This window comes from Streptomyces sp. NPDC001700, from assembly GCF_053596435.1.
This window is the reverse complement of sequence record NZ_JBSFGE010000008.1, coordinates 288,358-346,028: the sequence shown is the minus strand read 5'-3', so window position 1 is coordinate 346,028 and position 57,671 is coordinate 288,358. Positions and strand designations below refer to the sequence as shown.

Annotated in this window: 41 protein-coding genes, 2 pseudogenes and 1 riboswitch (2 of these 44 only partly in view); of the genes and pseudogenes, 16 read left to right on the top strand and 27 right to left on the bottom strand. The window is 72.1% G+C overall.

The annotated features are described in order from the left end of the window. Both ACWC5C_RS18305 and ACWC5C_RS18300 read left to right on the top strand, forming a co-directional pair. Nucleotides 1-920, top strand: the 3' portion of a protein-coding gene (locus ACWC5C_RS18305; RefSeq protein ID WP_450876382.1) for a sugar ABC transporter permease. It extends 319 nt beyond the left edge of the window; only the last 920 of its 1,239 coding nucleotides appear in the window; its start codon lies beyond the left edge, outside the window; it ends in the stop codon at nt 918-920. A gap of 123 nt (nt 921-1,043) precedes the next feature. Further along, complete coding sequence (locus tag ACWC5C_RS18300; protein WP_450876381.1) at nt 1,044-2,420, top strand: ABC transporter substrate-binding protein; 1,377 nt, start codon at nt 1,044-1,046, stop codon at nt 2,418-2,420. On the opposite strand, the gene ACWC5C_RS18295 is transcribed toward ACWC5C_RS18300, so the two are convergent. After that, nucleotides 2,410-2,844 carry a hypothetical protein gene (locus tag ACWC5C_RS18295; RefSeq protein WP_450876380.1) on the bottom strand — a complete coding sequence of 145 codons (435 nt, stop codon included), beginning with the start codon at nt 2,842-2,844 and terminating at the stop codon, nt 2,410-2,412. The genes ACWC5C_RS18300 and ACWC5C_RS18295 overlap by 11 nt on opposite strands. Before the next feature lie 352 nt (nt 2,845-3,196). Between ACWC5C_RS18295 and ACWC5C_RS18290 the strand changes: the two genes are divergently transcribed. Beyond that, nucleotides 3,197-4,072 (top strand): helix-turn-helix domain-containing protein, encoded by an 876-nt coding sequence (locus ACWC5C_RS18290; RefSeq protein ID WP_450876379.1) that lies wholly within the window; start codon nt 3,197-3,199, stop codon nt 4,070-4,072. 73 nt (nt 4,073-4,145) lie between these two features. Continuing rightward, on the top strand, nt 4,146-4,961 hold the full coding sequence (locus tag ACWC5C_RS18285) for an SAM-dependent methyltransferase (RefSeq protein ID WP_450876378.1): 816 nt from the start codon (nt 4,146-4,148) through the stop codon (nt 4,959-4,961). A 19-nt stretch (nt 4,962-4,980) separates the two neighbouring features. On the opposite strand, the gene ACWC5C_RS18280 is transcribed toward ACWC5C_RS18285, so the two are convergent. Together ACWC5C_RS18280 and ACWC5C_RS18275 are read right to left on the bottom strand one after the other, a co-directional pair. After that, nucleotides 4,981-5,637, bottom strand: a complete 657-nt coding sequence (locus tag ACWC5C_RS18280; RefSeq protein WP_450876377.1) for a response regulator transcription factor — start codon at nt 5,635-5,637, stop codon at nt 4,981-4,983. Nucleotides 5,638-5,675: 38 nt separating this feature from the next. Then, entirely contained in the window at nt 5,676-6,854 is a 1,179-nt protein-coding gene (locus tag ACWC5C_RS18275; RefSeq protein ID WP_450876376.1) for a sensor histidine kinase, read from the bottom strand. A 157-nt stretch (nt 6,855-7,011) separates the two neighbouring features. Between ACWC5C_RS18275 and ACWC5C_RS18270 the strand changes: the two genes are divergently transcribed. After that, nucleotides 7,012-7,278: a hypothetical protein gene (locus ACWC5C_RS18270; RefSeq protein ID WP_450876375.1), complete on the top strand. Its 267-nt coding sequence runs from the start codon at nt 7,012-7,014 to the stop codon at nt 7,276-7,278. Between the two features lie 9 nt (nt 7,279-7,287). Here ACWC5C_RS18270 and ACWC5C_RS18265 read toward each other — a convergent pair whose 3' ends face one another. The 7 genes from ACWC5C_RS18265 to ACWC5C_RS18235 form a co-directional block, all read right to left on the bottom strand. Continuing rightward, nucleotides 7,288-10,173, bottom strand: a complete 2,886-nt coding sequence (locus ACWC5C_RS18265; RefSeq protein WP_450876374.1) for an NHLP bacteriocin export ABC transporter permease/ATPase subunit — start codon at nt 10,171-10,173, stop codon at nt 7,288-7,290. Nucleotide 10,174: 1 nt separating this feature from the next. Continuing rightward, nucleotides 10,175-12,313 carry an NHLP family bacteriocin export ABC transporter peptidase/permease/ATPase subunit gene (locus ACWC5C_RS18260; protein ID WP_450876424.1) on the bottom strand — a complete coding sequence of 713 codons (2,139 nt, stop codon included), beginning with the start codon at nt 12,311-12,313 and terminating at the stop codon, nt 10,175-10,177. A 188-nt stretch (nt 12,314-12,501) separates the two neighbouring features. Beyond that, complete coding sequence (locus tag ACWC5C_RS18255) at nt 12,502-13,311, bottom strand: HlyD family efflux transporter periplasmic adaptor subunit (protein ID WP_450876373.1); 810 nt, start codon at nt 13,309-13,311, stop codon at nt 12,502-12,504. A gap of 138 nt (nt 13,312-13,449) precedes the next feature. Next, the gene (locus tag ACWC5C_RS18250; protein WP_385443535.1) at nt 13,450-13,674 is read right to left on the bottom strand and encodes a type A2 lantipeptide; all 225 of its coding nucleotides are present in this window, start codon (nt 13,672-13,674) and stop codon (nt 13,450-13,452) included. Nucleotides 13,675-14,256: 582 nt separating this feature from the next. Then, entirely contained in the window at nt 14,257-16,380 is a 2,124-nt protein-coding gene (locus ACWC5C_RS18245; protein ID WP_450876372.1) for an FUSC family protein, read from the bottom strand. Nucleotides 16,381-16,428: 48 nt separating this feature from the next. Beyond that, nucleotides 16,429-17,454, bottom strand: a complete 1,026-nt coding sequence (locus ACWC5C_RS18240) for a glycoside hydrolase family 113 (protein WP_450876371.1) — start codon at nt 17,452-17,454, stop codon at nt 16,429-16,431. 104 nt (nt 17,455-17,558) lie between these two features. Beyond that, entirely contained in the window at nt 17,559-19,421 is a 1,863-nt protein-coding gene (locus ACWC5C_RS18235; RefSeq protein WP_450876370.1) for a DUF2334 domain-containing protein, read from the bottom strand. Between the two features lie 565 nt (nt 19,422-19,986). Here ACWC5C_RS18235 and ACWC5C_RS18230 point away from each other — a divergent pair. From ACWC5C_RS18230 to ACWC5C_RS18220, 3 genes and pseudogenes are all read left to right on the top strand, one after another. Then, nucleotides 19,987-21,228: a glycosyltransferase family 2 protein gene (locus tag ACWC5C_RS18230; protein ID WP_450876369.1), complete on the top strand. Its 1,242-nt coding sequence runs from the start codon at nt 19,987-19,989 to the stop codon at nt 21,226-21,228. A 149-nt stretch (nt 21,229-21,377) separates the two neighbouring features. Further along, entirely contained in the window at nt 21,378-22,526 is a 1,149-nt protein-coding gene (wecB, locus tag ACWC5C_RS18225) for a non-hydrolyzing UDP-N-acetylglucosamine 2-epimerase (protein WP_385443549.1), read from the top strand. Then, nucleotides 22,523-23,143: pseudogene (locus ACWC5C_RS18220) on the top strand (calcium-binding protein); the annotation flags it as partial. The gene wecB and the pseudogene ACWC5C_RS18220, both read left to right, overlap by 4 nt. Before the next feature lie 14 nt (nt 23,144-23,157). Here ACWC5C_RS18220 and ACWC5C_RS18215 read toward each other — a convergent pair. Genes ACWC5C_RS18215 through ACWC5C_RS18200 form a run of 4 tightly spaced genes read right to left on the bottom strand, consistent with a single transcriptional unit; the run spans nt 23,158 to nt 28,277 of the window. Further along, nucleotides 23,158-25,221 carry a beta-galactosidase gene (locus ACWC5C_RS18215; protein ID WP_450876368.1) on the bottom strand — a complete coding sequence of 688 codons (2,064 nt, stop codon included), beginning with the start codon at nt 25,219-25,221 and terminating at the stop codon, nt 23,158-23,160. 2 nt (nt 25,222-25,223) lie between these two features. Further along, on the bottom strand, nt 25,224-26,075 hold the full coding sequence (locus ACWC5C_RS18210; RefSeq protein WP_450876367.1) for a carbohydrate ABC transporter permease: 852 nt from the start codon (nt 26,073-26,075) through the stop codon (nt 25,224-25,226). After that, entirely contained in the window at nt 26,068-27,000 is a 933-nt protein-coding gene (locus tag ACWC5C_RS18205; protein WP_450876366.1) for a carbohydrate ABC transporter permease, read from the bottom strand. Before ACWC5C_RS18205 ends, ACWC5C_RS18210 begins: the two co-directional genes overlap by 8 nt. Then, a complete protein-coding gene (locus ACWC5C_RS18200; RefSeq protein WP_450876365.1) occupies nt 26,997-28,277 on the bottom strand; it encodes an ABC transporter substrate-binding protein in 1,281 nt (426 codons plus the stop codon). Before ACWC5C_RS18200 ends, ACWC5C_RS18205 begins: the two co-directional genes overlap by 4 nt. A gap of 210 nt (nt 28,278-28,487) precedes the next feature. Between ACWC5C_RS18200 and ACWC5C_RS18195 the strand changes: the two genes are divergently transcribed. Further along, the gene (locus ACWC5C_RS18195; protein ID WP_450876364.1) at nt 28,488-29,576 is read left to right on the top strand and encodes a LacI family DNA-binding transcriptional regulator; all 1,089 of its coding nucleotides are present in this window, start codon (nt 28,488-28,490) and stop codon (nt 29,574-29,576) included. After that, entirely contained in the window at nt 29,573-30,583 is a 1,011-nt protein-coding gene (locus ACWC5C_RS18190; protein WP_450876363.1) for a LacI family DNA-binding transcriptional regulator, read from the top strand. Before ACWC5C_RS18195 ends, ACWC5C_RS18190 begins: the two co-directional genes overlap by 4 nt. Nucleotides 30,584-30,619: 36 nt before the next feature. Here the strand turns inward: ACWC5C_RS18190 and ACWC5C_RS18185 are convergent. From ACWC5C_RS18185 to ACWC5C_RS18150, 8 genes and pseudogenes are all read right to left on the bottom strand, one after another. Next, nucleotides 30,620-31,684: pseudogene (locus ACWC5C_RS18185) on the bottom strand (pectate lyase family protein); the annotation flags it as partial. Nucleotides 31,685-31,756: 72 nt separating this feature from the next. Further along, on the bottom strand, nt 31,757-33,220 hold the full coding sequence (locus ACWC5C_RS18180) for a serine hydrolase domain-containing protein (RefSeq protein ID WP_450876362.1): 1,464 nt from the start codon (nt 33,218-33,220) through the stop codon (nt 31,757-31,759). A 110-nt stretch (nt 33,221-33,330) separates the two neighbouring features. Beyond that, nucleotides 33,331-34,953 carry an APC family permease gene (locus tag ACWC5C_RS18175; RefSeq protein ID WP_450876361.1) on the bottom strand — a complete coding sequence of 541 codons (1,623 nt, stop codon included), beginning with the start codon at nt 34,951-34,953 and terminating at the stop codon, nt 33,331-33,333. A 125-nt stretch (nt 34,954-35,078) separates the two neighbouring features. Further along, entirely contained in the window at nt 35,079-36,485 is a 1,407-nt protein-coding gene (locus ACWC5C_RS18170) for a purine-cytosine permease family protein (protein ID WP_450876360.1), read from the bottom strand. Beyond that, a riboswitch (TPP riboswitch) is annotated at nt 36,477-36,572 on the bottom strand. (Overlaps the previous gene by 9 nt.) A gap of 70 nt (nt 36,573-36,642) precedes the next feature. Then, nucleotides 36,643-37,521 carry a triphosphoribosyl-dephospho-CoA synthase gene (locus tag ACWC5C_RS18165; protein WP_450876359.1) on the bottom strand — a complete coding sequence of 293 codons (879 nt, stop codon included), beginning with the start codon at nt 37,519-37,521 and terminating at the stop codon, nt 36,643-36,645. 69 nt (nt 37,522-37,590) lie between these two features. Next, nucleotides 37,591-39,297: an IlvD/Edd family dehydratase gene (locus ACWC5C_RS18160; RefSeq protein ID WP_450876358.1), complete on the bottom strand. Its 1,707-nt coding sequence runs from the start codon at nt 39,295-39,297 to the stop codon at nt 37,591-37,593. Between the two features lie 60 nt (nt 39,298-39,357). Next, complete coding sequence (locus ACWC5C_RS18155) at nt 39,358-40,017, bottom strand: response regulator (protein WP_450876357.1); 660 nt, start codon at nt 40,015-40,017, stop codon at nt 39,358-39,360. Next, a complete protein-coding gene (locus tag ACWC5C_RS18150) occupies nt 40,005-41,294 on the bottom strand; it encodes a sensor histidine kinase (protein WP_450876356.1) in 1,290 nt (429 codons plus the stop codon). The genes ACWC5C_RS18155 and ACWC5C_RS18150 overlap by 13 nt, the downstream gene beginning before the upstream one ends. 108 nt (nt 41,295-41,402) lie before the next feature. Here ACWC5C_RS18150 and ACWC5C_RS18145 point away from each other — a divergent pair, with 108 nt between their 5' ends. The 3 genes from ACWC5C_RS18145 to ACWC5C_RS18135 are packed head-to-tail and all read left to right on the top strand — an operon-like array spanning nt 41,403 to nt 44,970. Further along, complete coding sequence (locus ACWC5C_RS18145) at nt 41,403-41,672, top strand: hypothetical protein (RefSeq protein WP_450876355.1); 270 nt, start codon at nt 41,403-41,405, stop codon at nt 41,670-41,672. Then, entirely contained in the window at nt 41,669-42,433 is a 765-nt protein-coding gene (locus tag ACWC5C_RS18140; protein WP_450876354.1) for an ABC transporter ATP-binding protein, read from the top strand. Before ACWC5C_RS18145 ends, ACWC5C_RS18140 begins: the two co-directional genes overlap by 4 nt. Before the next feature lie 2 nt (nt 42,434-42,435). Next, complete coding sequence (locus ACWC5C_RS18135) at nt 42,436-44,970, top strand: FtsX-like permease family protein (RefSeq protein ID WP_450876353.1); 2,535 nt, start codon at nt 42,436-42,438, stop codon at nt 44,968-44,970. Between the two features lie 8 nt (nt 44,971-44,978). Here ACWC5C_RS18135 and ACWC5C_RS18130 read toward each other — a convergent pair whose 3' ends face one another. Together ACWC5C_RS18130 and ACWC5C_RS18125 are read right to left on the bottom strand one after the other, a co-directional pair. Further along, nucleotides 44,979-45,686 carry a response regulator gene (locus ACWC5C_RS18130; protein ID WP_450876352.1) on the bottom strand — a complete coding sequence of 236 codons (708 nt, stop codon included), beginning with the start codon at nt 45,684-45,686 and terminating at the stop codon, nt 44,979-44,981. Between the two features lie 30 nt (nt 45,687-45,716). Next, complete coding sequence (locus ACWC5C_RS18125) at nt 45,717-46,892, bottom strand: sensor histidine kinase (RefSeq protein ID WP_450876351.1); 1,176 nt, start codon at nt 46,890-46,892, stop codon at nt 45,717-45,719. Between the two features lie 164 nt (nt 46,893-47,056). Here ACWC5C_RS18125 and ACWC5C_RS18120 point away from each other — a divergent pair, with 164 nt between their 5' ends. Together ACWC5C_RS18120 and ACWC5C_RS18115 are read left to right on the top strand one after the other, a co-directional pair. Beyond that, the gene (locus tag ACWC5C_RS18120) at nt 47,057-49,555 is read left to right on the top strand and encodes an ABC transporter permease (RefSeq protein WP_450876350.1); all 2,499 of its coding nucleotides are present in this window, start codon (nt 47,057-47,059) and stop codon (nt 49,553-49,555) included. 89 nt (nt 49,556-49,644) lie between these two features. Beyond that, the gene (locus ACWC5C_RS18115; protein ID WP_450876349.1) at nt 49,645-51,483 is read left to right on the top strand and encodes a glycoside hydrolase family 15 protein; all 1,839 of its coding nucleotides are present in this window, start codon (nt 49,645-49,647) and stop codon (nt 51,481-51,483) included. 15 nt (nt 51,484-51,498) lie between these two features. On the opposite strand, the gene ACWC5C_RS18110 is transcribed toward ACWC5C_RS18115, so the two are convergent. Both ACWC5C_RS18110 and ACWC5C_RS18105 read right to left on the bottom strand, forming a co-directional pair. After that, nucleotides 51,499-52,254, bottom strand: coding sequence for an NPP1 family protein (locus ACWC5C_RS18110; RefSeq protein ID WP_450876348.1), 756 nt, complete (start codon nt 52,252-52,254; stop codon nt 51,499-51,501). Nucleotides 52,255-52,338: 84 nt separating this feature from the next. After that, nucleotides 52,339-55,302: a SpoIIE family protein phosphatase gene (locus ACWC5C_RS18105; protein WP_450876347.1), complete on the bottom strand. Its 2,964-nt coding sequence runs from the start codon at nt 55,300-55,302 to the stop codon at nt 52,339-52,341. 168 nt (nt 55,303-55,470) lie between these two features. On the opposite strand from ACWC5C_RS18105, the gene ACWC5C_RS18100 reads away from it, so the two are divergent. Beyond that, entirely contained in the window at nt 55,471-56,262 is a 792-nt protein-coding gene (locus tag ACWC5C_RS18100; protein WP_450876346.1) for an alpha/beta fold hydrolase, read from the top strand. On the opposite strand, the gene ACWC5C_RS18095 is transcribed toward ACWC5C_RS18100, so the two are convergent. After that, nucleotides 56,240-57,671 carry the 3' portion of an AMP-binding protein gene (locus tag ACWC5C_RS18095; protein ID WP_450876345.1) on the bottom strand. The gene runs 152 nt beyond the window's last position, so 1,432 of the gene's 1,584 nt are visible here — the last part of the coding sequence; the start codon falls outside the window, past its right edge; its stop codon occupies nt 56,240-56,242. The genes ACWC5C_RS18100 and ACWC5C_RS18095 overlap by 23 nt on opposite strands.

Genomic DNA, 57,671 nt, shown 5'->3' with positions numbered 1-57,671 from the left:
ATGTGTACCTCGGCATGCCGGAATGGCTCGCGATCGTGGTGGCGGTGGTCGCGGGGACGGCCGTGGGCGCGGTGCACGGGTTCTTCTTCGCCCGGGTCGGGGTGCCCGCGTTCGTGGTGACCCTCGCCGGGCTGCTCGCCTGGAACGGGCTGACCCTCTACCTGCTGGGCGCGAGCGGCACGATCAACATCGATGAGAGCGGGCTGGTGGCGGCCCTGACCAGCCTCTACTTCAGCGGTGGCGTCATCGCGTACGGGCTGGCCGCGCTCGGCACGGCCGGGTACTTCCTGGCCGCGCGGCGGACCCGGCGGCGGCGCCGGGACGCCGGGATGCCGTACCGTCCGGCGGCCGAGATCGGGGTGCGCACGGCCGCCCTGGCGGTGATCGCGTTCGCCACCGCCCATACGCTCACCCGGTTCCAGGGCGTGCCGCTGGGGCTGCTGATCTTCCTGGCCGTCGTCGTCGGCTCGGATCTGCTGCTGCGCCGCACCCGCTCGGGGCGGAAGGTGTTCGCGGTGGGCGGCGGGGTCGAGGCGGCCCGCCGCGCCGGGGTGGACGTGACGCGGGTGCGGATCGCGATGTTCATGGTGTCGGGGACGCTGGCGGCGGTCGGCGGGCTGTTCGTGGCCTCGGGGCTGACCTCGGCGAGCCCGACGACGGCCCGTGCGGCGGGCTCCGGGATGCTGCTGATCAACGCGGTGGCCGCGGCGGTGATCGGCGGTACCAGCATGTTCGGCGGGCGCGGCTCGGCGTGGTCGGCGCTGCTGGGCGCGCTGGTCATCCAGTCGATCGCCTCGGGCATGGCGCTGCTGGGCATCCAGGACGCCGTCCAGTTCATGGTCACCGGCGGGGTGCTGCTGGCGGCCGTGGTCGCGGACTCGCTCGCCCGGCGTTCCGCTCAGGCGCGCGCCCCCACCTGACGGTCGTCACGGTCCGGGCGTGACGCTATGCTGCACAAAGGGCTTCCCATTTCCGGGCAAGCCAGACATCTCGCCGGATGTGCTGGAAGGATCCGATGCGCTCACCGTGACCATCGGAGTGCGATGAAACGTCTTCTTCTCACCCGCGCGGCCACGGCGGCCGCGCTCGCCGCGGCCCTGGTGGTCTCCGGCTGCCAGGGCACCGGCGTGCGGTCTTCCCGGGAGGGGAAGGAGAGCATTCGTGTGCTCGCCGTCAAAAATCCGCAGATGGAGACCCTGAAGCAGTACACGAAGAAGTACTTCTCCTCGCGGACCGGCATCACCGTCGACTACACCCTGCTCCCGGAGAACGAGGCGCGGGAGCTGATGAACAGGGAGTTCGCGCGGCAGAGCGGCCGGTACGACGTGGCGAGCGTGAGCGCGTACGAGGTGCCGATCTACTCCAGGAACCACTGGCTCGCCCCGCTGGACTCCTACGCGAAGGCGGACAAGGCCTTCGACCAGAAGGACATCTTCCCCAGCCTGATCATGGCGCTGACCGGCGCCGACGGGAAGATCTACGCCGAGCCCTTCTACGGCGAGGGGTCCTTCCTGATGTACCGAAAGGACCTCTTCCGCAAGACCGGGCTGACCATGCCGCGCGATCCGACCTGGAAGCAGGTCGCCTCGCTGGCGGCGAAGATCGACGGCACCGACGGCGCAAGCGGCATCTGCCTGCGCGGCCTGCCCGGCTGGGGCCAGAACCTCGCCCCCATCAACACCGTGGTGAACACCTTCGGCGGCGCCTGGTACGACATGCAGTGGAACGCCAAGCTCACCTCGCCGGAGTTCACCAAGGCGATTCAGTTCTATGTCGACCTGGTGCGCAAGTACGGCGAGCCCGGCGCCGCCCGCAGCGGAGTCCTCGAAATCCTCGCCGACTTCAGCCAGGGCAAATGCGCCATGATGTACGACGCCAGCTCGCTCGCGACCTCGATCGAATCCGACGGCTCCACGGTCAAGGGCAAGGTCGGCTACGCCCCCGCCCCGCACGAGGACACCCGCAGGGCGGGCTGGCTGTGGACCTGGGCCTGGGGCATCGAGAACGCCTCCAAGAAGAAGGACGCCGCCTGGAAGTTCATCTCCTGGGCCTCCTCCAAGCAGTACCAGGAGCAGATCGGCGACACGCTCGGCTGGAACGAGGCCCCGGCGGGCAGCCGCCAGTCGCTCTACACCAACCCCAACTACCAGCGCGCGGCGGCCACCTGGTACCGGCAGGAGTACGCGGCGGTGAAGAACTCCGCCGACCCCAAGAACCCGGGCGTGGGCCCACGTCCCTACCAGGGCATCTCGTTCGTCGGCATCCCGCAGTTCGCCGACCTCGGCACCAAGGTCTCCGCGCAGATCAGCGCGGCCATCGCCGGAAAGCAGTCGGTGCGCGAGGCCCTGCAGATCTCCCAGAAGCTCGCCCAGGACGCGGTGGCGGACTACCGCACCGGCGGCCGGGGCGCTAGTCGGTGACCGACCAGCACGGCATGACACCGGCGATGTGGCAGGCCATGAAGTAGAGCGGGATCGGGGGCGTGTACGGAGAGTCGTCCTCGGGATGGTGGACGAGACGGAGGTTACGGGGCGCCCTGGCGCCGCGCGGCCCGCTGGACGAACCCACGTACGCCCCGATCGAGTAGCTGGTGACGGCGGGCCACACCAGGCCGATATGCGATCCGGCGGGCACGATCCACCACCACTGGTCATCGCAGGCGAAGATACATCCGATGCGGGGCAGCCGGTCCATGACCCGCTTCCCGTGGTCCGCGGACATCCCGACCGCGTCATAGCCCAGCCCGGCGGAAAGCCCCGCGGGGAGGGCCAGCCGGCCACGGCGCGCACCGCGCGGGAGCCCCGGCGGGCCGCTCGCGAGATGCGGGGACTTCTTCCGCGGCATGTGAGCCGAAGGCAGGGGGAGGGTGGGGGGAACCACGATCGGTCGCCTTTCGTCTGCCTGCGCACTGTGGACAGCGCCGGTCCTGCACTGCCCGGTGCCTACCGACGTACACACGCGAACGTTCCGCCGCCGTCGGGCCGCGAATCGGTCCAACCCGTCCGACGTTTCCCCCGGTACCGCGGGCCAACTGCCGCGGAGTCACACAGTCGGTGACGGCATGTCCACTGTGTCATCTGCTACGAACGGGTTGCAAGAGGTAACTTGAAATTTGCAAGTCGTTGGATGCAGATGCGGCGACGACGGATGATCGTGACAGACTGCGACCGTGGAACGCGGCGTGAGGAGGCAGGGAGTGGCGGCGGAATCCGCATGGGGTGGCGCTCCCTCGGTCCTCCGCATGATCCTCGGCAGGCAGCTCGAGGAGCTGCGGACCCGGACCGGGCTCACCTTCGACGAGGCGGGCGCGGCGATCGGCGTCAGCCACTCGACCATCCGCAGGATGGAAGCCGCGAAGGTGGCCCGGCTGCGGCTCGCTGACGTCGAGAAGCTGCTCCAGACGTACGGCGTCACGGACCAGCACGAGATCGACACCTTTCTGAAGTCGGTCCGCGAGGCCAACAAGCGCGGCTGGTGGCATGTCTACCGCGATGTGATGCCGGACTGGTTCGCCGCGTATCTGAGCCTGGAACAGGCGGCGCTCCAGATCCGCGCGTACGAGCCGCAGTTCGTCCATGGCCTGCTGCAGACCGAGGACTACGCCCGCGCCCTGCTGAGCGCGGGCAACCCGCATGTCCCCGCCGAGGCCACCGAGCGCCGGATCGCCCTGCGCATGCGGCGCCAGGAGCTGCTGTCCCGCGAGTCCCCGCCCCGGCTGTGGGTCGTGATGGACGAGACCGTGCTGCGGTGGCCGGTCGGGGGCGCCGCCGTGATGCGCGCCCAGATCGACCATCTGATCGCCCTGAACGCGCTGCCGCATGTGACCCTGCAGATCATGCCGTTCAGCGCCGGTCCGCATCCGGCGATGACGGCCGGGGCGTTCCATGTCTTCCGGTTCCGGGCCGCCGAGTTGCCTGACATCGTCTATCTGGGCGGGCTGATCGGAGCGGTCTATCTGGACAAGACCGACGACGTGGTGGTGTACCGCGAGGCGCTGGACCGGGTGAGCGCCCAGTCGGCGCCCGCCCAGAAGACCGAGGCCCTGCTCGGCGCGATCCGCGAGGAGCTGTGACGTGGGCCCGGATAGTTGACGGCGATAGTTGACCGTGACAGTTGACCGACGAGCTGATTGGGAGGGGCGTGCGTTGCGCGACAACGGATGGCCGGCGGAACGGATTGACACCGAGAGCGCACACTCGGCGCGGATCTACGACTACATCATCGGTGGCAAGGACTTTTACCCCGCAGACAAGGAGGCGGGCGACGCCATGGCCCGCGAGTGGCCCGCGCTGCCGGTCCACATGCGGGCCAACCGCGACTTCATGAACCGGGCCGTGCGCTATCTGGCGGAGGAGGCGGGCATCCGGCAGTTCCTCGACATCGGAACCGGCATCCCCACCTCCCCCAACCTGCACGAGATCGCCCAGGCGGTGGCCCCGGACTCGCGGGTCGTGTACGTGGACAACGACCCCATCGTCCTCACCCTGTCGCAGGGCCTGCTCTCCAGCACGCCCGAGGGGAAGACCACCTATGTCGAGGCGGACATGCGCGACCCCGCCGCGATCCTGGCCGCGCCGGAGCTGCGCGACACCCTCGACCTCGGCAAGCCGGTCGCCCTGACGGTGATAGCGATCGTCCACTTCGTCCTCGACGAGGACGACGCCTACGGGATCGTCAACCGCCTCCTGGAGCCGCTGCCTTCGGGCAGCTATCTGGCGATGTCGGTCGGCACCGCCGACTTCGCGCCGGAGGAAGTGGGCCGCGTGGCCCGCGAGTACGCGGCGCGCGACATGCCCATGCGGCTGCGCACCGAGGCCGAGGCCGCCCAGTTCTTCGACGGGCTCGACCTGGTCGAGCCCGGTGTCATCCAGGTGCACAAGTGGCATCCGGACGGCCGGGGCACCGAGGTCACCAAGGACGAGGACATCGCCATGTACGGGGCAGTGGCCCGCAAGCCGTAGCGCGCTGCTTCGGTGGAGGTCAGTCCTCGGCGTCGTGGACGAGCAGCGCGATCTGGACGCGGTTGTTGAGGTCGAGCCGGGTCAGGATCTTCGACACATGGGCCTTCACCGTCGGCAGCGCGAGATGGAGTTCGCGCCCGATCTCCGCGTTGGAGCGGCCGCGTCCGACCGCCCGGGCCACGTCCCGCTCCCGCTCGCCCAGGAGCGCCAGCCGGGCCCGGGCGGCGGCTGCCCGGTCCTCCTGTGCGCCGTCCCCCGTCACCTGCTCGATGAGGCGGCGGGTGACGGCGGGCGACAGCACCGGGTCCCCGGCGGCCACGGCCCGGATGGCCGTGACGATGTCCTGCGGCGGGGTGTCCTTGAGCAGGAATCCGGCCGCTCCGGCGCGCAGCGCCCGCAGCACATGGGCGTCGGTGTGGAAGGTGGTCAGCACCAGGACCTCCGGGGCACCGGGCCGGTCCCGCAGGGTCCGGGTGGCGCTCAGCCCGTCGACGCCGGGCATCCGGATGTCCATCAGCACCAGATCGGGCCCGTGGCGGGCGACCAGCGCGGGCACCTCTGCCCCATCGGCCGCCTCCGCCACGATCTCGATGTCCGGTGCACCGCCCAGCATCAGGCGCAGCCCGGCCCGTACGATCGCGTCGTCGTCGACGAGCAGGACGCGGATCACCAGCACGCCCCCCTTCCCTTTGTCACCCTTGAACCGGTGGCGGCTCACCCCTGACCGGTGGCGGCCATGGTGTCCGCCGCGGGCCAGGGTAGCCAGGCGCGCACCCGGAAGCCGCCATCGTCGGGTCCGGCGGTCAGTTCGCCGCCCGCCAGCCGGGCCCGTTCCGCGAGCCCGACCAGGCCCTGTCCGCCGCCCGCGCCACCGTGCGGGTCCGGGGCGGCTCCGGGCGGCAGGGTGTTGTGGACCTCGACGGTCAGCCGGTCCGCCGGGGTCCGGTCCACCCGTATGGTGACGGGCGCGCCGGGCGCGTGCTTGCGCGCGTTGGTCAGGCACTCCTGCACGATGCGGTACGCGGTGCGGCCCACCACCGGAGGCGGCGCGGGACCGTCCGGCGGCCCGGTCAGCTCGATCCGGCCGCCCGCCGCGCGGGCCTCGGCCACCAGCCGGTCCAGGTCGGCCAGTTCGGGCTGGGGCCGCTCGCCCTCGGGACCGGCGCGCAGCACCCCGATGACCTCGCGCAGATCGCTCAGGGCCAGATGGGCGCTCTCCCGGATCACCCCTGCAGCCCGGGCGATCTCGGTGCGGGGCGCGCTCGTATGGAACTCCAGCGCCCCGGCGTGCACGCTCAGCAGGGTCAGCCGGTGGCCGAGCGCGTCGTGCATCTCGCGGGCGATCTCCTCCCGCGCCTCCCGCCGGGCCTGTTCGGCGCGCAACTCGGCGTCTGCCTCGGCCAGTTCGGCGCGTTCCCGCAGTGAGGCGATCAGCTGCCGCCGGGACCGCCGGAACAGCCCCCAGCCGATGGTCCCGGCGATGAGCGCGAAGTACGTCACGGCGGAGCCCGCCCGGTCCTCGGACAGCTCCGGCAGCTGCGACAGAAAGACGGGCAGCGGCGCGAAGGCCAGCGCCGCCACCCAGGCCGTGGCCCGCCAGGGCCGGGTGGCGGCCACCGTGTACACCGCCACCATCGCGGGGCCGGTCATGTAGTGCGACAGATGGCTGCCCGCCAGCAGCAGCGCCACCGCCAGCCACACGGGCCACCTCCGCCGCAGCAGCACGGCGGCGCATCCCAGCCCACCGGCCACCTGTTCGGCGGCCCGCAGCGCGGGGCTCATGTCCTCCGGGACCGGTATGGACGGCGAGCTGACGACGGCGAAGCACGCGGCGAAGAGGACCAGCCCCAGGTCGGCGGCCCAGTCCCGGCGGGTGCGGTGGATACGGCGCATATCCCGGCAATGTACGCGGGCCAGGCGGGCGGACGGGACTCCGCGCGGCGACCGCATACTTAAGTACGACGCGGGGCGGCGCACGGCCGACTTCGGTCACCGCCCGGCCGACCTCGGCCCGATCCCCCGCCACCGGGCGCCCTCCTACGGTCGGGCCATGACCTCGACTCCCCCGAACACACCGCCGAACACACCCCCGAATCCGCCCCTCGCGGCCGTGACCGACGTGCTCTGCTTCGTCCTCGTCGCCGGCGGTGGCAGTGGCCTGCTGTACGAATGGCTGGGATTCAAGATCCGCGTTCTGGGGTTCGTGCGGTTCCTCGCCCCCGGTGGCTATGAGATCTACGCGTACATCGTGATGGTCGTCCTCGGGCTCATCGTGGGCGCGGCCGGTGACGCGGTGTTCCGGCGCGGCAAGGGCTGACCGCCGCCCCTAGGCCAACTGTCGCCGCACCAACTCGTGGAGTTTTCCGCCCGGTTGGGCCATCAGCTCGGCCGGGGCACCCTGTTCGACGACCCGGCCCTCCTCCATGACGAGCACCCGGTCGGCGTCCATGACGGTCGACAGCCGGTGGGCGATCACCAGGCGGCTGGCGTTGAGGCGGCGGGTGCTGTCGATGACGATGCGCTGGGTCTCGTTGTCGAGGGCGCTGGTGGCCTCGTCGAAGAAGAGGACGCGCGGGCGGCGGATGAGCGCCTGGGCGATCATCAGGCGCTGGCGCTGGCCGCCGGAGATGGCGCCGCTGCCGGAGATCATCGTGTGCAGCCCCATGGGCATCTGGCGGATGTCCTCGGCCAGGCCCGCGAGTTCGGCGGCCGCCATGGCCTCCTCGGGGGTGAACGGCTCGGCGCCCCGGATGCAGTCGAGCACCGTGCCGCCCAGCGGCTGGGCGTTCTGGAGCACCACCCCGCACTGGCGGCGTACGGCGGCCTGGTCGAGCGCGGCGAGGTCCTGGCCGTCGTAGAGGACACTGCCGGACACCGGCCGTTCGAAGCCGATGAGGAGCCGCAGCAGGGTGGACTTGCCGCAGCCGCTGGGGCCGACGACGGCCACGAACTCGCCCGGCCGGACCTCCAGCGACACATCGTCGAGGACGAGCGGACCGTCGGCGCCGTACCGGAAGGTGAGGTTTCTGGCCTGGAGCGCGCCGGAGAGCGGACCGGGCTGGGTGCTGCCGCCACGTACCTCGGGCGGCTCGTCCAGGATCGGCTTGACCTCCTCGAACATGGGCAGCACTGCGACCACCGAGACCAGCGAGTTGGTCAGCTGGGTGACGGAGGTCAGCAGCATGGTGACGGAGGTGTTGAACGTCAGGAAGCCGCCCGCCGACATGCTGCCCCGGGCCGGTCCGGCCAGCAGCATGAACACCACGAGCGAGCACAGCGGAAGGTAGACCGCGTCGAGGACCTGGGTGAGGTTCTTGATGCGCCCGGTGCGCTGGTGAAGGTCGCGGGAGCGGGCGAAGCCACGGGCCCAGGCCGCGTAGGCGTAGTTCTCGGCCGCGGCGACGCGCAGCTTGGGCAGTCCGCGCAGGGTCTGGAACGCCTGGTTGTTGAGCTTGTTCTCGGTCTCCACCAGCCGCCGCTGCCAGCGCACCTGCCACAGGCCCATGGCGAGGAAGACGCCGCAGATGACCAGCAGCATGGCCAGCACGGCGAGCGCGAGGGGGACGCTGAAGAACAGCAGCAGGGCGAGGTTCATCGCGCCGACGGTCCCGGCCTGGAGGACCACCGGGGCGGTGCCGGACAGCACCCGGCGCATGGTGCTGATGCCCATGGCCGCGCTGGCCAGTTCGCCGGTGGAGCGCTCGGCGAAGAACGTGGTGGGCAGCCGCAGCAGCCGGTCCCAGACGGCGGGTTGCAGTGTGCTCTCCAGCCGCCCCTCCAGCCGCAGCAGGGTCAGGTTCTGCAGCAGCAGGAAGGACGCGGCGACGACACTGGAGACGATGAGCGCCAGCGCGACCTGGACGATGAGGCTCTTCTCGGCGCGCGGTACGAACCCGCCGAGCACCTGGCCGGTGGCGACCGGCACCAGCGCGCCGAGTGCCACCGTCACCAGCCCGGCGGCGACCAGGTTGCGCATGTCCGGTGCGGCGCCACGGGCCGTGAAGCGCAGCAGCCGCCACATCGTCATCGGCCGCTCGGGCAGCGGGCGGTAGAACATCACGGCGCGCGGCTCGAACTCGTCGGCGGTGGACCGGCCGACGCGCATCCGCAGGCCGGAGGCCGGGTTGACGGCCTCGTACCGGCCGCGCCGCCACAGCAGCGCCACCGGCGTCCCGGTCCGGGCGCGGTAGCCCACCAGGGGGCCCGCGTCCTCGCGCCACCAGCGGCCCTCCAGCCGGACGGCGCGGGTGCGGATCCGCGCGTGGGCCGCGACGCGCTCCACGGGGTCCGCACGGTCGTCGGCGGCGGGGCCCTTCGGCGGTTCGGGGAGGGTGATCCCGGCGGCGTCCGCCACGGCCCGGCACACCGCGTGCACGGCGTCGTCGGTGTCGTCGGCGGTCCGGTCCGTGGCCCGGGTGGAGCGCCGCGGGCCGCCGATGGACGCGATGAGCGCCTCGTCGGCGCGTGAGCGGACGGCCTCACCGGCCCGGATTCCGGCGGCCGTCCGGTCCGCGTGGGCCCGATCCAGGGTGTCGATCCAGCGGTCCACGGCGGTGCCGAGCCGGTACTGCTGGTTGACCATCCGCTGCCACAGCGCGCCGTCGATCAGCAGGTCCCCGGCGGCCTGGGCGCTGTACTCGGCGCCGTACCGCACACTGCCGGGCGGCACCGGGAGCCACAGCAGGTCCTCGTCGGCCGCCTCCTCGCCGCCCGGCGCTCCCCCGTCCAACGGGGCCTGGAACAGCACGCCGAGGCTGCGGCTGATGCCGAGCGCCACGGCGTGTTCCAGCGGGGTGGGCGCCGGGTCCTGGAACGCGGTGCCGTCCGCGTACGTGGCGTCGTACGCGGTGGCGTAGGGGGCGCCGTACGCGTCGTACCCCTCCGGCCGGTACAGCTCGCGCAGCGGGATGCGGCGCACCGCGCAGTCCTGCGAGGGCCGCCCCACCAGGGTGTGGCGCGGGCCTTCGACCGGCCCGGGGAGCGCGGCGCCCGTCTCCAGGCGGCCGAGGAAGTGCCACTGCCCCTCCTCGGCGGCGTCGACCGCGAAGAGGTCCAGGGCACCTTGGACGACGAGCCAGAGCACCTGCGGGCCCTCCAGCGGGAGGCTGCGCAGCCCGGCGCCGTCGACCGGGGTGCCGAGGGCGCCCAGCGCCGCCACCACCGCGTCGCCACCGTCCGTGGCCACGGACGCGGCGGGGTGTACGGACGCCATGTCAGTGCTCCTTCATCAGCTCGGCGTACGGGCCCCCGGCGGCCGCGAGGTCCTCGTGCCGTCCGCGTTCCACGACCGCGCCCCGGTCCAGGACGAGGATCTCGTCGCTGTCCCGGACGGTGCTGAGCCGGTGGGCGATCACCACGCACGCGCAGCCCCGGCGGCGCAGGCTGTCCATGACGGTCTGCTCGGTCCGGGCGTCAAGGGCGCTGGTCACCTCGTCCAGGACCAGCACGCTGGGGCGGCGGACCAGGGCGCGGGCGATCTCCAGCCGCTGCCGCTGGCCGCCCGAGAAGTTGCGGCCGTCCTGCTCGACCCGGCAGTGGATGCCGCCGGGGCGGCGGGCGATGACGTCGTCGTAGAGCGCGGCGTCCCGCAGCGCGGCCACCACGGCGTCGTCCGGGATCGACGGGTCCCACAGCGCCACGTTGTCCCGCACCGTCCCCTCGAACAGGAACACGTCCTGGTCGACGAAGGACACGGAGGCGGCGAGGCGGCCGCGCGGGATGTCCTCCAGCCGCTGCCCGTCGATGCGGATGGCGCCTTCCCATGGGCTGTAGAGGCCGGAGACCAGCCGGGACACGGTGGACTTGCCGCTGCCGGAGCCGCCGACCAGCGCCACTTGGCGGCCGGGGCCGACGGACAGCGAGAAGCCGCGCAGCAGCGGCTCGTCCAGCGGGTTGTAGCCGAAGGTGATGTCCTCCAGGGCCACATGGCCGGTGAGGCGGCGGGCGCCGTCGGCGTCCTGCTGGCCCTCGTCGCGGGTGTGGAGGGTGTCCGCGGGGAAGCGCTCCACGTCCCCCAGCCGGGCCACGTCCGCGGAGAAGTCCTGGATGCGTCCGGCCACGCCGTTGAGCCGGGTGATGGGCGCGGTGAAGCGGGTGACCAGCGCCTGGAAGGCCACCAGCAGACCGACCGAGAGATGGCCCTCGACGGCCCGCAGCCCGCCGATCCACAGGATGAGCGCGCTGTTGAGAGTGGCGAGGGTGGGCGCCACGACGGCCAGCGCCGCGCTCGGTACGCCGAGCCGCTGCTGTTCCTCCAGGGTGATGGCGTGCTGACCGGCCCAGCGGCGGAAGTAGCCGCTCTCGCCACCGGTGGCCTTCATCGTCTCGATGAGCTGGAGCCCGGTGTACGCGGTGGTGGTCAGCCGCGCGGTGTCGGCGCGCAGCTTCTGGGTCCGGGTGGCGCGCAGCCGTATCACGACGCGCATCGCGACCACGTTGAGGAGCGCCAGCCCGACGCCGATCAGGGTGAGCTGGGGGTCGTAGGTCCACAGCAGCAGGGCGTACAGGACCACCACGATCCCGTCGACGGCCGCCGCGGCCAGGTCGCGGGCGAGGGTTTCGGCGACGGTGTCATTCGACCGCAGCCGCTGCACCAGGTCGGCCGGGCTGCGCTGGGCGAAGAACGTGACGGGCAGCCGCAGCAGATGGCGCAGGAACCGGGCGCTGCCGAGGGTGGAGGAGATGATGCGGCCGCGCAGCAGGTTCGCCTGCTGGACGCCGGTCAGCACCGCGGTCAGCACCACCGCCACGGCCATCGACGCGAACAGCGGTGGCAGCATCGAGGTCTGGCCGCCGATGATGAAGGTGTCGATGAAGGTGCGGCCGAGCGCCGGAACCGCCGCGCCCACCACCACCAGCAGCAGGCTGGCCAGCAGCGACGCCAACAGCGTGCCGCCGGTGCCGCGCAGCCGCGCGGGCAGGCCGTCCAGGACACCGGGCTTCCTTCCACCGCGACGGAAGGAGGCGTCGGGTTCGAAGACCAGGCAGACCCCGGTGAAGCTCGCCCCGAACTCCTCGGTGGTGACGAAGCGGCGCCCCTTGTCGGGGTCGTTGATGTGGACGCCGCGCTTGCCGAACCGCCGTCCCGTGCCGTCGTAGACGACGTAGTGGTTGAACTCCCAGAACAGGATCGCCGGGGCCTGGACCTCGGCCAGCGCCTCCGGCTCCATCTGCATGCCCTTGGCGCGCAGCCCGTAACTACGGGCGGCCTTCAGCAGGTTGCTGGCGCGCGATCCGTCGCGGGAGACGCCGCAGGCGATCCGCAACTCCTCCAGCGGTACGTGGCGCCCGTAGTGGGCGAGCACCATGGCGAGCGACGCGGCGCCGCACTCCAGCGCCTCCATCTGGAGCACGGTGGGGGTGCGTACGGTCCGCCGCCCCGGCTTCTTGGGGCCCGTACCGCGACGCGGGGCGCGCCTGCGTCCACGGGCCGGTTCGGGGCGGCGGCGGCCGCTGGTCCCGGCGGGTGCGGGGCGGGGCGGTCCACCGCTGTCGCTCGCGGCGTCCGTCGCGTTCGCGGCGTTCGGCGGGTTCGTCGCGGTCACGGGAGCAGCCAATCGACGGGGTGACGGTCGGCCAGGTGGAGGGTGCCGGTGGCCAGGGTCATGGAGCCGAGGGCGAACGGCGGGCCCTCTCGCGAGGACCAGCGGTAGCCGGAGCGGGTGGCCGACGATCGGTCCAGCCGCACCGCCACCGCGACCGGCGGGCCGTCCTTCGAGAACTCCTCGCCGAGCTGCGCGCTGCCGAGGAAGGAGCCGATCTGCCGACTCGTCTGGGCGGTCCGGCCGACCGCCTGGACGTGGCCGCGCAGCACGCCGTACGTACGGGAGGGCGCCGACTGCACATCGAGGTCGACCTCGGCCCCCGCGGGCACCGACGCCGCCCGGTCCGCCGGGACGTACAGGGTCGCGGTCAGCGGGTCGCGGGAGTGGCGGACGCGCTCCACGGAGGCGACGTCTCCGCCGGTGTCGAGGACGGCGCCGATCGAGACGGACAGGGTGGTGAGCCGCCCGGCGGCGAGGGCGCGCACGACCGTGCTGCCGCCACCGGGATTACGCACCTTCACCAGCGGCGCGCCCGATCGCACCGTGCTGCCCTCCTCGGCGAGCACGGCGGTGACCTGTCCCCGGACCGGGCTCTGCAGCACATAGCTGCCCTGGCCGTGGGTGAGGATCCCGGAGGCGCCCAGGGTGTCCGCCACGGTGCCGGTCACGGCCCAGACGGCGGACGCGGCCATGACGACGAGCGTGACGGTCAGCGCGAGCCAGCCCTGGGGACGGGCGTAGCGGACCGGCAGGTCGATGTCGTCTGCCGACTGCAGCTTGGAAAGGGCCTGCTGGCGGAACTGCACGGGAGTCTTTCCTCAACCGGCCGGAGGGCGCGAGGGAACGGGTCGGTGCGCGGCCGCCCGGGCGGCCCGTTTTCGACGGGTGCCGGGGATCGCGCATGCCCCGGACCAGGCAGGCCCGGGGCATGGAGTGCGGTCGTCTCAGAGGCCGGAGACGGTGCCGACGATGCCGGAGGTGTTCAGGCCGGTCACGCCGTCCACGGTGCCGGTGACGGTGCCGACGGCGCCGGTGACCGGGCCGGTGACGGGACCGGTGACGGCCTGCACGGTGCCCAGGGCGTCGCCCACAGCGCCGAGACCGCCGGCGACGTTGTCCAGCTCAGCGTCGGAGATCTCCTGGGTCGCGACCTTGGGTGCGTTGTTCATTACTGCGTCTCCCTTGGATACGTATCTCGAATGAGCTTGTAACGGCCGGTGATTGCCGACATGCGCACGGCTTCGCCACCGGCCACCGCGGCACGTTCCCGCGCTTTCCGGAAACCGGGGTCCCGGGAACGTCTCGGCGCGGAAGGATGTAACCACGCGGGCTCGCCGCCTTCGAACCACGGCGCATCCGGAACTACGCATTCCGCCAACTTTCCGATCACATGGCGTGCACACCAGCCCACGTGACCGGCACTTCCTCCCCACAGGAACGTCACCACTCGCGCGGCGCCACTCCCCCACACCCGCACGGAAACCGTGCATTCCCGGGCGGAGTCACCGGGTGCCGGGCCGCGTGGCCGCCGACGGGGTGCGGTACACGCGACTTCTGTGGAATGGATGTGCCGATCACTTGAAGACCTGCCGACCTCCGGTCGCATTTCGCCACCGTCGATGCCAAGCGGATTCGCCACGCGTGACGGGCGGCGCCGGGGGTACACGTCGGCCACCCCTATGCCTACGGTGGCGAACTGCCGGAGATCGACGCGATGGCGGGTGTCGCCGAACGGTTCCGTTGACCCGTGGCTAGGGCCGCTCCAGGGGCGCCTGGGCCACGGCGGTCGTCAGCTGGTCCAGGGGCCGTACGAGCAGTTCCGCACCGCTCTGGACCACCGCCTCCGCGGTGCTGTCGGCCTCCCAGTCGACCAACGCCTCCTTGGCCCGGTCCCAGCGCGGTCTGCGCCGCTCCCGTACGTGGCGCGCCGCCCGCTCGGTGTCCGCCGCCAGCGCGTCGGCGAACCGGGCGGCCCCGGGCACCGGCCGCGCGCCACGCTCCGGCAGATGGGTTTCCAGCAACATCGCCGCCTGCCCGAACGCCTCCAGCGCCGTCTGCGCCTCCTCCGCCTGCGCGCGGGTCAGCCCCCGGTGGCGTACGGGCTCCCGCTTGGCCCGGTCGAAGGCCTCGTTCCAGTCGGCGTGCGCCGTACGGTCGGCCAGCAGGGTGCGGCGTACATCGGTGGCGGGCAGCTCGCCGGGCTCGGCGTAGCCGCGTACCACCGCCGCCGCGTACCGCCCGCTCGCGGCGAGCCAGTCCGCGAGCCGGTCCAGCAGGCGCGGTGTCTCCCAGGCCGGGAACGCCACGTACGCCAGCATCGCGAGCACCCCGCCCAGCAGGGTGAGCAGGACCCGGTCCGGCACCGTCTGATGCCACCCCTCGCCGCCCATCCCGAGCAGCAGGACGGCGTACGCGGCCGCGGTGCACTGCGAGGCCGCGTAGCCGGTGCGCATCAGCAGATACGTCAGACCGGCCGCGATCACGGCCAGCCCGCCGGACAGATACGCGTCCGGGTGGGTCAGCTGCACGGCGCCGGTGGCCAGCGCGACGCCCACCAGGGTGCCCGCGAAGCGGGCCACGGCGCGGGAGTAGGTGCGGTGGAAGTCCGGCCGCATCACCATTACGGAGGTGACCGGCGCCCAGTAGCCGTGACCGAGTGGAAGCGCGCTGCCGAGCACGAAGCCGAGACAGGCCACCACGGCCAGTCGCAGGGCGTGCCGGAAGACGGGCGAGTCGCCGTACAGCTCCCGGCGCATCGCGCGCAGCACGATGGGCACCATCTGGAACACTGTCGGCCGCAGCAGGGGCGGTGGCTCGTCGGCGCCCTCGTCGGCGCCCTCGTCGGCGCCGGAGGTGGGGCCCAGGTCCCTGCCGCTGCTGTCGGCGATCTCCAGCACGTCGGTGAGCAGGTGCGACAGCTGGACGGCGGCCTGCCGGGCGGGCCCTTCCAGGGCCACATCCGCGCCACCTTCCTCGTTCTCGTCGTCGATCCGCAGGATCTCCCTGGTCGCGGACGGCACCTGGGCGGGGGCGCCACGGCGGATCGACCGGGCGGCGGCGTCCAGGACGTCGGCGGCCGCGTCGAGCAACTCACGCGCCCGGTCCCGGCCCGGCCCCTCGGCGGGGGCGCCGACCCGGGGATCGGCGAGGGCCGCGAGGGTGGGGCGGACGCGTTCGGCCAGGCCACGGGGGCCGTGCAGGGCGGCCGGGCGGCGGCGGGCCTGCGAGGGCGTGACGGCGGCGGCGCTCCGGGCCGTGATCATCGGCTCCGGGTCGAACGGCGCCACCGGGTCCTCGCGCAGCCGCCTGGCGTAGTCCGCCACGGCGGCCAGGGCGTCGGCCAGCGCGTCCCGGTGCCGCCCCCATCGGCGGATCGGGAACAGCCAGATCAGCGCCGCCTGCGCCACCCCGCCGAACGCGATGACCGCCGCGTGTTCCAGGGCCTCCAGGACACCGGTGGGCAGCGTGATGGTGAGCAGCATGATGGCGACCGTCGTCGTGGCCACGATTCCGGCGGTCGGCCCCGCCGCCCACGCCATTCCGGCGAGGAACGCCCAGGCGGCGAGCAGCAGCAGGAAGAGCGCCAGATGCGACATCGCGAGGTAGCCCACGAAGGTGCTGAGCCCCAGCCCGGCCCCCGCGACCAGCGCGATCACCTTGCGCGGCCGCCAGCTGCGCTGGAACGTCGACGTCCCGGCCGAGTAGGCGCCGAACGCGGCGGAGGCGGCGTACGACGGGGAGGCGATCGACAGCGAGAGCCCGATCACGACCGCCACCCCGGCCGCCGCCCGCAGCGCGGCCAGCGGTTCGAGCCGGGCGCGCTCGATCGTCAGCCCGGAACGCACGCTGTCCATCAGCGACCGGGGCCACGTCACACATTTGAGCCTAGGCGGATCGGGCGGAACCGCATGTCAGGCCGTGTCTCACCCCCGCCACCAGCGGCGCAGCACCTTCTCGGCGGGTTTGCCGTGCGGGGTGTAGGCAAGGCGCGGCGCGGTCTCGCCGGTGTCCGGCCAGTCGTCCCACATCCACCAGCACACCCCGGCCCACCACGAGCGGCCGTCGAAGGCGGTCAGCAGGGCCTGGTACGCGGCGGACTGCTCGTCGGCCGCGGCGTGCTCGCTGACGGTCCAGGAGTACGGGGCGGCCGTGGTGCCGCGCTGGCTGGCGTATCCGGCCTCGGTGAACAGGATCTTGCGGTCCTGTCGGGCGGCGAACGCGGCGAGTTCGGCCACGATCGGCTCCCAGCCCTTCGCCAGTCGGTCCGGGTCGGTGGTGGCGGTGTCCGTCAGCGGCCAGTAGGCGTCGATGCCGATCACGTCGAGGGCGCGCCAGAAGCGGATGCGGGCGTACTCGTCGAAGTTGGCGGCGTACGTCAGCGGGCCGTCGTAGGTGTCGCGGACCGCGGCGATGACCCGGGTCCAGCGGCGGCGGTCGGCGGAGGTTCCGGCCAGTTCGGTGCCCACCGAGAACTGCTCGGCGCCCACGTCCTCGGCCAGCTCGGCGTAGTGGGTGATGAAGCGTTCGTACGCGGTGAACCAGGCGTCCCGGTCGGCGGGCCGGATACCGGCCCGGTCTGCGCCGTCCACCAGGTCCACATGCGGTTTGAGCATCACCTTCAGACCGGCGTCGTGGGCGAGGGCGACGATGCGGCGCACCCCTCGGTCGCTCGCGGTCTCGCCGGTGGTGTGCATCGCGGAGTCCCGGACGCCGTCCTGGTACCAGGTGGGGGTGAACACCACCCACCGGGCGCCGGTGGCGGCGATCTGCCGCAGATAGCGCCGGGCCTCGTGCCGGTCGTAGTCGTCGGTGTTCCACGCGGGCAGGGTGATCCCGCGCAGCTGACCGTGGTGCTGCGGCGCGGGCGGGTCGTCCCCGCCCGCCGAGCATCCGGTCAGAACGGCGACGGCGGCGGTCATCGCCGCGGCCGCCCGCCTCAGCGCACTCATCGGGGCGTGGGCCTTCCTCGGGCGGGGCCCGGGTGACGCGCGCCGTTCCCGGCCCGCGCGGAGCGGACCGGGAACGGCGGCGGTGCTGGTGTGGTGACGAGAAATCAGATCAGGCTTTCGGGGCTGACGAAGGTGTAGCCGAGCGCCTCGATGCCCTCGACGATCTCCTTCAGCGGCTCCACCGGCTGGTACGGGTGGTAGTAGAAGCTGGCGAAGCCGTCCCGCACGGCCAGGTTGGCCTTGGCGTTCTTGATCAGGTCGGCCGCGAGCCGGGGCGGGTGGTTGTTGTGGGCGTCGGGCTCGTACGAACCCAGGTTCTCCGGGAGCACCTTGGTGCCGTACACGTCGGTGACCGGGTACGGGAAGAACTGCCCGAGGTAGCGGCTGGTGTCGACGGGGGCGCCGGAGAGGGTGCCGGAGAAGTACAGCGGGCGCTCCACCCGGGCCGCGAAGTTCTGCGAGAACACCTTGTAGTCGGTGGGCGAGGCCGCGTAGTGCGGGGTGGTCCACAGCTTCGGCACCGGCAGGCCGACCCGGGCGAACTCGGCCAGCGCCGCGGTGACCCGGCTCTGGGCCCACTCGGCGGAGTCCTCGGTGGCCGGGCCGTCGTAGATGACGTTGTCGCCCGCGTCCACGTGGGCGCGGAAGAACTCGAAGTCGTCGGCGGACAGCCCGTTGTAGGGGTTGTCGACGTTGCCGTACTGATGGGTGTAGCCGTGGTCCATCAGCACCGCGCCGTTGCTCAGCATGTACTTGAGGGTGTTCACCAGCGCCGGGCGCTGGGCGAGCCGCACGGTGCGCGCCACGCCGTTGTTCTGCACGCCCTTGGGGTCGGAGTACACCGGGATGACGTTGATGCCGTAGGCGATGTTCTTCGACTTCAGGTAGTCGGCGGTGGCCCGCAGGCTGGTGGCGTCGGACAGCGGGGTGATGTCCTCCAGGCGCACCATGGCGCGGTGCTGCTCGGCGGTGTCCGGGGCCAGCGCGTCGAACAGCAGGTCCTGGAAGGCGAGGACGCGGTCGGTCTCGTTGACGTAGGTGAAGGGGATCTCACCGATGTACGTCAGGTTGCCGGAGCGGATCGCCCACGGGGACTTCTTCTCCGCGCCACCGGCCGTGTCCGTCATCTGGGCCAGCTCGGTGACCTGGCCGAGGCCCGAGCCGGTCTTGATGTTGGGGTGGATGACACCGCCGTCCGCGCCCGCCGGAATGGTGCGGGTCAGTTCCTGGCCCTTGTAGCTGACCTTGGTGATCTGGCCGACGCTGCCGTCCACCTGGCTGTACGAGGTGGTCGGGTCCCAGCCGTAGCGGTACTGGAACTCCTGCAGGCTGATGGAGTTCGCCATGTTCCAGATGTTGTCGCCCATCCAGATCACCGGGCGCTCGGACAGCAGGGTGTCCAGGTAGAAGTCGTCCGGCACGGCGTCGGGGACGTCGCCACCGTAGTAGGTGGAACCGACGTAGACGGTGGCGTCGAACTCCTCCAGCATCCCGGCCGTGTACTCCTGGACCGGCTTGGAGGTCACGGTGCCGAAGTGGCCGCCGAGGTTGGCCACGCCCATCGCGTACAGCTCACCGAGGTGTCCGAACGGGCCCGCCGTGTCGTACAGGACCAGGGTCTTGGCCTTGCCGGGCTCGGCGGCGCGCGGCGCGCTCCTGGCCTTCGGGCCGATGGCCGCGGCCGACTTCCGCTGCTGCTGCGCTGTCCGCTTTTCACTGGTGTGCTTTTTGGCCATGTCGGCGCGGCGCTCGGCCTCGCCCGCCCGCTGGGCCTTGGCCCAGCCCTTGAGGTCCTTGCCGCGCAGGCCGTTGTCGGCGGCCTGCGTGGCCGACCGGTCGACGGCGCCCCGGCCGTCGCCCGCGGCCGAGGCCGCCGGTGCCAGGAAGCCGCCCGCCAGCAGGGCTGCGACGGCGAGAGCGATCAGCGCCAGCCAGGCCGGCCGTGATCTTCTCCAGGGTTCGGTCATACTCTGTACCCCCCTCATTCGGGTCCCGCATTGGCGTGAAACTGCATGGAACAAGGAACTGGGAAAGCAGCGGATCATGGCCGATTCATCATGGAATTCCACGGAGCGGGATCACTCTGCTCAATAGTCCGGTGATTGTTCTGACGATTCCCACCGGCTGTCAATGGGGCCTACGGGTCCGAAGTTGTGTCTTTGAGGTTCATGAGAGTTCAACTGAAGAACTCCTGCGACCGTGTTGGGTCTGGTACCTTCCGTAAGCGCGCAGAGGTCGGCCCGTTGGGGAGGCGTCCGGCCCTCCTGCGCCAACTGACCGTGGGGGGACCGCGATGTACGGTAGGGCTGCTGTGGGATCAGTGCTGCCCTTGATGGGTCTGGCGGCGGCACCGGAAATGGTCCCGGGAATTCCGGTTGCCAGGGCGTTACAGGCGACCGCCGGGGCGGGTTTCCTGTTGTACTGCCTGGTTGTTTTCGGCCTGTTGGTGGCGCGCTGGCGATTGCGCTCCGGGGCCACCGCGACCGATGCGAGAGCCGCCGGGCGGGAGGACCTCGCCTCGGTGGACCGGCCGTGAGCGATGAGCCGCTGATATGGGCCAGTATCGCCATCATCGTGATGGCTGGTGCCTACAACTTCGGCCTGTTCCTGCTCTCCCGGCGGCGGCTGCCACATCGCTCCGGATCCGGCGAAGAACGCTTCTATGTGTTCCTGCTGGCCTGCCTCAACGAGGAACGGGTGCTGGCGGAAAGCCTCGCCCGGATCACCGCGCTCCCCGCCGAGAACTGCGTGGCTCTGGTCATCGACGACGCGTCCGACGACCGTACGGCCGAGATCGCGCGGACCGCGGATCCGGAGCGGGTGTGGCTCCATCAGCGTCATCTGCCGGACGCCCGGCGCGGCAAGGGCGCCGCGCTCAACGACGGTGTCCGGCTGCTCCGCGCGTCCGGGCTGCTCGGCGGCCGCGATCCGCATGACGTCATCATCTGTGTGGTGGACGCGGACGGACGGCTGGACCGCCATGTGATCGAGGCCGTCGACCCGTTCTTCAACGACCAACAGACCGGCGCCACCCAGATCGGCGTCCGGATGTACAACCGCCGGGCCGGGCTGCTGGCCCGGCTGCAGGACATGGAGTTCGTCGTCTACGGCGACATCTTCCAGAGCGCCCGCCGCTTCATCGGCAGCGTCGGGATGGGCGGCAACGGCCAGTTCATGCGGCTGTCCGCGCTCGACTCGCTGGGCGAGACCCCCTGGAGCGACAGCCTCACCGAAGACCTGGACCTGGGGGTCCGGCTGATCGCGCGCGGCTGGACCAACCAGCACTGCACCACGGCGGCCGTGTCCCAGCAGGCCGTCCTCGACCTGCGGCGGCTGATCCGGCAGCGGTCCCGCTGGTTCCAGGGCCACCTCCAGTCGGCCAACCTCGTCCCGCTGATACTGCGCGAGGTGCCCGGCCGGGCCGCGATGGACCTGATCTACCACCTGTCCAGCCCGGTGCTGATCCTGCTCACCTCGCTGCTGCCGCTGTCCTTCATGGTGGCCGTCGTCGGAACGGTCATCGGTTCCGTGCAGGCCGGTCGGCCGCTGGTCTCCACGATGTGGTTCCTCGGCCCGTATCTGCTCTCCTTCACCGCCGCGTACATCTACGGCTATGTGTACCGCCGCCGCGAAGCGTCGCTCGGTGTGCTGCACGCGGCGCTGCTCGGCCACGTCTTCGTGTTCTACGGCTACATCTGGTTCGCCGCGGGCTGGTGGGGGCTGTGGCGGGCCATCACCGGCAAGCGCACCTGGCTCAAGACCGCCCGCAGCTGACCTCTGCGGCCGCCTCGTACGACCGTGTCACCCGCTCGTGCCCTGTCCGCTCGCCTTGCCCAGGGAGACCGATGTCCACATCAGGCAGACCCGTGTCCGTACCCGTGCCCACTCCCCCGCGGCCGCCCGGCCCCGGCGCCGTCCGCACCATGTTCGTGCTGGGCACCCGGCCGGAGGCGATCAAACTGGCCCCCGTGGTCCGGGCGATGGCCGCCTCCTCGCTCTTCCAGCCCGTGGTGGTGACCACCGGTCAGCACCGGGAGATGCTGCAGCAGATGCTCGGCCTGCTGGGCGTGGGCGTGAAGACGGACCTGGCGGTGATGCGCGACCGGCAGCGGCTGTCCGAGCTGACCGCCCGGCTGGTGGACGGTCTCGGCACGGTGATCCGGGCCGAACAGCCGGACCTGGTGGTGGTCCAGGGCGACACCACCACGGCGCTGTGCGGCGCGCTCGCCGCCTTCTACGAACACATCCCGGTCGCCCATGTCGAGGCGGGCTTGCGCACCGGCGTGCTGGACAACCCGTTCCCGGAGGAGCTGAACCGCCGGATGATCGGCCGGGTGGCCCGCTGGCACTTCGCCCCCACCGCCCGGTCCGCCGGTCATCTGCTGGCCGAGGGCGTACCGCCCGAGCAGGTGATCACCACCGGCAACACCGTCGTCGACAACCTGCTGTGGGTGCTCGCGGAAGGTGCGGGGCGCAGCGCCTTCCGCACCACCCGGCGCAAGGTGCTGCTGACGCTGCACCGCCGGGAGAACCAGGGGGCCCGGATGCGGTCCATGGGCGCGGCGCTGCGCCGCCTCGCCGACCGGGGCGATGTGGAGGTCGTCCTGCCGCTGCACCGCAGCCCCGCCGTACGGGAGGCCCTGCTGCCCGAGCTGGACGGCCATCCGGGGGTGCGGGTGGTGGACCCGCTGGACTACCTGGACTTCGCCGCCACCCTGGCCGACTGCGATCTGGTGCTGACGGACTCCGGCGGGCTGCAGGAGGAGGCCCCGAGCCTGGGCAAGCCCGCGCTGGTGCTGCGGACCACGACCGAGCGCCCGGAGGCGGTCGAGGCGGGCGCGGCCCGGCTGGTGGGGACCGACCCGGACACCATCCTGGCCGCCGCCGGGGAGCTACTGGACGATACGGAGGAGTACGGGCGGATGGCCGCGGCGGGCAACCCGTTCGGCGACGGGCGGGCCGCCGAGCGGATCGTGGCCCGGCTCACCGCGGACTTCGCGGACGTGGGCGGCGAGGGGGCGGTGAATACCGCGCCGCGCGACGCGTCCGGCTCGTATGATCCGGTGGCATGACGTCGTTACGCGGGCGCACATGGTGGCGGTGGCGGTGGCGGATCGGGGGGCTGGTGCTGGCCGTCGCCCTGGTGGCGGGGGCGCTGGCGCTGAGCGGCGTATGGGACGAGGACCGGCCGCCCGAGCCGGTCGAGTCCTGGCGGGACGGCGAGGTGTACGGCCCCTGGCGGTCGGTGTTCCACGGCTACGGGAGCAACGTCGGCGGGACGGACGAGCTGACGCTCACCCCGCGCGCCGCCCGGCACAAGGACCGTACCCACGCCTGTCTGGTGGTCTCCACCGCCCGCTACGAACTCCTCGACTACTCGGTCCGCATGCGCACCGTCGAGCAGTTGCGCGACACCGACCCCAACCCGTGGGAAGTGGCGTGGCTGGTCTGGGCGTACACCGACCCGGAGCACTTCTACTATCTGGCGCTCAAGCCCAACGGCTGGGAGCTGGGCAAGCGCGACCCGGCGTACCGAGGTGGCCAGCGGTTCCTGGCCACCGGCACCACCGCGTTCCCGGTCGGCGAGTGGTCCAGGGTCCGGGCCCGCCAGGACGGGCCCCGGATGGCGGTGTCGGTGGACGACCGTCAGGTGGTCACCTTCACCGACCGGGAGCGCCCGTACCCGGCGGGCAGTGTGGGCGCCTACACGGAGGACGCCCGGGTGGAGTTCCGGGACATCGCCGTGCGCCCCGGCTCGGTCCGTACGACCGCGACGGCGAGCGGTGCCAGTTCGATGGCCCCGTCCGTCTTGGCGCCGGAGACCAGGTCGATCCCGTCCGTGGCGAGGGGGACGCGGACGGGGTCCGTCTCGGAGTGGTTGAGGAGGAACAGGAACTCGGCGTCGTCTCCGGCCCGCCGGACCGCCTCCAGGTGGGCCGGGGCGTGGTCGAGGAGCGGTGATACGCCCGCGGCGGCCACGGCGCCGAGCAGGGTGTCGCGCAGCGCGGTGGCTTCCAGGCGGGTGCCGATGTAGACGACGCGGCCCCGGCCGACCGTGTGCTCCAGGATCGCGGGCCGCCCGCGCAGCGCGCCGCTGGTGTAGGTGGCCAGCACGCGCGCGCCCTCGGGGTGGATGCTGTCCTGCCACCAGTCGGAGGTGGCGGTGGTCCCGTCGGCGCGGGCCACGGTGAACGTCTCGCCGGGGCGGGCGGGCCAGTACTCGTCGATGTACGCGCCGATGAGGTGGCGGAAGGCGCCGGGGTAGGCGGGCTGCCGGACGTGGTTGTGGGCGTCGACCACGCCGGAGAAGAAGGAGCAGACCAGGGTGCCACCGCTCTCGGTGAAGCGGGTGAGGGCGTCGGTGAACGCGTCGTCGACGAGGTAGGCGTTGGGCACGACGACGACGCGGTAGCGGCTGAGGTCGGAGCCGAAGGACACCGTGTCGACGGCGTGCTGGGCCTCCAGCAGCGGGCGGTAGTGGTCGGTGGCGATGCGCGGGTAGTCGAAGTCGTTGCGCGGCAGGCCGCCCGTCTCGGTCAGCCCCCACCAGGCGGTCCAGTCGAAGAGCACCGCGATGTCGGCGTGCGACTCCGAGCCGACCGCTTCGGCGATCCTCGGCAGTTCGGTGCCGAGCGCCTCGATCTCCTGCCAGGTGCGGGAGCCGGTGCCGGAGTGCGGCAGCATCGCGGAGTGGAACCGCTCGTGACCGCCACGGCTCGCGCGCCACTGGAAGTACAGGACGCTGTCGGCGCCGTGGGCGATCGCCTGGTAGGAGCCCAGCCGCATCCGGCCGGGCCGCTTCACGTTGTTGACCTTCCACTGGGAGACGCCGCTCGCGGCCTGCTCCATGAGGATCCAGGGTTCGCCGCGCAGCGAGCGCATCAGGTCGTAGTTGAACGCGGCGGCCACATGGGCGTCGTCCTCGCCGGGGTCGGGGTAGATGTCGAGGGCCACGGCGTCCTGTTCGGCGGCCCACCGCCAGTAGTCGGCGTGCTTGTAGAAGCGCATGTAATTGGTGAGGACCGGGATGTCGTCGCGGTAGGAGCGGACGATGTCGCGCTCCATGACGAAGCAGTTGAGGTTGGCGTCCGAGACGAACCGCTTGAAGTCCAGGCGGCGGGTGGGATTGGACCAGGTGCGGGGCACCTCGGGCGGGTTGATCTGGTCCCAGGAGGTGTAGCGCTGGGACCAGAAGCGGGTGTACCAGGCGTCGTTCAGCGCCTCCAGGCTGCCGTACCTCGCCTTGAGCCAGTCGCGGAAGGCGATCGCGCTGTGGCCGCCGTACGAGGTGGGTCCGTATTCGTTGCTGATGTGCCACATGGCGAGCGCGGGGTGGTGGGAGTAGCGCTGGGCGAGGGCGGTGGTGATGCGGGCGGCGTGTTCGCGGTAGCGGGGTGAGGCGGGGTCGAAGTGGAGGCGGTTGCCGAAGCCGAACGGCTCGCCGTCCTCCATGACCGGATGCACATCCGGGTGGCCGTGGGTGAGCCACACCGGTGGCGCCATGGTGGGGGTGGCGAGGTCGACGCTGATGCCGCCTGCGTGGAGGAGGTCCATCACCTCGTCCATCCAGCCGAAGGTGAAGCGGCCCGGCTCGGGCTCCAGCGACGCCCAGGCGAACACGCCGAGGGTGACGAGATTGACCCCGGCGCGCCGCATCAGCGCCATGTCCTCGTCCCACACCGGGCGGTCCCACTGCTCGGGGTTGTAGTCCCCGCCGAAGGCGAAGCCGCCGATGCGCGCGCGGAAGGTGTCCATGCGACTGTTCATGGCTACTTGATCGCTCCCGTCGTGATGCCGCTGCGCCAGTACTTCTGGAGCGCGAGGAAGAGGATGACCAGGGGGATGGTGCCGACCATGGAGCCGGTGACGACGATCCGGACGAGGTCGGGTTCGCTCATCGCGTTGAGCTGCCAGGAGTAGAGCCCGAGGGTGACCGGCCACAGCGACTGGTCATTGAGGACGATGAGCGGCAGCAGGAAGTTGTTCCAGATGGAGATGAAGGAGAAGAGGAACACCGTCACCAGGCTCGGCAGCAGGATGCGCAGCACGACGGTGAAGAAGACCCGCAGATCACGGGCGCCGTCGAGCCGTCCGGCCTCCAGCAGTTCGTCGGGCACTGCGGCGTCCGTGTAGATGCGGACGAGGAACACGCCGAACGCGCTGGACAGGCTGGGCAGGATCACCGCCCAGTAGGTGTTGATCAGCCCGAGGGAGTTGAGGAGGAGATAGGTCGGCAGGGCGAGGACCGTGCCAGGGATCAGCACTCCGCCGAAGACGAGGCCCATGAGCGCGTTCCGGCCGCGGAAACGGTACTTGGCGAGGGCGAAGCCGCACAGGGCGGCCAGGAACGTCGCACCGAGGGCGCCGCCGCCCGAGTAGAGCAGGGAGTTCAGCACCCAGCGCCGGAAGACCCCGTCGCGGTAGGCGAACAGGTCCTCCAGGTTGCGTACGAGGTCGAAGCGGGCGAACCAGAAGCCGGAGGTGGTGTTGAGGTCGGCGGTCGACTTGGTCGAGGCGATCAGCATCCACACCACGGGGATGAGGAAGTACGCCGTCAGCGCGACGATCGTCGCGGTCAGGATGAACCGGGTCGACCGGGGCGCGCCCTGTGGGTCACGCATCGGGGCTCCTTCTCTGGAGCAGCCGCAGGAAGCCGAAGGACAGCAGGAACGAGCCGATCGCGACGACGACCGCGACGGCGGCCGAGTAGTACGGCTGGTCCGATCCGAACGCGAGGTTGTAGACGATCATGTTCGGTGTGTAGTCGTAGGACACATTGCTGGTGATCGAGCGCAGCACGGTCGGCTCGGAGAACAGCTGGAGCGTGCCGACCACCGAGAAGAGCCCGGTGATGAGGATCGCCGGGGTCACCAGCGGCACCTTGATCAGCCAGGCGATATGCCAGTCGCTCGCGCCGTCGATGCGGGCGGCTTCGAACAGGTCGCGGTCGATCGCCTGGAGCGCCGCATAGATAATGATCATGTTGTAGCCGGTCCACTGCCAGGTTGAGACGTTGGCGACGGACCACAGAACGGTGTCCTTGGCGAGGAAGTCGACATGGGCGCCGACCCCGTCGAGGAGGTCCACGACCGGGCTCACTCCGGGCAGATAGAGGAACGCCCACAGGATGGACGCGATGACGCCGGGGACCGCGTAGGGCAGGAACGCGGCCAGCTGGAACAGGCCGCGCAGCCGCACGAGCGCGGTGTCGAAGATGAGCGCCATCACGAGGGCGAGCCCCAGCATGACGGGCACCTGGACGACGCCGTAGAGCAGGACGCGCCCGACCGAGACCAGGAACTCCCGGTTGGTGAAGGTGTCCGCGTAGTTGTCGAGCCCGACGAAGACCACGCGGGGCTTGCCGAATCCCAGGCCCGACTTCTGGGCGCCGTGGAAGCTGCGCCACAGCGCGTAGACCACCGGCAGCAGGGTGAAGACGAGGAACACCGCGAGGAACGGCGCCGTGAAGCCCCACGCCATCTTCCAGTCGGCGCCCAGGCGCAGTCGGTTGCGGCGCGCCCGCGACGGCGGGGCGGTCACGGTCATCGGACGGACAGGCCCTTGCGCTTCAGCTGCGCCACGGTCTGCCGGTCGACCTTGCGCACGGCCTCCGGCAGCGTCGTCGACTTGTTGATGGCGGACTGCATCGCGTCATTGAGGTAGTTGGTGGTGTCCGTCATCGTCGGGCCCCAGGTCCACGGGGTGGACGCGGTGCCGCGCACGGTGAACACCTCGCCGGGCACCTGGCCGCCGAAGTACGGGTCGGGCCGGGTGAGGGCCGGGATGCGCTGTCCGCGCTCGGAGGCGGGCAGGACGTCGGCGGCCAGCAGTTTCGCGCTCTGGGCGCTGGTGTTCAGCCACTTCACGAACGTCATGGCCGCGCCGGTCTTCTTGGTGGCGCTGGTCAGCGCCGTCAGGGAACCACCCCAGTACACCGGGGCGCGCTCCCCCTTCGACCACTGCGGCAGCGGGGCGACGGCCCATTTGCCGGAGAGGCCGGGGGCGTTCTCCTTCAGGGCGGAGCTTCCCCACGCCGGTCCGATCCAGGTGAGGTAGGTGCCACGGGCGAGCCCCTTGAACCAGGTGGGCTGCCAGTGCTGGTCGCCCTTGACGTAGCCCTTGTCCAGCATGGTCTGCCAGTACGCGGCGACCTTCGCGGTGGGTCCGTCGTCCAGCCCGACCTTCCAGGCGTCCCGGTCCGTGGCGAACCACTGGGCCTTGGCGTTCCACGCGAGCGAGGCGAGCCAGACGCCGCCGTTGGCGGGCAGCGCGGTGGTGTACGCCGTGGGGTACTTCTTCTTGAGCGTGGCGGCCGCTTGCCGGTAGGCGTCCCAGGTGGCGGGGGCGGTCAGGCCCGCCTTCTTGAACAGGTCGGAGCGGTAGTAGAGCACCTGGGTGCCGATGTCCTGCGGCACCCCGTAGACCTTTCCGTCCACCACCACCTGGTCCCATACGCCGGGCTTGAACCGGCCTTTCAGATCGCGGGTTTCGGCCGTGACGTCCTTGAGGTTTCCGGCGATGATCGTCGAGGTGAGATTGGGGTAGTCCACCTGCGTGATGTCCGGTGCGCCGGACTTCCCGGTGAGGGCGGCCCGAAGTTTGGGAAAGAAATTCGAGGTGATGGCCTGGAACTTCACCTGGAGTTCGGGATGGTTCTTGTTCCACAGGGCGACCGGTTTCGTCATGTCCGACCACCCCCAGAAGGTGAGTGTCTGTCTGCCGGGCCCTTCGGTGTCCGGGGACCCTTCGGCACAGCCACCCAGGAGCAGTGCCGTCACGGCGGCCACCACGGCCAGACGCCGGGGGCTGGATTCCTTATGCATACGGTCTCCTTGATGGCAATGAGACGCAAAACATTGCGGAACTTCAGCGACCGTGACGCTAAACGCGGGTAAAAACCACTGTCAAGGCAAGGGACCAAACACAAGGCTCACCGGCTATTTGCATGCAGTCCTGGCGGAATATTCGACCATCTTTTGCGGGAATTTGCGGCAGAGCAGTGCGACCGCGATGCCCTGCGGGAGGGAATCAGCATGTCAACGCGTGCGACGATGGCGGAAGTCGCGAAGGCCGCGGGTGTATCGGTCTCCACGGTGTCCCGGGTACTCGCCGACAAGCCGGATATCTCGGAGGAGACCCGGGACCGCGTCACTCAGGCGGCGCGGGCGACGGGATATGTGCTCCGCGCGGAGCGCCGCCGACAACTCGGCGGCATTCTCGACCTGCTTGTCGAAGAGGCCGCCACACCCTGGGCGGCGGAACTCGTCGACGGGGCGCAGCGCGCGGCGTTCGGGCTCGGATACACCCTGGCGCTCACGCCCGTGGGCCATCCGCGTTTCCGGCTCGGCGACTGGGCCGACACCCGCCGCGCGCGGCCCTCGGACGGCATCCTGCTGGCCCTGGCCCGACCCGGCCACGACGAGATCGCCGCGCTGGCGGAGCTGCCGGTGCCGCTCGTCCTCCTCGACCCGGGCGGCGTGCAAGGGCTGATCGGTGTGCAAGGGCCGGGCGGTGTACGGGAGTTCGCGGTCCCGACGGTCGGGGCGACGAACTGGTCGGGCGGCGCGGCGGCCACCCGACACCTCCTCGAACTGGGCCACCGGCGAGTGGGTTTCCTCGGCGGGCCCTCCGAAGCCCCGTGCACCAGGGAGCGGTACGAGGGCTACCTCGCCGCACACCGCGAGTTCTCCCTCGCCCCCGATCCGGCCCTGACCCGGTACGGCGAACTCCGCGTCACAGCGGGGGCGGAGGGCACCGCGACCCTGCTCGCCCTGGCCGCCCCGCCGACCGCCGTCTTCGCCGGGTCCGACGTGCTGGCGGCCGGGGCGTACCAGACGGCGCGGGCGTGCGGGCTGCGGGTGCCGGAGGAGCTGTCGGTGGTGGGGTTCGACGACACGGCGGTGTGCGCGATGCTGACGCCTCCGCTCACCACGGTCCGCCAGCCGCTCGCCGAGATGGCCGCCGAGGCGGTGCGGCTCATCGACCAGGAGCAGGCGCGGCGCGGTTCGACGGCCGGGCGCGGCGTCGAGCTGGCGACCTCGCTCGTGGTGCGGCAGAGCACCGCGCCCCGCCCGGCTCAACAGGACTGCCCGGCTCAACGCGGCTGGAGGAGGCAGCGATGACGGTACGAACCCCCACAGGATCCGCGGTGCGCATGACGACGGTGGCGGAAGCCGCGAACGTCTCACAGAGCGTGGTGTCCAAGGTCCTCAACGAACGGCCCGGGGTGTCGGCCGAGGTGCGGCGGCGCGTCCTCGACGCGGTGCGGGCCACCGGATACCAGTGGCGCCCGCGCGGACCGCGCCACGGGTCGGTCGAGGTGGTGTTCGGCTGTGCGAGCAGTGCCGTCAACGCGCCCCTCATCCGTGGCCTTTCCACCGTGCTGCGCTCCCTGGGGTACGCGCTCACGGTGAGCCATTCCGAGGGCGACCCGCACTGGCTCGACGCCCTGGTCGCCCGCCGTCCCAGCGGTGTCGTGCTCGTCCTCTCCCCCGTCCCGCCGGTCGTCACGGAACGGCTGGCGCACGCCCGTATCCCGGTGGTCGTGCTCGACACCATCGGCGACGCGCCCTCCGGGATGAACGCCATCGGGGCCACCCAGTGGCGGGGCGGGGCGATGGCCGCCCGCCATCTCACCGGGCTCGGCCACGAGCGGATCGCGCTGGTCTCCGGGCCCATGGAACTGACCTGCTGCCGGGCGCGCTTCGGCGGATATCTGGCCGCGCTGCGGGACGCGCGGATCCGCCCGGACCGCGAACTGATCCGTTCGGTGGCCTTCCAGAGCGAGCCCGCCCGGCGCGCAGCCCACGCCCTCCTGGATCTGTGGCATCCGCCGACGGCCTTCGTCACCGGCAACGATCTCCAGGGGCTCGGCGTCATCGAGGCGTGCGCCGAACGCGGGCTGCGCGTCCCCGGCGATGTCTCCGTCGTCGGCTTCGACGACATCGACGCCGCCGGGTCCGCCGCGCCCGCGCTGACCACGGTGCGTCAGCCCTTCGAGGACATGGCGGCCGAGACCATCCGGGTGCTCGGCGCCGTCACGGGTGAGCCGGACCGGGCCCCGATCCGGCTCGACCTGTCGGTCGACCTCGTCATCCGGAAATCCACGGGCCCGGCCCGCCAAAGCTGATTCCCAAAGCGCCCGTTACCGCGCCGGGGTGCCGCCGGGTCCGGATCCGGACTTCACGACCGACGGCACCTTGGCGGCGGAGTCGAGGGTGTAGGCGTAGTACGCCTTGGGGTCGAAGGCGGTGCCGCCGCTCTCGTTGCGGCCGCTGGTGCCGACGAACATGTTGCCGCGCTGGACGATCGAGGCGGTGGCGTCCTTGGTGACGGGGTTCTTCATCCCCTCGAAGTAGCTGTTCTCCAGCACCATCTTGGTGTTGCCGCGCGAGTAGTTGCCGTAGGAGGAGGCGATGTCCGTGTTCGGGTCGTCCTGCAGGTAGTTGTTGTACAGGTGCGCGTGCGCGATGTTGTCGGCGGACGGGTTGCGCTGCTCCGTCTCCCGGAACCAGTTGTGGTGGATGGTGATGTCGGCCGTGGTGTTCTCCGTCCAGCCGATGCCGAACGCCTTGTTGTGCGTTTGCAGCCGGTTCCAGGAGACCGTGAGATACGTGGTGTCCTTGCGGCTGTCGATCAGGCCGTCCGCCATGTGCTTCAGGTCGTTGTGATCGATCCACACATGGTGGGCGCCGTCCATCTGGATGGCGTCGAAGTCGTGCTCCTTGTCGTTCCACGTGCCCATGTACGAGTCGCGGATCGTCAGGTTGCGGATGATGACGTTGTGCACGCCCTGCCCGAGGAAGAAGCCGCCGCCGACGATCTCGCCCGCACTCCCCTGGCCCACGATCGTCTTGTCCGAGGCGACCTTGATCTCCTTGCCCTTGGGGTCCATGGTGATCGCCCCGGCCACCACGATGACGTACGGCTCGGCGGCCGTCGCGTACTTCTCCAGATCGGCCAGGGTCCGCACCGTCACGGTCTTGCCGTCACGGCCTCCGTACGTACCGTTCTGGCCGAGCGCGTTGACCGACGCGAACCCGTCGGCGACGCCATCGGCCCACGCCGTGGTCGCCGCCGCGGCCACCGGGCTCGTATCCGCCGGGGAGCCGGAGCCTGGTCCCTGGGGGGCGAGACCGACCGTCAGGGCCACTGCCAGCGGCACCGCCCACACCACCGCACCCGTTCCGCGCCCGCCGTTTCCTCGTATGCGCTGCCACTGGGCCGCCATGACCACACCACTCCTCAGCTCGGTGGAACCGTCCATGCGACAGTCGCCACCGAGCCGCCATTGGTTGCCGGGTCACCCCCGGGCGCGGCGGGGCACTCCCATCGCGGGGAGCAGCGCCGAGTGCAGCGGTGTCGTGCGCCAGCGCGCGGTGAAGGTCCGGTCGGCCCGCGAGCAGGTCACGTCGAGGTGGTGCGGGGTCTCCAGGAACGCGATGTCGGCCACGAAGGTGTCCGGATCGGTCCAGCCGCCGCTCGCCGCCGTGGGGACCCGCCCGTCCGTGCCCTCCTCGACCGTCCACTCCGGGGTGAGCCGCACATCGAGCCGGGACGTGCCCTCCGCCAGGGAGAGGGTCCACACACCATCGCCGTCTGCGGCGACCGTCACCTCCGCCAGCGTGGGCTGGTCCGCGCAGGTGCCACCCGCCGGGGTGAAGGTCGTGGCCCCGGCCACCGATGAGGCTTCCGGGCTGAACTTCTCGTACGACGGCGGCAGTTGGAGCCCGTCGAGCCGCCGCCGCAGCGCCGCGTCCTCGTCCTCGCGTCCGTCGAGCGGCGCCGGGCCGAACGCCGGGAGCAGATGGCGCCATGCGAGGTCCAGCACCGCCTGCATGGCCTCGGTGTCGGCGGTCGTGGCGATCACCGCGTCGTGCTCGGGCAGCACCAGACAGAACTGCCCGTACGCCCCGTCGCCCCGGTAGCCGTGGCGGGACCGCCAGAACTGGAACCCGTATCCCTGCTGCCAGTCGGACCGAGCGCCCAAGGCGGTGCCGTCCGCGTTGGTGATGTGCGCCCGGGTCGCCTCGGCCACCCAGGAGGCGGGCAGCAGTTGGCGGCCCTCCCAGACCCCGTTGCCGAGGTAGAGCAGGCCGAGACGGGCGATGGCGTCCGTGGTGGCGAACATGCCGCTGAACCCGAGGTCGCGGCCGGGCGGGCGCTGGATCCAGGCCGTCTCGGCGATCCCCAGGGGGTCGAACAGCCGTGGCCGCAAGTAGTCGATGAGCGACTGCCCGGTCACCCGCTGGACGATCGCGGCGAGGCTGTACGTGGCGGGCTGGTTGTAGGCGAAGACCGTACCGGGGTCGCGGTCGGGCGGCGTCAGCAGAAACCCGCGCACGGGCTCGTCCCGGTCGCGGGAGAACGCCTGCTCCCGGGTCTCGGCCAGATGGCCGCTGGCCATGGACGCCACATGCCGGACGAGCATGGCCCGGCTGCGCGGGTCCGTGATGTCGCCGTCGAACTCGGGGAAGTAGGAGAGCACCGTGTCGTCGAGGCTCATCAGCCCCTCGGCCACCGCGAATCCGGCCGCCGTCGAGGTGAAGCTCTTGCTGATCGAGTAGAGCAGATGCGGCCGGTCCGGGGTGTACGGCGCCCACCAGCCGGAGGCGACCACATGACCGTGGCGCACGATCATCAGGCTGTGCGGCTCGATGCCGGGCGCCGCCTCCAGCGCGTCCACGAACGCGCCGACGCCGCGCGCGTCCACTCCCTGCGCGGCGGGTGTGCTCTCGGGCAGGGGGCGCGCACTCCGAGCACTCATCGCGTCTCATCCTCCGTATGCGGTGGGTCGTGCACGGCCGGTGGTGCTGCGATCATCCGACGAAGCAGCACCACCGCGCCAGGCGATTTCCGGCAGGACGCAGCGGGACCTCAGACCGGCGGGGCCGAGGGTGCCACCTCGGCGGGCCCCGTCCTGAGGTGGGCGGCGCCCGAGCGCACCGCCCACGCGAACACGCCGAACGCGAGGACGCCCACCGCGATCGTGTCGTACGGCGCGGGCAGGTGGCCGGAGCCGCCGAAGGAGCCCAGCCACGACAGCAGGGTCAGCGCGGCCAGGTGGAAGACGAACCAGGCCCCGTGCCGCAGCTCGCCGAGGGCCGGAAGCCCTTCGGTGCCACGCCGCTGGAGCAGGAACAGCGGGACCCCGATCAGTACGAGGGGCAGTGCGAGCCGCAAATCGTGCCAGCCGGACCAGAACACGAACTCGCTGGCCACCACGAAGCTGAGCGGGGCGATCCAGCGCACCCCCGGCACCTGCCCGTCCATCCGGGGCACTCCCCGCTCCCGGTCGTGGGCCCGGAACACCGCGACGGCCACCGCCGAGGCCCCGTAGATGAGCAGATACATATCGCCCATCACGCTCACGATGTCCTGCCAGCCACCGAACGGCAGCATGAAGATCACGATGACCGCGAGGTTGAACAGCAGCGCCCGGTGTGCCACGCCGGAGCCGGGGTCGATGCGCATGAAGAAGCGGGGCAGCAGGCCGTTCTTGGCCAGGGCGTAGGTGTGCCGGGCGTTGACCGCCACCCCGACGTAGGCGGAGCCGCCCGGGGAGATCACGGCGTCCGCGTACAGCAGCGTGGCCAGCCAGTGCAGATTGAGGATGAGGGCGAGCTGCCCGAACGGCGACTCGAAGTTGACGCCCTGCCAGCCGTGGGCCAGCGCCGAGTCCGGCACGGTGTACAGGAACGCCAGTTGGAGCCCGAGGTAGACCAGCACCGCGAGGCCGATCCCGGTGAGCACCGCGGCCGGGACGGAACGGCGCGGATTGCGGGCCTCACCGGAGAAGTCCAGCGGGGCCTGGAACCCGTTCACGGAGTACACGATGCCGCCACCGGCGAGGGCGGTGAGGCAGGCCGCGTAGCCGTACGGGGCGAAACCGCCGTGTTCCGTGAGGCGCCCGGAGTGGGTGCCCGACAGGAACAGCGCGATGACGGTCACCACGGGGATGACGACCTTGAACACCGACACCAGGTTGTTGAGCCGGGCGAATATCCGCACCGCGAACCAGTTGAGCGCGGTGAGTACGACGCTCAGCACGACGGCCACGCCGAGGCCCGGGAGGGTGAGCCTGCCGCCGTCGTAGATCCCGGGCAGATAGTGCGCGGCGTACTGCATGATCGCGCTGATCTCCGCGGCCGTACCGCCGACGGACAGCACGACGGACCAGCCGACCATCGTGCCGACCAGCCGCCCGCTCGCGTACAGCGGCCACCGCACGGTGCCGCCGCCCTCCGGGCGGGTGGCGCCCAGCTCCACCATGACCAGGGCGATCAGGGCGCACAGCGCTCCCGCCGCGATCCAGGAGAGCAGCGCGGCGGGCCCGGCGGTCTGGGCGGCGTACAGGGCGGCGAACAGCCAGCCGGAGCCGAGGATGTTGGAGAACCCGATCGCGGTCAGGCCCCAGAAGCCGAGGTCCTTGTGGAGTCTGCGTTCCTCGGCGAGCACCGCCGGGGCGGCGATGGACTCCGCTGGCTGGTTCTGCGGCACGTGGCACTTCTCCTCGGTGGTGCGGTTGGTCGAAAAGCCCAGGGTGCCACGCACACCGTGGGACTCGGTGGCCGGATGCCGTGTGACGTGCGGATATGGGCCGCTTTCACCGACGAAACGCGGCCTCAATGAGCCGTACGGCGGCGCATCCTGAGCGGGGTGTAGACGAGGAGCGCCGCGAGGAAGGCGGCGTAGTAGGCGAGGTCGGCGCCGTGCAGCGCGGCCGCCACCGGGCCGGTGTACAGGGTGGTGTCCATGAACGGCACCGCGGCGGCGAACGCGGCGCCGAACGCCAGCAGTGCGGGCCACCACGGCTGCGGGCGGGCGCTCTCGGCGGCCAGGTCGATGGGCGCGCCGCCCCGGGCCCGCGCGCGGGCGAACCAGTCGACGGCCACGACCGCGACGAACCCGGGGATCCAGTAGCCGACGAACAGCAGCACGTTCTGGAAGCGGGCGGTGGTGTCGGCGGCGTGCATCCACAGCACCAGCGGGAAGCCGAGCACGGCCGCGAGGGCGGCGGCCAGCGGGCGGGGGATGCGGACACCGGCGGTCTGCAGGGCCAGTGAGCCGCTGTAGTCGTTCATGGCGTTGCTGCACAGCGCGGCCAGCGCCACGGCCAGCAGCCCGAACGCGCCGAGCGCCCCGCCGCCCAGCGCCTCGTCCACGCCACGGGCGGTCTGGTCGGTGAAGACGGAGGCCCCCCACAGCCCGAGCGCCTGGACCGCCACGAAGGACACGGTGACGCCGGACAGCGTGCACCAGAACATCCGCGTCCGGGAGGTGGCGCGGGGCAGATAGCGGCTGAAGTCGCTGGCGTACGGCGCCCACGACAGCGCCAGGCTCAGGGCGATCGTGCTGGTCAGGACGAACGCGCCGAGGCGGTCGGCGCCATGGGCCGAGCCGCTGGTGGCGGGGTGGACACCGTCGAGCAGCTTGACGGCCAGGGCGGTGAACGCGGCGGCGAGGACGAAGGTCATCAGCTTCTGCATCCGGTGGACGGCCTCGTAGCCCAGCACCCCGAGGGCCCCCTGCGCGGCCATCATGAGCAGCACGCCGAGCCAGAACGGCAGCCCGCACAGCCGGGCCAGCGCGTCACCGCCGAACAGGCCGATCAGCGCGTCCCAGGCGATCGACGACAGCCACTGCAGGACACCGGGCACGCTGACGGCACGGCCGAACGCCAGCCGCGCCAGGGGCAGCTGCCCGGCTCCGGTCAGACTGCCCCAGGTGCCCAGATACGCGGTGGGTACGGCGCCGATGAGGGTGCCCAGGACGACGGCGGCCAGCGCGGTGGCGAAGTCCAGGCCGAGGCCGATGCCGACGGTGCCGGTGAACACGCCGGTCATGGTCAGGTTCGGGGCGAACCACACGGTGAACAGGCGCCCCGGTCCGCCGTAGCGGTGGCTTTCCGGGACCGGCGCGATACCGCGCGCCTCGACGCGCAGATCACCGGGCGCGGTGGGCATCCGCCCGTCGAAGACGGATTCCGCGCCGGTGGGCGCCGGTTCGGTGGCAGCATGCGGCAATGGCATCGATGACATCCCTCCGCCAGTGCTAACTGGTTCAGGTTCGACGGGTGTGATCTCAGCCCCCGCGTGGGGGCACCCCGTGTCCGGTGGAGCGGGCCCACCCTAACCTCTCGCCACGTGGCCCGGGTCCCGGGGGCGGGTGCGGGCCGCCACCGGGCAGCTAGCGGGCCACTGGCGGGAGCGCGTCCAGGAACAGCGCCCCCGCCAGCACCGCGGCGCTTCCCCGGGGCGCGATGCCCGCGCCGCGCAGCTCGGCGTCGAGGGTGGCGAGGGCGGCGGCGCCCGGGGCCGTCGCGGTGCCGCCCGCCTCCAGCACCCCGCGCGCCCCGTCCTGCACCCGGCGGAGGGCGGGCGGCCCCGCCTGGTACAGCGGCCCGGTGTCCTGGAGGGTGCTCATCACGGTGAGCAGCGCGTCGAGCCGGGCCTGGGTCTCGGTGGCGCCCGCCGCACGGGTCCTGGACAGGACGTCCAGGGCGCGGCGCACATGCGGGAAGGCGGCGCGCGCCTCGCCGCGCGCACCCGCCGCCCCGTAGGTGGCGGACACCTGCGAGCCCGCCGATGGCCTGCGCGGGGCGCCCCGGTCGGTGTGGGTCGCGAGCTGCCGGGCGGTGGCGGTCACGTCGTGGGGTGTGGCGCCGGGAGTCAGGGCGGTGGCCGCCACCAGCAGCCCCAGCACCCACAGCGCGCCGTGGTGCAGTCGGCCGGTGGCCGAACCGGTGGGGCCACCGGCTCGGTCACCGGCCGTGCCGCCATCGGCCCGCGCCATGGTCCACTCGGCGCAGCGGCCGATGGCGCCCAGCTCCTCACGGAGCGCGCGCGTCGGCTCGCCGGGGCGGCGGGCGGCGGCGGCCATGGCCGCGAACCCGGGCGCCAGCGCCTTGGCCGCCCAGCGCAGCGCGAGCAGATCGGCGCCGGTGGCGCGGGCCTGGAGGTCGCGGGTGTCCGCGAGGCCCGGTTTCGGGGTCAGTTCCGCCTGGGAGATCAGGGCTCGTACGGCGGTCTGCGCCAGTGCCTCATCCATGGAACGCGTCGTGGGCATGGACAGAGGCTAGAGGGCGAACCTTTCCGGAACGTGGGATGTTCCTGTGACCCCGCTGTGGGCATCACCTCAGTGCGATTCGCGGGCGACGAACGAGCCGCGGGTGCCGCTGAGGAAGTCCAGTCCGGCGCCACGGTCAGCCTGTTCGACGTGGTCGCGGTAGATCTGCTCCCAGCCGCTGGTGGCCGGTGGCGCGGCGGCGGTGACCGGTTGCCGGGCGGCGAGTTCGTCGTCCGGTACGTCCAGCCGCAGCAGCCGCCGCTCGGTGTCCAGCTCGATCCAGTCGCCGGACCGCACCAGGCCCAGCGGGCCGCCCGCCGCCGACTCGGGCGCGATGTGCAGGACGACGGTGCCGAAGGCGGTTCCGCTCATGCGGGCGTCGCTGATCCGCACCATGTCCCGCACCCCGGCCCGCAGCAGCGCGGGCGGCAGGGGCATGTTCCCCACCTCGGGCATGCCGGGGTAGCCGCGTGGCCCGCAGCCGCGCAGGACCAGCACATCGGACGCGTCGACCTCCAGGTCCGGGTCGTCTATCCGGGTACGGAAGTCCTCGATGCCGTCGAACACCACGGCGCGGCCCCGGTGGCGCAGCAGCTCCGGTGTCGCGGCGGCGGGTTTGATGACGGCTCCGTCGGGACAGAGGTTGCCGCGCAGCACGGCGAGCCCGGCGTGGTGGGCGATCGGGTCCTGTGCGGTGCGGATGACGGTGAGATCGGCGCTGGGGTGGCCGGACAACTGCTCGGTGAGGGGGTGGCCGGAGACGGTGAGGGCCGGTTCCAGGTGTTCCTTGATCTCCCCGAGGACGGCGTCCAGGCCACCGGCGCGGTGGAAGTCCTCCATGAGGTGCGAGCCCGCGGGCTGCACATCGGCGAGCAGGGGGATGCCACGGCCCGCGCGGTCGATGTCGTCCAGCGCGAAGTCCGCCCCGACCCGGCGGGCGAGCGCCAGCAGATGGACGACCGCGTTGGTGGAGCCGCCGATGGCGGCCACCGCGCGCACCGCGTTCCGCAGTGCCTCCGCCGTCAGGATGGCGCTGGGCCGCAGATCCTCGCGCACCATGTCGACGATGCGGTTGCCCGCCGCGTGGGACAGTTCCAGCAGACGGCTGTCGGGGGCCGGGAGACCCGCGTTGCCGGGCAGGGTCATGCCCAGCGCCTCGGCGGCACACGCCATCGTGGACGCCGTGCCCATGGTGTTGCAGTGTCCCCGGCTGCGGATCATCGCCGACTCGGCCCGGCGCAGCTCCGAGCGCTCCATCCGCCCGGCCCGCACCTCCTCGCTCAGCTCCCACACCCCGGTGCCGCAGCCCAGCGGGCGCCCCTGCCACGAGCCGTTCAGCATGGGGCCGCCGGTGACCATCAGGGTGGGCAGGTCGACCGACGCGGCGCCCAGCAGCAGGGACGGTACGGTCTTGTCGCAGCCGCCGAGCAGGATCACCCCGTCGACGGGGTTGGCCCGGATGAGTTCCTCGGTCACCATCGCGGCCAGGTCTCGGAAGAACATCGCGGTCGGGCGCAGCAGGGTCTCCCCCAGCGATGGCACCGGAAGCTCCAGCGGCACCCCGCCGGACTCCCACACGCCCCGTTTCACATGGTCGGCGATCTCGCGGAAGTGGCTGTTACAGGGCGTGAGTTCGGACCAGGTGTTGCAGATGACGATCTGCGGGCGTCCGTCGAAGGCGTGGTCGGGGAGGCCGCGCCGCATCCAGGCGCGGTGGATGAACGCGTCGCGGGTCTCACCCTCGTACCACTGCCGCGACCGGTGCGTGTCACTCATACGAACCTTCCGATCTCTTCGACGACCGTCGGAGGGAACGCTGCCCACAACACGCGGTCGTCAGACGCGGCGGTGGGCGTCTTCCAGATAGTGCAGCACGGCGGCCACGCGCCGGTCGGTGCGGTCGGTGGGGGCCAGCCCGAGCTTGGCGAAGATGCTACGGATGTGCTTGTGGACGGCGCCCTCGGTGACGACGAGCCGCTCGGCGACGGCCGTGTTGCCGAGCCCTTCGGCCATCAGGGCCAGGACGTCGCGTTCGCGCGGGCTGAGCCGGTCCAGCCGGGTGTCGGGCCGGGTGCGGGCGAAGAGCTGCGCGACGACCTCGGGGTCGATGGCGGTGCCGCCGTCCGCCACCCGGTGCAGCGCGGTCAGGAACTCCTCGACGCGGCCGACCCGTTCCTTGAGCAGGTAGCCGAGCCGGGCGCTGCCCTCGGCGAGCAGATCGGTGGCGAAGGCCTGCTCGACGTAAGCGGACAGCACGAGGACGGCCAGGTCAGGGCGGCGGCGCCGGGCCTCCACGGCCGCGACGATGCCCTCGTCGGTGTGGGTCGGTGGCATCCGGACGTCCACGATGGCGACATCGGGGGCGTGGGCCTCGACGGCGTCCAGGAAGCCGTCGGGGGTGCCGGTGGCGGCCACGACGTCGAGCGCTTCCGCGCGCAGCAGCAGGGCGAGCCCTTCGCGCAGCAGCGGATCGTCCTCGGCGATCACAATCCGCATGGCAGGTCTACCTCCAGGGTCGTGGGCCCACCGGGTGGGCTGGTGAGGACGAGTGTCCCGTCGTGTGCTTCGGTGCGGCGGCGGATGCCGATGAGCCCGGAGCCGCCGTGCTCGTCCGCTCCCCCGCGGCCGTCGTCCGTGACGCACAGGCGCAGTCGGCCGTCGTGGCGTCGGACGGTGATGGTGGCGTGGCGGGCGTGGCTGTGCCGGGCCACGTTGGTGAGCGCCTCGGCCGCCACGAAGTAGGCGGTGGCCTCGACGGACGCGGCGCACCGGCCGGGTACGTCGGCGTCGATCCGGCAGGGCACCGGGGAGTCGGCGGCCAGGCCGGTGAGCGCGTCGGTCAGGCTCCGGTCGGCCAGCACCGGCGGCAGGATGCTGCGGACGACGCCACGGAGTTCGGCGAGCGCCTGCTCGGCGGCGCTCTGGGCCTGTTCGAGGATGGCGTCGGCGCGGGACGGGTCGCGGGCCACGGCGCGGCGGGCCGCGCCGAGCAGGACGGTGACGGCGACCATGCGGTTCTGCGTCCCGTCGTGCAGCGACCGCTCGATCCGCCGCAGTTCGGTGGCGTGCGCGTCCAGCGCGGCGGCGCGGGTGGCGGTGAGCTGGGCGACGCGCAGGGCGAGGTCGGTCCCCGGCGGGGCCGGGAGCAACCGGCGCCCCGGCCACGCCTGGAGCCACGCCATGCCCGGCGCCACACCCGCGACGACGGCGATCCAGCCGAGGCCCAGCAGGCAGACCGCGAAGGCGCCGGGCCAGTCGTGCACGGTCCACAGCGGCACGGGCGACGGGGTGGCCTGCTCCGGTGGCACCAGCCGCCACCACAGCGGGAACGTGGCGTCGGTGGCGGCCGAGAGCGGCAGCGTCAGGCCGGTCAGCGCGAGCGACAGCCCGGCGGTGGCGTGGCAGACCAGCCAGCGCGCCTCCCGCCGGACGGCGGGGTCCGCGACAGCGGCCCGCAGCCGCGTCGGGCCCGGCTCGGGGGCGATGATGTCCGGGCCCCACCGGGACAGCCGGGCGCGCTCCCGGTTGGCCACGGCGCGCAGCCCGCGCAGGGTGACGGGCACCAGCGGCAGCCCCACCCCGACGAGGCACGCGAGCGCGGTGGCGGTCAGCCACACCAGCATGACCAGGGCCAGGATCGCGGTGGCGAGCCCGCCCGCGAGCTGGTCGAAGGCGTCCAGAACGGTCCGGCCACGGGCGAACACGTCCCATGGGCGGGTGGGCCCGGGGGTGGCCCCCGTGGAGTCGGCCCGGGCGGCCTCGCGCATGTCCATCCCCACCTCCTGGACGGCGAACGATAAGGCACGGGGTACAGCCTGCTGTACCCCGGGTCTCCCGCTGGCCGGATCGCCGGTGGCGGCGCCGGTTCGTAGCGTCGGTGCGTGCCCAACACTCCGACGTACGAGGAGCTTTACGTGACGGACCCCTACCGAGGTTTCGCGGCCCCGGAGCCACCACGGCCGGATCCCGAGCGCGGCGGGACCGGGTTCGTCCGTCCCGTGCTGTGGCTGCTGCTGGTGGTGTTCGCGGTCGCCAACATGGTGACGTCGTCCATCGGGGGCTTGAGCGTGTTCGTCGGCATCGGCTTCGGCGTGGCCGCCCTGGCGTGTGCCGTCGCGCTCGTCGCCCACCACCGCAGGCGGCGGCCATGAGGCTCATCCGCACCGAGAACCAGCGGCACCTGGCGGACTGTCACACACCGGCGGTGGAGCTGGCCGGTGTCAGCAAGACGTACCCCGGCGGTGTCCGCGCGCTGGACGAGGTGTCGCTGACCGTGGAGCGCGGCACGTTCGTCGCCGTGATGGGGCCCTCGGGCTCCGGCAAGAGCACCCTGATGCACTGCGCCGCGGGTCTCGACTCCCCCACCGATGGGCGTGCCTTCATCGACGGTACGGAGATCGGCGGGCTGGACGAGGCCCGCCGCACCGAGCTGCGCCGACGCTCCGTGGGCTTCGTCTTCCAGTCCTACAACCTGGTGCCGTCGCTGACCGTCGAGGACAACATCATGCTGCCGCTGCGGCTGGCCGGTGAGAAACCCGACCGGGCGTGGGTGGGCGGACTGATCGAGCGGGTCGGGATCGCGGACCGGCTCGCGCACCGCCCGGCCGAACTCTCCGGCGGCCAGCAGCAACGCGCCGCGATCGCACGGGCGTTGGTGTCCCGTCCGGCGGTGGTGTTCGCCGACGAGCCGACGGGCGCGCTGGATCTGCGGACCGCCCGTGAGGTGCTGGGGCTGCTGCGCGACCTGGTGGACGGCCTCGGCCAGACGGTGGTGATGGTCACCCACGACCCGGCCGCCGCCGCGCGGGCGGACCTCGCGATGGTCATGGCCGACGGCCGGGTCGTGGAGACGCTGAAGGCCCCCACCGCCGCCGAGTTGGCCCACTGTGTGACCACGCTGGAAACGGAGTGACGATGCTGTACCTCGCGTGGCACATGGTGCGCCGCAGGATCGCCGCGCTGCTGGCCGTCACGTGCGCGACCCTCGGCGGCGCGGCGATGATCACCGGCATCGGTGTGCTGGCCGAGTCGGGATGGCGCTCGCACGCGCCGGTGGAACGGCTCGCCGGTGCCGATGTCGTCGTGTCCGGCCGCCAGACCTTCCACCCGGAGGGGAACCTGCCGATCGCGCTGCCGGAACGGGCCAGGGTGCCGGCCGGACTCGTCGACCGGGTGGCGGAACTGCCCGGCGTGGCCGACGCGGTCGGCGACCGGAGCTTCCCCGCCACGGTGGTCACCCGGGACGGCGGGCCCGTACCGGCGGACGATCCAGGGGCCACCGGACACGGATGGTCCTCGACCGCCCTGCTGGAGCGCCCCCGTATCACCGGCACGCCCCCGGCCGGTCCGTACGACGTGGCCCTGGACCGCCGTACCGCCACGGCCGCGCACGCAGGGCCCGGCGACCGGGTCACGGTGGCCGCCGCCGGGCGCTCGGCCCGCTACCGGGTATCGGCCGTGGTGGACACCGCCGGAAGCGGCCTCTGGTTCGCCGACGCCACGGCGGCGCGGCTGACCGGCCACGGCCCCCGCCCCGCCACCGACTCCGTCGATCTGATCGCGGTACGTGCCGAACCGGGCGCCGGTGGCTCGGTCGCCACCGAGGTCCGCCACCTGGTCGGGGCAGATGGGCTGACCGTGTCCACCGGGGCGGCCCGGGGTGACGCCGAGGCGCCCGGCACGGCCGCCGCCCGCTCCCTGCTGCCCCTGCTGGCGGGGTCGCTGGCCGGGGTCACCCTGCTGGTCGTCGGGTTCATCGTGGGCGGCGCGCTGTCGGTGTCGATCGCGGCCCAGCGGCGGGAACTCGCCCTGATGCGCGCCGTCGGCGCGACACCGCGCCAGATCCGCAAGCTCGCCGGGGCCCAGGCCGCCATCATCGCGGTCGCCGCGGCCCTGCCCGGTGCCGCCCTCGGCTATCCGCTGGCCGAACGGTTCCGCGGGCTGCTGGTCTCGAACGGGATGCTGCCGGACGCGCTGCCGCTGACCTTCAGCCCGCTTCCGGCGGTCGTGGCCGTGCTGTTGCTGGTCGCCGTGGTGTGGGTGGCGGCCCGGTGCGCCGCGTGGCGTACGTCGCGCAGACCGGCCACCGAGGCGGTCGCCGAGTCGCGCAGCGAACCCCGTACCCCCTCGAAGGCACGCGCCCAGGCCGGTCTGGCGATGATCGCCGTGGGCACCGGGGCCTCGGTCACTCCCCTGCTGATCCGGTCGCAGGCGGGGGCGGCGGCCACCGCCGTGGCGGGTCTCGTCGCGGCGATCGGGCTCGCGCTGGCCGGTCCCGCCCTGGTCGGCGGCGTCGGGCGGCTGCTGGCGCGGAAGCTTTCCCCGAAGGCCTCGGCACCGACCTGGCTGGCCGTGGCCAACAGCCATGGCTACGCGCTGCGTTCCGCCGCCGCCATCAGCACCCTCGCGATGGCCGTGGTGTTCACGCTCACCTACACCCTGACCCAGACCACGGTGATGGCGGCCACCTCCGGTGACCTCCGCGACGCCACCCGGGCGCAGCTCGGGATGAGCGCGCCCGGACTCGGCGGCATGCCCGGCGATGTGGTTCCCGCGCTGCGGGACACTCCCGGCGTACGGGCGGCGGCCCCGGTCACCTCGACCACCGTCCTGTGGCCGTACCGGATGCTGGGGGAACCCGAGATCGAGAGCAGTTCCGCGCTGGTGCTGACCCCGCAGGCGCCGGACGTCCTCGATCTGGACGTGCGCGACGGGAGCCTCGCGGGGCTCACCGGCGCCACCGTCGCCGTCTCCACCGACGCCGCCACATCACGCGACGCTCCGGTGGGCAGCGAGGTGGAGCTGGTGCTCGGCGACGGCGCCCGGGTCACCGCCCGGGTGGTGGCCACGTACGCGCGCGGCCTCGGCTTCGGCCCCGTCGTACTCTCCAGGGACCTGGCCGCCGGACACACCACGACGGGGCTCGACCAGAGCGTTCTGATCCGTACCGACGGCGGCGAGGAGGCCCGGCGCCAGGTGGCCGCGCTGGCCTCGGCACGGCCGGGCCTGGCGCTGGACGACGAGCGTTCCGGGCCACGGCTCGGGGGCGTGGGCGGCACCGCGCCCGAGCTGTGGATCAATGTCGCGGTGCTCGCCGTGCTGCTCGGCTACCTGCTGCTGGGGATCGCCAACAAGCTGATCGCCACCACGACCCAGCGGCGCGGCGAACTCGCCACGCTCCGGCTGATCGGTGCCACACCGCGCCAGATCCGGGCGATGATGCGGCGCGAGGCGGGGCTGATGGCCGCCCTGGCGCTCGTCACCGGGCTGGTGCTGTCCGTCATCCCCCTGGCGCTGCTGTCGACCGGTTTTCTGCACCGCCCGTGGCCCGCGGGTCCGCCGTGGCTGGCGCCGGTCGTCGCGGTGGTGGTGGCGGGCGTCGCGTTCCTCAGCGTCGAGTTGCCGACCCGTCAGGCGCTGCGGGTCCCGCCCGCGCACGCGCTCGGCTGACGGTCGCGTCAGTCCTGGTCGCCCTGGCAGATCCCGTTCTCCCAGGCCCAGGCGGCGATTTCGACCCGGTTGCGGGCGGCGAGCTTGCGCTGCACGTTGCCGAGGTGGGTCTTGACCGTGGACAGGGTGACGTAGAGGTCGGCGGCCACTTCCTCGTTGGTACGGCCCCGGGCCACCCGTCGTACGACGTCCAGTTCGCGCTGGGTCAGCGGCTCCGCCCCGGGGCCGCCCCCTGCCGTACGGTCCGGCCGGGCTTCGGAGGGGGCGGGGGCGCGGCGGTGGGGGGCCATCTGCGCGAGGAGGCGGACGGTCACCGAAGGGGAGATCAGCGAGTTGCCCGCCGCCGCGGCCCGCACCGCCTCGGTGAGCAACCCCGGGGCGCCGTCCTTGAGGAGAAAGCCGCACGCGCCGTTGCGCAGCGCGCGGTAGACGTATTCGTCGAGGTCGAAGGTGGTGGCGATGAGGACGTTCAGCGGGTCGGCAGCGTCGGGCCCGGCGAGCAGCCGGGTGGCCTCCAGGCCGTCCAGCCGGGGCATGCGGATGTCCAGGAGGCAGACGTCGGGGCGCAGGGCCCGGGCCTGCTCGACCGCCTCGGCGCCGTCCACCGCCTGGGCGACCACCCGCATGTCCGGCTGGGAGTCGATGATCATGCGGAACGCGGCACGGATCATCTCCTGGTCGTCGGCGAGGAGTACCCGGATCGTCATACCGGACATGATCGCAGGTGCCCCGCATGTCATGTGGCCCTAGGCCAGCGGCAGCAGGGCCAGGACGTGCCAGCCGCCGTCGTCGCCCGGTCCGGCGGTGAGTCGGCCACCGGCCCGTTCGATCCGCTCGGTCAGGCCGACCAGGCCGTAGCCGCCCCCGTTCCACGCGCCGCCGCCCGCCTCGGCGCCCACGCGGCCGTCGTCGGCCACCGACACCTCCAACTCCTCCGGGGCGCCGGGGCGCAGCGCGACCCGTACCTCGACGCGGCCCGCTCCGGTGGCGTGTTTGCGGACGTTGGTCAGGGACTCCTGCACCACGCGGTGGACGGCGGTGGTGATCTCGGGCGGCAGCGGGCGGTCGGTGAGCCGTGGGTCGAGGGTCAGTTCGGCGGTGGGTCCGACGGCGGAGAAGTCCCGGGTGAGGTCCCGCAGTCCGGTCAGGCCGCCAGCCGGGCTGGTGGCCGCGGGTGCGCTGGTGTCCCGCAGGCTGGAGACCATGGCGCGCATCGACCCGAGCGCCTGCGATCCGGCCCGCTCGATGTGGGCGAGCATCTGGTCCAGGTCCTCCGGGGACTGGGAGTGGCCGGCGGCCGCGGTGAAGCGCGCGGCCTTGGTCTGGGCGACGATCGCGGTGACGTGGTGCGCCACGAAGTCGTGCAACTCCCGTGCGTGTTCGAGGCGTTGGGTCTGCAGGATGGCCTCGCGCTCCCGGGCCCGCAGCGCGTCGTACAGGCGCAGGCACAGCCCGAGCACCACCATGAACGGCACACTGGCCACGATGATGCCGATCGCGCTGTTGAGGTTGTCGCTGCGTTCGGCGATCCGCAGCGGAAGGACGACGGCGGCGAACGCCGGAGCGGCGGGGAGCACGGTGGCCATCAGCGGGGAACAGCGCCGCACGGCGCGGGTGATGAGCCACAGCAGGACGCACAGCTCCAGCATCCCCGGGGTGTTCTCGGGGCGCCGGGCCAACACCGTCTCCACCAGGGTCAGCGCGCACGAGACGGCCGTCGCGAGCAGGGTGTAGCGGACGAAGTGGCGCTCCGGCACGACCAGGGAGAGCAGACACAGCGTCCCGGACACCACGGTCGCCAAAACCACCGCCGGATAGGGGGCGTTCAGCGCCTCCAGCACCACGAGGGCGACCGCTGCGGCGCCGCCCAGAGCGAGCCGGATTTGCCAGGGGCGGGAGCGGGCCCGGAACTCGGTGATCATGGCAGTTCACGGTACGGCCGTGCCGCCCGCGCCACATCGGCCATTCGGCCGAGGGCGGGCGGAAGGAACACCGGCCGTTTCGGTCATCCAGTGGATCCGCCGCCCCCTGCCGCGCCGCAAGGATCGAGACCGCCCACCCCACTCGATCCTTCCGAAGGCCGCCGATGCTCCGCACCGCTCTGCGCACCCTCCGCTCCCACCGGCTCCGATTCGCGATGCCCGCCCTCGCCGTCCTGCTCGGTGTGGCGTTCGTGACCGGTTCGCTGCTCTACGGCGATGCGGCCAAGGCGGCCGTCGCCCGGGCCCAGACCAACTCCCAGCCCGATGTGTCGGTTCAGGTCGAACCGGTCTCCCCCGACGAAGCCTCCCGGGTCGACGGCGCACTGCTGGAGCGGCTGCGGAAGCTGCCCTCGGCGGCCGCGGCGCGCGGTGTGGTGGAGGGCCCCGCCTTCGTCGCGGGCTCCGACGGCACCCTGGTGGGTGATGTGTCGCAGGCGGCGGGCGTCAACGTGGTGCCCGGCGACGGTGGCCAGGACGTCCGCTATCCGTTCGTCTCGGGCCATGCCCCCCGTACGTCCGGGGAGGTCGCCGTGGACCGGCGGACCGCCGAGCGGGCCGGGTACCGAGTGGGGGGCAGGGCGCGTGTCGTGGTGGGCGGTACGGCGCGAAGTGTCCGGCTGGTCGGGGTCTTCACCGCCCATGACAGCCGTCTGGAGGCGGACGGCACGCTCACCGCCTTCGACTCCGCCACCGCGCGGAGGTACTTCGCGCCCGCCCCGGGCAGCTACTCGGCGATCACCCTGACGGCGGCCGACGGCGTGTCGGATGCGCGACTCGCGCGGGAGGCCGAGCAGGTGCTGCCGTCTGGTGTCATGGCGGCCACCCGGGCGGAGCTGGAGTCCGGGGCCAACGCCACCGGGGACGAGGACAAGCTCACCCAGCTGCTGCTGAGCTTCGCCGGGGTCGCCCTGTTCGTCTCCACCTTCCTGGTCGCCAACACGTTCACCATGCTCAGTGCCGCCCGCGCCCGGGAACACGCGCTGCTGCGAGCGGTCGGCGCCACCCGCAGCTATGTGATGCGCATGGTGCTGACGGAAGCCGCCCTGGTCGGAACGGTCGCCTCGATCGCCGGATACGCGCTGGGAACGGGCGTCGCGACGCTGCTGGGCGAGCTGTTCGGCGCCACCGGAACACCGGCCGGGCCCGTGCGGCTGCTGTCCGCCACGCCATTGATCGCGGCGTTCGCGGTCGGCATCGGCGTCACCGTCCTGTCGGCGTACGTCCCGGCCCGCCGCGCGGCAGGTGTACCGCCGGTGGCGGCGCTGCGTACGGTCGAGCCCTCGACGGCGGCCTCGCTGCGCCGCCGCGGCATCGTCGGCGTGGCCGTCACGGCGTTCGGCGCTCTGCTGCTCGGTGCCGCCCTCGGCGATCCGGACGTCCTCTACGGCGCCGTGCCCGTCTTCCTCGTCGGTCTGATCGTCCTCACTCCGCTGCTCGCCCTGGGTGTCACGGCGCTGCTGCGCTCCCCGATGACCCGGCTGGCGGGTATCCGGGGCAAGCTGGCCGTGGAGAACGCCCGCCGCAACCCGCGCCGCACGGCGGCCACCGCGACCACCGTCATGGTGGGTCTCGCGATGGTCACCGCGGTCACGGTGGCCGTCGCCTCGGTGAACCGCATGGACGAACAGGAGGTCGACGCCTCCATGACCTCGGACCTGCGCATCACGGCCGTCCCCTTCGCGGAGGTCGGCGACGACACCGCCGCGCGAGTGGCACGGCTCGCCGGTGCGGAAGCCGTCACACCGCTCGTCAACACCTACTTCGACCTGTCCCGCGACGACTCCCTCGCGGTCACCGGGGTCAACCCGGCCACGGTGGAACAGCTGGCGCCGATCACCGTCCGCAAGGGCTCGCTGGACCGCCTCGGCCAGGGCATCGCCGTCGCCGAGAAGCTGGCCGCCGAGCGCGGCTGGCGGCTCGGTTCCCGTGTCACCGGCGCCTTCACCGGCACGGGCGAGCGGACCAGCCTGCCCGTCGTCGCGCTGTACGACGGCCCGGACCGCCTCGGCCCCGCCCTCGTCGCCGACCGGGCCGTGCCGCCCGTGGCCGGTGGCGCGCACCTGTCCTGGGTGGAATCGGTGCTGGTCAAGGCCGCCGATGGCCGTACGGACGCGCTCAAGCGGGAGATCCGGTACGCCCTGGACAACCCCGCGCTGCTGGTCCAGGACCGCGCCGACGCACGGGCGGCGGCCACGGCGAACACCGCTCCGTTCCTGAACATCATGTACGCCATGCTTAGTGTCACCGTGCTGATCGGCGCCCTCGGAGTGGTGAACACCATGGGCATGGCCGTCTTCGAGCGGATCCGGGAGATCGGCATGCTCCGCGCCATCGGCCTGGACCGCCGGGGTGTCGCCGCCGTCCTGCGCATCGAGTCGGTGACCATCTCCCTCTTCGGCTCCGCGCTCGGTGTCGCGGTCGGCGGTGTCATCGGCGCGGCGGCCGTCCTCGGCGAGGAGGGCGTGCCCCTGGTCATCCCGTGGGACCGGGCGGCCCTCTTCTTCGTCGCGGCCGCCGTGATCGGGGTGCTCGCCTCGCTGTGGCCGGGGCGCCAGGCGGCGCGGGTGCCGATGCTGACGGCCATCGGCGCGGACGGCCAGTAGCGCCGCGCGAGGTGGCGCCGGACGCTCGTAGCCGGTCGGACGTATCCTGAAATCTGAGGTACCGCGACCGGCGAGCGCGGGAGGTTGTGATGACCGTCGCCGAGAGCCTTCGCCCCTGTAAGGCGGACACGCCCCGGTATCTGCCCATCGCGGAGCACGGCCTGATCGGCGATCTGCGGACCGCCGCGCTGGTCGGCACCAACGGCACGATCGACTGGTACTGCCCCAGCCGCTTCGACGCCCCCAGTGTGTTCGCGTCGATCCTGGACGCCGACCGGGGCGGCGCGTTCGCCCTGTCCCCGGACGCGCCCGCCCGGACGAAGCAGTTCTACTTCCCCGACACCAACATCCTCATCACCCGGTTCTTCGCGGACGACGGTGTCGCCGAGGTGCAGGACTTCATGCCGGTCGAGGACGACTCCCGGGAGGCCGACCGGCACCGGCTGATCCGCCGGGTGCTGTGCGTGCGCGGTTCGCTGCCCTTCACCGCGCGGGTGGCGCCCCGCTTCGACTACGGGCGGCAGACCCACACGGTGAGCGTCCGGGAGGGCGGGCTCACCGTGTTCGACTCCCCGGACCTGTCCCTCGCGCTGACGTCCAGCGTCACGGTGGAGACCGACGGCCCCGACGCGGTGTCCTCGTTCAAGCTGAACGAGGGCGAGGCCGCGGTGTTCGCGCTCGACCGGATCGGCGGCACGGTGCGGCCACGGCCCTGCCCGCTGGCCGAGGCGGAGGAGCTGTTCAACGCCACGGTGCGGTACTGGCGCCGCTGGCTATCCCAGTCCCGCTACCGGGGCCGCTGGCGCGAGATGGTGCACCGCTCGGCGCTCACCCTCAAGCTCCTCACATACGCGCCGACCGGCGCCATCGTGGCGGCTCCGACGGCCAGCCTGCCCGAGCAGATCGGCGGCGAACGCAACTGGGACTACCGCTACGTCTGGATCCGCGACGCCGCGTTCTGCATCTACGCGCTGCTGCGGCTCGGTTTCACCGACGAGGCCGAGGCGTTCGTACGGTTCCTGTCCGATGACATCCGGCTGCGCGACGGCCCCGGCGGGCCACTGCAGATCATGTACGGCATCGACGGCCGCAGCGAACTCACCGAGCAGGAACTCTCCCATCTGGAGGGCCATCTCGGCTCGGCCCCGGTCCGGTCCGGCAACGGCGCCGTCGACCAGCTCCAGCTGGACATCTACGGCGCGCTGGTGGACTCCCTCTATCTCTACGACAAATGGGGAAAGCCCCTGGCGGGAGACCAGTGGGACACCCTCTGCGAACTGGTCGACTGGGTCTGCGAGCACTGGGACCAGCCGGACATGAGCGTCTGGGAGACCCGCGCCGGTCCCCAGTGTTTCCTGTACTCGCGGCTGATGTGCTGGGTCGCGATCGAGCGGGCGATGCGCATCGCCACCCACCGTGGCCTGCCCGCGGACATGTCCCGCTGGTCGGGGGTGCGGGACCAGATCTACCGCCGGATCATGAGACACGGATGGTCCGCGCGGCGGAACGCGTTCGTGCAACACGAGGGCGACGACGTACTCGACGCCTCCGTGCTGATGATGCCGCTGGCCAAGTTCATCTCCCCCGCCGACCCCAAGTGGCTGTCCACGCTGGACGCGCTGGGCGAGGATCTGGTGTCCGACTCGCTGGTCTACCGCTATGACCCCCAGGCCAGCCCGGACGGGCTGCGCGGCGAGGAGGGCACCTTCTCGATCTGCTCGTTCTGGTACGTCGAGGCGCTGTCCCGGGCCGGACGGCTGGACGAGGCGCGGCTCGCGTTCGAGAAGATGCTCACGTACGCCAACCACTGCGGGCTGTACGCCGAGGAGATCGGCCGCACCGGTGAGCAGATCGGCAACTTCCCGCAGGCGTTCACCCATCTCGCGCTCATCAGCGCCGCGTTCAACCTCGACCGCGCCCTGGGCTGACCTGGGAGCATTTGGTCACGCTGCGGGGTCGAAGGGGATGCCGGACGGTTTGGCCTTCTGGAGGTGGTCGGCGAAGCTGCCGTCCTTGAGGCCGAAGTTGGCGCTGCCGAAGTTGGCCTGGCTCAGCTTGTCGCGCAGGCCCGCGGGGTAGCCGTTCCAGCCGACCAGGGTGGGGAACTGCCAGGTCTTGTCGTGGTTCTCGGGCGGTTCGTCGTTGGTGTTGGCGGGGCGGAAGGCGTGGGTGCTCAGTCCGTCCTTGTGGTAGACGATCTTCGGGTGGTTGCCGTCCCACCGGATCGCGTCACGGCCGTAGGTGGAGAACCCGCCGTGGGCGGAGGTGGACACGTACTGGGCCTGGTTGTTCTGGACCCACACCACGACGTGTTCCCAGTCGTGGCGGTGTCCGCCGACCGACGCCTGGTCCTTCTCGAAGTAGAGGCCGTACATGACGGCGCACCAGCCGTTGTTGCACTTGGAGCGCGCGTATCCGTTGGTGTTGTCGAGGTCCGGGGCGTCGCGGCACTGCCCGTTGGGCGCTCCGGACGGGTTGAGGCCGCCGTTCAGTGTGCCGTCGGGGCCGATGGCGGGGGTGGGGTAGCAGCCGTCGGTGTCGTAGTCGTAGGCGGGCTGGAACGTCTGCTCCAGCGCCTCCGCGTTGCCGGGCAGGGCCTTCGGCGGGTCGGCGAGAGCGGTTCCGGGTAATGCGACGACCAAGGCGATGGCGCTGCCGAGGATGAACGAGCCCTTGCGGATGCGCGAGCTTCTGTGCACTGCGTCCTCCTGGTTGACCCGGTGCGAGCAGGCGGAAATTACCAACCAGGAGAGTACGTCAACTGTCCATGAAAGAAAGGCCGTTCAGGGGCGCCGGGGCGGGATGTGCTGTTCCGTCCAGATGCACTTGCCGTCGGCGGTGTAGCGCGTCCCCCAGCGCTGGGAGAGCGTGGCGACCAGTTGCAGCCCGCGTCCGCCCTCGTCCATTTCGGCGGCCCGGCGGATCCGGGGCGTCGTGGCGCTGCCGTCGGACACCTCGCAGATGAGTGACCGGCCCCGGATCAGCCGCAGCTGGACGGGGCCCCGGGCATGCCGGACGACGTTGCCGACCAGCTCGCTGGCGAGCAGTTCGGTGGTCATGACCAGCTCGCCGAGATACCACGCCTCAAGCTGCTCGCGGACGTGGTCGCGCGCCAGGGAGGCCGCCACCGGCTCGTCGGGGAGCCGCCAGACGGCGATGTTCTCGGGGGCGGTGCGGTGCAGTCGGGCGACGAGTACGGCGGTGTCGTCCGTGGTCAGCTGCTGGGCGGGCAGCATGGTGTCGATGAGCGTGTCGCAGAGTCGGTCGAGCCGCCTGCGGTCCTCGCGGTGGTCCTCGCCGGGTCCGCAGGCCGGGGGCGGGCCGCCGGGTCCCGCGAGGCGCCGTCCGAGGTCGGTGGTGAAGACCCCCGAGCATTCGGCGATGCCCACGTCGATGTCGCGGGTGGCCGACTCGACCAGACCGTCGGTGTAGAGCACCAGCAGGCCGTGGGCGGGCAGGCGCAATTCGACCGTGCCGAACGGGGGTTCGGCGGCACCCAGGGGCGGGTCGGGCTCGATGTCCAGGCACTCCACGGCCCCGCCGGGGTGCACCAGCAGTGGCGGAGGGTGGCCGGCCCGGGCCATGGAGCACACCCCGGAGACCGGGTCGTAGACGGCGTACAGGCAGGTGGCGAAGGAGTCGTCGCCGAGGTCGCTGACGATGTCGTTGAGGTGGGCGAGGACTTCCTCGGGCGGCAGCTCCAAGTGGGCCAGTGTGTGCACGGCGGTACGCAGCCGTCCCATGGTGGCGGCCTCGGCCAGCCCGTGGCCCATCACATCGCCGATGACGAGCGCCACCCGCTCCGCGGACAGCGGGATGATGTCGTACCAGTCGCCGCCGACCTCCGTTCCGCTGCTGGCGGGCAGATACCGTACGGCCGTGGTGACGGCGGACGGCGCGGGCAGGTCCTGCGGCAGCAGACCGCGCTGCAGCGCCTGGGCGCGGGCGTGCTCGGCGTCGTAGAGACGGGCCCGGGCCAGGGAGTGGGCGACCATGCCGCTGAGGGCGGTCAGCAGGGTGCGCTCGTCGGTGGAGAAGCGGCGGGCCTCGGCGAAGGAGACGACGCATACGCCACTGGGCTCGCCGGAGGCGATCAGGGGCAGGATGGCCCAGGCGTTCTTCTCCGCGAGGGCGGGGTATCCGGCGAGGCCGGGGGCCAGCTCGATGTACTCCGTGGCCGAGGCGATGAAGCGGGGGTGGCGGGAGGCGATCACCTCGTGGAGGAGCGGATGGCCGTCGGCCGCCGGAATTCCGTTGACCTTGTGCAGGAACGCCTGCGGATATCCGACGGCACCGACCACATGCAGCCGCTCGCTTTCCAGCACCTGGATCAGCAGGCCCGAGGCGCCGAACGGGGACAGCATGTGGGCGGCGGCCACGTCGACGACGTCGTGGGTGGTCACCGCCTCGGCGAGCGCGCTCGTCAGTCCGCGGATCCGCACCGCCTGCTCGGCGGCGGACCGTTCGGCCGCCTCGCGCCGCGCCGCGCGGTTGCGGGTGTCGGTGACATCGGTGAGGTAGGCGGTCAGCCCGTCGGGCACCGGGACAAGACGTATGTGGTACCAGCGGGCGTCTGTGGGCCACTGGATGTCGAATCCCGCCGGTGTGCCGTCGAGCGCGGCGTGCCGGCAGCGGGCCTCCAGCTCGGGGACCAGGCCCGCGGGGCCCTCCCAGAGCGGCCCGCCCAGCACGTCCACGGACGGTCCGACCAGGCGCTCCGCCTCGACGTTGAGGAAGGTGATCCGCCACTCCCGGTTCACCGCCAGGAACGCGTCGCTCATGAAGCGCAGCGCCTGCCCCACGGACTCCCGCGCGATCCGGCTCTCGGTGGTGTCCCACACCCGGCCGATCATGCGGACGGGTTCGCCGTGCCCGTCGAGCGCCAGATGGGCACGGCTCTGGACCCAGCCGGTGGTGCCGTCCGGTCGGCACACCCGGTACTCGGCGTCGTACACACCGTGCCCCTGCAGCGCCTCCTGGGTGGCGGCCATGACCCGCGGCACGTCCTCGGGGTGGATCAGGCCGACCCAGCTTTCGATGCGGCGCTCGTAGTCCGCCGGGATGCCCAGGAGGCCGAGCCCTGCCACGTCCCAGACCATCTCGCCGGTGCGGATGTCCCACTCCCAGGAGCCGACCCTGGTCGCCACCAGGGCCTGGCGGAGCCCCGCGCCGGTGGACTGCTGCTGCCACCACGGAGGGGCCCGGCCCGCCACGGGAGGGGGACGCGAGAGCCGCCCGGAGGCCCAGCGGGCCATCTCCAGCAGGAAACCGCGCTGATGCTCGGTGGGCGCGCCGGGCCCGGTGAACACGGACAGCGCGCCCACGGGGACGTCCTCGCCGAACAGCGGGACGGCCGCCACCATGGTCGCCGGGGGCAGTCTGCCGTGTGCGCGCGTACGGACACGTTCGGTGTCCGGGCCGTGTCCGTCGGTGGCGGGCATCCACACGAACGCGCCGTCCTGGACGGCCCGGGCGGGAGCGAGCGCCCGGTCGCCCTCCCGGATCTCCTCCCACTCCTGGAGGGCGGACCGGGGCAGGCCGCCCGCGAGCACCAGGCGCAGTTCGTGGCTGCCCGCGGGCCCGCACGACCAGTGCACCGCTCCGGCGATACCGCCCAGCTCGGACACCGCCTGTGTCAGCGCGTACTCCATCACCTCACGGTCCGTGAGCTGGACACCGACCGCGGAGAGCAGGGGCAGCCGCTCGTCGCACCAGGTGCGCACGCGGCCTGCCGGTTCCGTCGACATATCAGGATTTACCCTAAGGTGTGCTCGCGGTGGGATCGAGGGGCGTGAAGCGAACTATCGAATTCTTAGCGCCCGATTCTTACGCCCCCCTCGAATCGTCCTGACCGGCGGTTCGCAGAGCGGACCGGCTGCCTGGTGCGGCGCGGGGACGGCCGCCACAGTGTTCACATGACGGATTCCTTGCTGCGCGGCTATGTGCCCAGCCCCTTCGGGCAGCTGCACTACGTCGAATCGGGCACGGGCGAGCCGGTGCTGATGCTCCATCAGACACCACGCTCCTGGACCGAGTATCTGGACGTGCTGCCGCTGGTCGGGGCCGTGCACCGGGGCATCGCCATGGACACGCTGGGCTTCGGCGCCTCCGCGAAGCCCGAGGAGCCCCATACGATCGAGCGCTTCGCCGACGCCGCCGGGGCCCTCATCGAGGCGCTGGGCCTGGACCGCTTCCACCTGGTCGGACACCACACGGGCGGTGTCATCGCGGTGGAGCTGGCCGCCCGCTACCAGGACCGTGTCGCCAGCCTGCTGCTCTCCGCCACGCCCTTCGTCGACGCCGAGAAGCGGCGCACCGCCGACCGGCGCAAGCCGGTCGACCATGTCGACCCCCGGCCGGACGGGTCCCATCTGCTGGAGCTGTGGAACCGGCGGCGCGGCTTCTACCGGGACGGGGAGGAGGCCGCGCTGCACCGCTATGTGGCCGACGCGGTGACCGTGCTGGACCGGGTGGAGGAAGGCCATGTGGCGGTCCGGCGCTACCCGATGGAGCCGCGTCTGCCGCACATCACCGCGCGCACGCTCGCGGTGTGCGCCGACGGGGACCACTACTCGCTGCCCGCCCTGGAGAAGTTCGCGGCGGCGCTGGGATGCGAAACGCGGGTCATTCCCGGCGCACATGTACCCGCGCCGGAGCAGCTGCCCGAGGAGTACGCCAAGGTCATCACGGAGTGGGTGACGGGCTGACCCGGGCCGCCGTCCCACCCTGACCGGCCCGGTCCCAAGTGTGCGCGGTGACCCCGCGTTCGCGCAGCACCGCCTTGCGGATCTTGCCGGTCGCGGTGAGCGGCAGTTCGGGGACGATGTCGACGTACCGGGGCACGGCGAACGGCGGCAGCTCGTCCTCGCAGTGGCGTACCAGGTCCAGCGGGTCCAGCGCCCGGCCCGGCCGGGCGGTCACCGCCACCATCACCTCGTCCTCGGCCAGCTCGGATGCCACCGGGAAGGCCGCCGCCCCGGCCACCGAGGGATGGGAACGGACCGCCGACTCCACCTCCGCCGACGAGATGTTCTCACCGCGCCGCCGGATGACGTCCTTGATCCGGTCCACGAAACGGAACCATCCGTCGGGTTCGCGGATCACCCGGTCGCCGGTGCGGCGCCACGAGCCGGGCGGCGGGGGCTCCTCCCCCAGGTAGCCGGTGCTGAAGGCGAACGGCTGGTGGCTGCGGACGACCAGTTCACCCGGTGTGCCGTCCGCGACGGGTACGAGGCGTTCGTCGACCACCCGCGCGGAGAACCCCTCGCGCACGGTGCCGATGTAGCCGGGCCGCGTGCGGGCGGGGGCCGAGCCAATGACGAGATTGGTCTCCGTGGAGCCGAATCCGTCCACCAGCGTGACACCGAACCGGGTCAGGAACGGCTGATACGCCGGGCCCGGGGTGGCCGGGGACAGCCCGCGCCAGGCCCGGTGCGCACGGTCGTGGGGGCCGGGCGGCCGGGCCAGCAGCATGGGCACCATCGCGCCGAGCAGATATACGGCGGTGGCATCGGCCTCGGCCACTTCCGCCCAGTACGCACCGGCGGAGAACCGCCGCCCGACCACGCACGCGGCGCCCACGGTCATGGCGTGGGCCAGGGTGTTGAGGGCGTTGGTGTGGAACAGCGGCAGACCGGTGTGGAGCACATCGTCCGAGGTGAGGCGCAGGGAGTCCGCGACGTTACGGCCCCACCACACGGACTGGGCGTGAGGGCAGCGCACCCCGCGCGCGGCCCCCGTGGTGCCCGAGGTGAAGAGGATGGCGGCGGTGTCCTCGGGCCGTACGGGTGCGGGCGGGAGAGCTTCCGCCCCACCCGGGGCCGGGACCGGCGTGCCCGGGAACGTCCCGCCCGGGGCCGGGGTGTCGTCGCCACCCATGGTCCACACCGGGCCACGGAAACCGGCCGCCGCGATACGTCCCGTGAACTCCTCCTCGGCGCACAGGACGGACGGCTCGGCCTGGCGCAGGACGTGCCGCAGCCCCTCGCCGCGCAGCCCGGTGTTCAGCGGCACCAGCACCGCGCCGAGCCAGGCACAGCCGAGGATCAGATCGGTGAACTCGACGCGGTTGCCGGACATGACCGCGATCCGGTCGCCGGGGCGGCAGCCGCGCGCG

Bases quoted from the DNA above. Each gene is read 5' to 3' on its own strand.
- ACWC5C_RS18300 (WP_450876381.1), top strand. From the start codon at position 1,044: ATGAAACGTCTTCTTCTCACCCGCGCGGCCACGGCGGCCGCGCTCGCC.
- ACWC5C_RS18295 (WP_450876380.1), bottom strand. From the start codon at position 2,844: ATGCCGCGGAAGAAGTCCCCGCATCTCGCGAGCGGCCCGCCGGGGCTC.
- ACWC5C_RS18275 (WP_450876376.1), bottom strand. From the start codon at position 6,854: ATGCGCCGTATCCACCGCACCCGCCGGGACTGGGCCGCCGACCTGGGG.
- ACWC5C_RS18270 (WP_450876375.1), top strand. From the start codon at position 7,012: ATGACCTCGACTCCCCCGAACACACCGCCGAACACACCCCCGAATCCG.
- ACWC5C_RS18265 (WP_450876374.1), bottom strand. From the start codon at position 10,173: ATGGCGTCCGTACACCCCGCCGCGTCCGTGGCCACGGACGGTGGCGAC.
- ACWC5C_RS18250 (WP_385443535.1), bottom strand. From the start codon at position 13,674: ATGAACAACGCACCCAAGGTCGCGACCCAGGAGATCTCCGACGCTGAG.
- ACWC5C_RS18240 (WP_450876371.1), bottom strand. From the start codon at position 17,454: ATGAGTGCGCTGAGGCGGGCGGCCGCGGCGATGACCGCCGCCGTCGCC.
- ACWC5C_RS18235 (WP_450876370.1), bottom strand. From the start codon at position 19,421: ATGACCGAACCCTGGAGAAGATCACGGCCGGCCTGGCTGGCGCTGATC.
- wecB (WP_385443549.1), top strand. From the start codon at position 21,378: ATGTTCGTGCTGGGCACCCGGCCGGAGGCGATCAAACTGGCCCCCGTG.
- ACWC5C_RS18215 (WP_450876368.1), bottom strand. From the start codon at position 25,221: ATGAACAGTCGCATGGACACCTTCCGCGCGCGCATCGGCGGCTTCGCC.
- ACWC5C_RS18210 (WP_450876367.1), bottom strand. From the start codon at position 26,075: ATGCGTGACCCACAGGGCGCGCCCCGGTCGACCCGGTTCATCCTGACC.
- ACWC5C_RS18205 (WP_450876366.1), bottom strand. From the start codon at position 27,000: ATGACCGTGACCGCCCCGCCGTCGCGGGCGCGCCGCAACCGACTGCGC.
- ACWC5C_RS18200 (WP_450876365.1), bottom strand. From the start codon at position 28,277: ATGCATAAGGAATCCAGCCCCCGGCGTCTGGCCGTGGTGGCCGCCGTG.
- ACWC5C_RS18195 (WP_450876364.1), top strand. From the start codon at position 28,488: ATGTCAACGCGTGCGACGATGGCGGAAGTCGCGAAGGCCGCGGGTGTA.
- ACWC5C_RS18190 (WP_450876363.1), top strand. From the start codon at position 29,573: ATGACGGTACGAACCCCCACAGGATCCGCGGTGCGCATGACGACGGTG.
- ACWC5C_RS18180 (WP_450876362.1), bottom strand. From the start codon at position 33,220: ATGAGTGCTCGGAGTGCGCGCCCCCTGCCCGAGAGCACACCCGCCGCG.
- ACWC5C_RS18170 (WP_450876360.1), bottom strand. From the start codon at position 36,485: ATGCCATTGCCGCATGCTGCCACCGAACCGGCGCCCACCGGCGCGGAA.
- ACWC5C_RS18165 (WP_450876359.1), bottom strand. From the start codon at position 37,521: ATGCCCACGACGCGTTCCATGGATGAGGCACTGGCGCAGACCGCCGTA.
- ACWC5C_RS18160 (WP_450876358.1), bottom strand. From the start codon at position 39,297: ATGAGTGACACGCACCGGTCGCGGCAGTGGTACGAGGGTGAGACCCGC.
- ACWC5C_RS18155 (WP_450876357.1), bottom strand. From the start codon at position 40,017: ATGCGGATTGTGATCGCCGAGGACGATCCGCTGCTGCGCGAAGGGCTC.
- ACWC5C_RS18150 (WP_450876356.1), bottom strand. From the start codon at position 41,294: ATGGACATGCGCGAGGCCGCCCGGGCCGACTCCACGGGGGCCACCCCC.
- ACWC5C_RS18140 (WP_450876354.1), top strand. From the start codon at position 41,669: ATGAGGCTCATCCGCACCGAGAACCAGCGGCACCTGGCGGACTGTCAC.
- ACWC5C_RS18135 (WP_450876353.1), top strand. From the start codon at position 42,436: ATGCTGTACCTCGCGTGGCACATGGTGCGCCGCAGGATCGCCGCGCTG.
- ACWC5C_RS18130 (WP_450876352.1), bottom strand. From the start codon at position 45,686: ATGTCCGGTATGACGATCCGGGTACTCCTCGCCGACGACCAGGAGATG.
- ACWC5C_RS18125 (WP_450876351.1), bottom strand. From the start codon at position 46,892: ATGATCACCGAGTTCCGGGCCCGCTCCCGCCCCTGGCAAATCCGGCTC.
- ACWC5C_RS18120 (WP_450876350.1), top strand. From the start codon at position 47,057: ATGCTCCGCACCGCTCTGCGCACCCTCCGCTCCCACCGGCTCCGATTC.
- ACWC5C_RS18115 (WP_450876349.1), top strand. From the start codon at position 49,645: ATGACCGTCGCCGAGAGCCTTCGCCCCTGTAAGGCGGACACGCCCCGG.
- ACWC5C_RS18105 (WP_450876347.1), bottom strand. From the start codon at position 55,302: ATGTCGACGGAACCGGCAGGCCGCGTGCGCACCTGGTGCGACGAGCGG.
- ACWC5C_RS18100 (WP_450876346.1), top strand. From the start codon at position 55,471: ATGACGGATTCCTTGCTGCGCGGCTATGTGCCCAGCCCCTTCGGGCAG.